The 40392-nt window shown below is 46.0% G+C and carries 35 protein-coding genes; 9 read left to right on the forward strand and 26 right to left on the reverse strand.

Features of this window, described 5'->3' with window-relative positions; all coding sequences use genetic code 11:
* Positions 1-99 precede the first annotated feature (99 nt).
* The gene (gene xseA, locus Q7V21_RS06765) at positions 100-1602 is read left to right on the forward strand and encodes an exodeoxyribonuclease VII large subunit (protein ID WP_304916552.1); all 1503 of its coding nucleotides are present in this window, start codon (positions 100-102) and stop codon (positions 1600-1602) included.
* Positions 1599-2438 (forward strand): peptidoglycan DD-metalloendopeptidase family protein, encoded by an 840-nt coding sequence (locus Q7V21_RS06770; RefSeq protein WP_304916553.1) that lies wholly within the window; start codon positions 1599-1601, stop codon positions 2436-2438. Before xseA ends, Q7V21_RS06770 begins: the two co-directional genes overlap by 4 nt.
* Here Q7V21_RS06770 and Q7V21_RS06775 read toward each other — a convergent pair.
* From Q7V21_RS06775 to Q7V21_RS06820, 10 genes are all read right to left on the reverse strand, one after another.
* Positions 2420-5104 (reverse strand): ABC transporter substrate-binding protein, encoded by a 2685-nt coding sequence (locus tag Q7V21_RS06775; RefSeq protein ID WP_304916554.1) that lies wholly within the window; start codon positions 5102-5104, stop codon positions 2420-2422. The genes Q7V21_RS06770 and Q7V21_RS06775 overlap by 19 nt on opposite strands.
* A gap of 160 nt (positions 5105-5264) precedes the next feature.
* Complete coding sequence (lptB, locus tag Q7V21_RS06780) at positions 5265-5990, reverse strand: LPS export ABC transporter ATP-binding protein (protein WP_069296094.1); 726 nt, start codon at positions 5988-5990, stop codon at positions 5265-5267.
* A 14-nt stretch (positions 5991-6004) separates the two neighbouring features.
* Positions 6005-6814: a lipopolysaccharide transport periplasmic protein LptA gene (lptA, locus tag Q7V21_RS06785; protein ID WP_304916555.1), complete on the reverse strand. Its 810-nt coding sequence runs from the start codon at positions 6812-6814 to the stop codon at positions 6005-6007.
* Positions 6795-7364 (reverse strand): LPS export ABC transporter periplasmic protein LptC, encoded by a 570-nt coding sequence (gene lptC / locus Q7V21_RS06790; protein ID WP_304916556.1) that lies wholly within the window; start codon positions 7362-7364, stop codon positions 6795-6797. The genes lptA and lptC overlap by 20 nt, the downstream gene beginning before the upstream one ends.
* Complete coding sequence (gene kdsC / locus Q7V21_RS06795; RefSeq protein WP_304916557.1) at positions 7348-7869, reverse strand: 3-deoxy-manno-octulosonate-8-phosphatase KdsC; 522 nt, start codon at positions 7867-7869, stop codon at positions 7348-7350. Before kdsC ends, lptC begins: the two co-directional genes overlap by 17 nt.
* A 17-nt stretch (positions 7870-7886) precedes the next feature.
* Positions 7887-8864 carry a KpsF/GutQ family sugar-phosphate isomerase gene (locus Q7V21_RS06800; protein ID WP_304916558.1) on the reverse strand — a complete coding sequence of 326 codons (978 nt, stop codon included), beginning with the start codon at positions 8862-8864 and terminating at the stop codon, positions 7887-7889.
* Positions 8861-9847, reverse strand: coding sequence for a calcium/sodium antiporter (locus Q7V21_RS06805; protein WP_304916559.1), 987 nt, complete (start codon positions 9845-9847; stop codon positions 8861-8863). Before Q7V21_RS06805 ends, Q7V21_RS06800 begins: the two co-directional genes overlap by 4 nt.
* An 82-nt stretch (positions 9848-9929) precedes the next feature.
* Complete coding sequence (locus tag Q7V21_RS06810) at positions 9930-10658, reverse strand: VacJ family lipoprotein (RefSeq protein WP_304916560.1); 729 nt, start codon at positions 10656-10658, stop codon at positions 9930-9932.
* A gap of 127 nt (positions 10659-10785) precedes the next feature.
* Positions 10786-11832, reverse strand: coding sequence for a glycosyltransferase family 1 protein (locus tag Q7V21_RS06815; protein WP_304916561.1), 1047 nt, complete (start codon positions 11830-11832; stop codon positions 10786-10788).
* A complete protein-coding gene (locus tag Q7V21_RS06820) occupies positions 11832-12626 on the reverse strand; it encodes a UDP-2,3-diacylglucosamine diphosphatase (RefSeq protein ID WP_304916562.1) in 795 nt (264 codons plus the stop codon). The genes Q7V21_RS06815 and Q7V21_RS06820 overlap by 1 nt, the downstream gene beginning before the upstream one ends.
* A gap of 139 nt (positions 12627-12765) precedes the next feature.
* Between Q7V21_RS06820 and prlC the strand changes: the two genes are divergently transcribed.
* On the forward strand, positions 12766-14805 hold the full coding sequence (prlC, locus tag Q7V21_RS06825) for an oligopeptidase A (RefSeq protein WP_304916563.1): 2040 nt from the start codon (positions 12766-12768) through the stop codon (positions 14803-14805).
* Positions 14806-14855: 50 nt separating this feature from the next.
* Here prlC and Q7V21_RS06830 read toward each other — a convergent pair whose 3' ends face one another.
* Positions 14856-15272: a hypothetical protein gene (locus Q7V21_RS06830; protein WP_304916564.1), complete on the reverse strand. Its 417-nt coding sequence runs from the start codon at positions 15270-15272 to the stop codon at positions 14856-14858.
* A gap of 191 nt (positions 15273-15463) precedes the next feature.
* A complete protein-coding gene (locus Q7V21_RS06835) occupies positions 15464-15730 on the reverse strand; it encodes a DksA/TraR family C4-type zinc finger protein (protein WP_304916565.1) in 267 nt (88 codons plus the stop codon).
* Positions 15731-16006: 276 nt separating this feature from the next.
* Between Q7V21_RS06835 and Q7V21_RS06840 the strand changes: the two genes are divergently transcribed.
* Together Q7V21_RS06840 and Q7V21_RS06845 are read left to right on the forward strand one after the other, a co-directional pair.
* Positions 16007-18019, forward strand: a complete 2013-nt coding sequence (locus tag Q7V21_RS06840) for a cache domain-containing protein (protein ID WP_304916566.1) — start codon at positions 16007-16009, stop codon at positions 18017-18019.
* A 402-nt stretch (positions 18020-18421) separates the two neighbouring features.
* On the forward strand, positions 18422-20722 hold the full coding sequence (locus Q7V21_RS06845) for an FdhF/YdeP family oxidoreductase (RefSeq protein ID WP_304916567.1): 2301 nt from the start codon (positions 18422-18424) through the stop codon (positions 20720-20722).
* Positions 20723-21439: 717 nt separating this feature from the next.
* On the opposite strand, the gene Q7V21_RS06850 is transcribed toward Q7V21_RS06845, so the two are convergent.
* Positions 21440-22189, reverse strand: a complete 750-nt coding sequence (locus Q7V21_RS06850; RefSeq protein WP_304916568.1) for a hypothetical protein — start codon at positions 22187-22189, stop codon at positions 21440-21442.
* A 119-nt stretch (positions 22190-22308) separates the two neighbouring features.
* On the opposite strand from Q7V21_RS06850, the gene ubiD reads away from it, so the two are divergent.
* A complete protein-coding gene (gene ubiD, locus Q7V21_RS06855) occupies positions 22309-23793 on the forward strand; it encodes a 4-hydroxy-3-polyprenylbenzoate decarboxylase (RefSeq protein ID WP_304916569.1) in 1485 nt (494 codons plus the stop codon).
* On the opposite strand, the gene Q7V21_RS06860 is transcribed toward ubiD, so the two are convergent.
* From Q7V21_RS06860 to moaD, 10 genes are all read right to left on the reverse strand, one after another.
* The gene (locus Q7V21_RS06860) at positions 23782-24171 is read right to left on the reverse strand and encodes an MAPEG family protein (RefSeq protein WP_304916570.1); all 390 of its coding nucleotides are present in this window, start codon (positions 24169-24171) and stop codon (positions 23782-23784) included. The two genes, ubiD and Q7V21_RS06860, sit on opposite strands and share 12 nt — an antisense overlap.
* Before the next feature lie 41 nt (positions 24172-24212).
* Positions 24213-25961, reverse strand: a complete 1749-nt coding sequence (locus Q7V21_RS06865; RefSeq protein WP_304916571.1) for an OFA family MFS transporter — start codon at positions 25959-25961, stop codon at positions 24213-24215.
* Positions 25962-26031: 70 nt separating this feature from the next.
* Positions 26032-26280, reverse strand: a complete 249-nt coding sequence (locus Q7V21_RS06870; RefSeq protein ID WP_304916572.1) for a formate dehydrogenase subunit delta — start codon at positions 26278-26280, stop codon at positions 26032-26034.
* Positions 26281-26291: 11 nt separating this feature from the next.
* Positions 26292-27116: a formate dehydrogenase accessory sulfurtransferase FdhD gene (fdhD, locus tag Q7V21_RS06875; RefSeq protein ID WP_304916573.1), complete on the reverse strand. Its 825-nt coding sequence runs from the start codon at positions 27114-27116 to the stop codon at positions 26292-26294.
* Positions 27113-29995 carry a formate dehydrogenase subunit alpha gene (gene fdhF / locus Q7V21_RS06880; RefSeq protein ID WP_304916574.1) on the reverse strand — a complete coding sequence of 961 codons (2883 nt, stop codon included), beginning with the start codon at positions 29993-29995 and terminating at the stop codon, positions 27113-27115. Before fdhF ends, fdhD begins: the two co-directional genes overlap by 4 nt.
* A gap of 3 nt (positions 29996-29998) precedes the next feature.
* The gene (locus tag Q7V21_RS06885) at positions 29999-31546 is read right to left on the reverse strand and encodes an NADH-quinone oxidoreductase subunit NuoF (RefSeq protein WP_304916575.1); all 1548 of its coding nucleotides are present in this window, start codon (positions 31544-31546) and stop codon (positions 29999-30001) included.
* The gene (locus Q7V21_RS06890) at positions 31546-32037 is read right to left on the reverse strand and encodes a formate dehydrogenase subunit gamma (protein WP_304916576.1); all 492 of its coding nucleotides are present in this window, start codon (positions 32035-32037) and stop codon (positions 31546-31548) included. The genes Q7V21_RS06885 and Q7V21_RS06890 overlap by 1 nt, the downstream gene beginning before the upstream one ends.
* A 226-nt stretch (positions 32038-32263) precedes the next feature.
* Positions 32264-33346 carry a substrate-binding domain-containing protein gene (locus tag Q7V21_RS06895; protein ID WP_304916577.1) on the reverse strand — a complete coding sequence of 361 codons (1083 nt, stop codon included), beginning with the start codon at positions 33344-33346 and terminating at the stop codon, positions 32264-32266.
* Between the two features lie 57 nt (positions 33347-33403).
* Positions 33404-33838 (reverse strand): molybdenum cofactor biosynthesis protein MoaE, encoded by a 435-nt coding sequence (locus tag Q7V21_RS06900; protein WP_304916578.1) that lies wholly within the window; start codon positions 33836-33838, stop codon positions 33404-33406.
* A 3-nt stretch (positions 33839-33841) separates the two neighbouring features.
* On the reverse strand, positions 33842-34069 hold the full coding sequence (moaD, locus tag Q7V21_RS06905; protein WP_292356421.1) for a molybdopterin converting factor subunit 1: 228 nt from the start codon (positions 34067-34069) through the stop codon (positions 33842-33844).
* 44 nt (positions 34070-34113) lie between these two features.
* On the opposite strand from moaD, the gene moaC reads away from it, so the two are divergent.
* From moaC to Q7V21_RS06920, 3 genes are all read left to right on the forward strand, one after another.
* Positions 34114-34593 (forward strand): cyclic pyranopterin monophosphate synthase MoaC, encoded by a 480-nt coding sequence (moaC, locus tag Q7V21_RS06910; RefSeq protein ID WP_304916579.1) that lies wholly within the window; start codon positions 34114-34116, stop codon positions 34591-34593.
* A 141-nt stretch (positions 34594-34734) separates the two neighbouring features.
* Positions 34735-36063: an OprO/OprP family phosphate-selective porin gene (locus Q7V21_RS06915; RefSeq protein WP_304916580.1), complete on the forward strand. Its 1329-nt coding sequence runs from the start codon at positions 34735-34737 to the stop codon at positions 36061-36063.
* 293 nt (positions 36064-36356) lie between these two features.
* Positions 36357-37691, forward strand: a complete 1335-nt coding sequence (locus Q7V21_RS06920; RefSeq protein WP_304916581.1) for an OprO/OprP family phosphate-selective porin — start codon at positions 36357-36359, stop codon at positions 37689-37691.
* Positions 37692-37750: 59 nt separating this feature from the next.
* On the opposite strand, the gene Q7V21_RS06925 is transcribed toward Q7V21_RS06920, so the two are convergent.
* The 3 genes from Q7V21_RS06925 to Q7V21_RS06935 form a co-directional block, all read right to left on the reverse strand.
* Positions 37751-38557: a substrate-binding domain-containing protein gene (locus Q7V21_RS06925; RefSeq protein ID WP_304916582.1), complete on the reverse strand. Its 807-nt coding sequence runs from the start codon at positions 38555-38557 to the stop codon at positions 37751-37753.
* Between the two features lie 91 nt (positions 38558-38648).
* A complete protein-coding gene (locus tag Q7V21_RS06930) occupies positions 38649-38996 on the reverse strand; it encodes a winged helix-turn-helix domain-containing protein (RefSeq protein WP_304916583.1) in 348 nt (115 codons plus the stop codon).
* A 41-nt stretch (positions 38997-39037) separates the two neighbouring features.
* Positions 39038-40102, reverse strand: coding sequence for a DUF2333 family protein (locus tag Q7V21_RS06935; protein ID WP_304916584.1), 1065 nt, complete (start codon positions 40100-40102; stop codon positions 39038-39040).
* Positions 40103-40392: the final 290 nt, after the last annotated feature.

Consider the following 40392-nt stretch of genomic DNA (forward strand, 5'->3'; position numbering starts at 1 on the left):
CGTCATCAAATGTCAGGGCTTCTTGCGCAATTCTCATGAGGCGGGTTCCCGAATTTACTGTAATATGATCGACAAATTATATCAGGAACTTAGTGGTTTATGGCATCACTTATGACATCGGATTCGCAAGGTAAACTCGCTGCCCGTGCTGTCAAGGATGTATATCCGGTTTCGCGATTGGTCAGAGAAGTCCGGCTCATGCTGGATGGTTCGTTTCCACTATTGTGGGTCGAAGGGGAAATCTCCAATTTAGCGATGCCAGCTTCCGGGCACATTTACTTCACATTGAAAGACTCAGCTGCGCAAGTGCGCTGTGCCATGTTTCGTGGTCGCAATCAACAATTACGCTTTACCCCGGAAAACGGCATGCAGGTATTACTGCGTGTCAAAGTCACATTGTATGAAGGTCGTGGTGAATTCCAGCTGGTTGTTGAGCATATGGAAGAGGCGGGTAGTGGCGCATTGCAACGCGCCTACGAAGCCTTAAAAGCCCGACTGGGTCAGGAAGGCTTATTTGATACGGCACATAAAAAACCGCTTCCGACTTTGCCACAAACCATCGGTATTGTGTCTTCACCGGATGGGGCGGCAGTACACGATATTTTGCATGTCTTAAGACGTCGTTTCCCGGCCATCAAAGTGATTTTGTATCCGGTGGCTGTGCAGGGGGAGACAGCTCCACGGCAGATTGCCGCGGCTATTCAAACCGCTGATCAGCGCCAGGAATGTGATTTGCTGATTGTCGGGCGCGGTGGTGGTTCGCTGGAAGATCTGTGGAGTTTCAACGATGAATTGGTCGCCAGAGCCTTATTTGCCTGTCAAATACCGACCATCAGCGCCGTAGGCCATGAAATTGATTTTACCATTGCCGATTTTGTTGCCGATGTCAGAGCGCCAACACCGTCGGCAGCGGCTGAAATTGCGGTGCCAGAAGCCCGACAACTGGCACTGAATCTACATAATCTATTGCAAAAACTGGGCAGTCGCATTCAACAAAAGTTGTTTAATGAACAGCGACATATTCGTTATTTATCACAACGCTTACCGAGACCTCAGCAACAGCTGAAACTTCAGCAACAACATCTGAAACGCCTGCAGTTGCAATTGGATTACAGCTTTCAGCGACGCCTGCAAAGCAAGCAGCAGCAACTGGATTATCTTGCTGCAAGATTACCGCATCCCCAACTGCGGATCAGCTGGCGGCAAACCCGCTTAAAGGATTTGACGCAGCGATTTGAAAAAGCATTTGCTTTACAACAGCAACAGTTCAGACAACAAAGTCAGAATCTGAATGCTCGCTTGCAGCGACTGTTACCTGTCTCCCGGTTGAAGCAGCAGCAACAGTTTGTTGCAGCACTTTCCACACAGATCAATCGGCTGACACAGATACAGCTAAATGACCATAAACAACAGCTTGCTCAGCTAATGCGTACCTTATCAGTCGTCAGCCCTTTAAATACGCTGGAGCGTGGCTACAGCATCACCAGTGATGCTGAGTCCGGCAATGTTATTTACCGATCAGAAGATGTGGAAGTTGGCCAATCACTGCAAATCCGTTTATTTGAAGGCCAATTGAACTGCGAAGTACGCGAGAAAAAATGAAATTAAATTTTATCTGTTGGCCCATTCTGTTATTGCTGTGTTCGTCTGTCTGGGCATTACCACAACAATTTCCGGTACCTGGTGGCGTAATCATTCTGCCGTTGGAAATTGGCGGAAACGTTGCACCTAAAGTCACCTACGAACAACAACAGGTGTTGGTGGTAAAACAGGATTCACAATGGCAGGCTGTGGTTGGCATTCCCCTGGCAGCCAAGCCGGGTAACCATAAAGTGCTGGTGGATGACCAAGGTGCGTTGAGCAGTATTTTGTTTGAGGTTAAACATAAATCTTACCCCACTCAGCATGTGAATGTTCCCGATGATCGCAAAGTAAATCCTTATGCTGAAGATATGGTTCGCATAGAAGCCGAAACGGCCAAAATTAACAAAGCCTTACGCAATTGGCGGGTGAGTGATGACGTACCCTTTAATTTTGTCTGGCCGATTGAAGGTCGGGTCAGTGGTTTATTTGGCCGCCGCCGGGTATTTAATGGCGAAGAACGTAATCCCCATAGTGGAATCGATATTGCGGCACCCACTGGTACAAAAATTATGGCGCCAGCAGATGGTGTTGTGACCGATACCGGCGATTACTTTTTTAATGGTAATACGGTAATGATTGATCATGGTCAGGGTCTGGTGACCATGTTTTGTCATCTGGATCGGATTGATGTCAAAGTTGGCCAACAGGTTAAACAAAGGGACATTATTGGTACGGTCGGTGCAACAGGCCGGGTGACTGGGCCACATCTGCATCTGGGAGTCAGTTTGAATGATGCCCGGGTTGAACCTTTATTATTCTTTCCCAAGCGTCAGGGTTATCCGTCTTTAGACTGATCTGCTGGTACGGCATACTGATTTAATAATTCTGTTAGCAGACTAAAATTGACCGGTTTGGTGAGATAAGCGGTAAACAAACCTTCTGCCTGTTGTAGATCATATGGCATAGCGGCAGCGGTTACGGCTATCACCGGGATATGGCGGATCTTTGGATTGGCGATGATTTGTTCGGTAGCCTGTAAGCCACTTATCCCTGGAAGATTAATATCCATCAGGATTACTTCCGGTATATTGTTTTCCAACCACTTCAATCCGGCTTCAGCCGTTTTGCAGACATGTAATTGATATTGCGGCAAGCGGTCAAAAAAAGCTTCCATCAGTTTGATATTGGCCGGATTATCTTCGATATGCAGAACCACCGCGCCGGTATGAGATTTAAACGGGTTTTCAGCATCAACAGTAGAGGATTGCTGACTCAGACTTGTGTGGTGAAGTGTCTGGGTGGTTATGGGTAATTCAACCCAGAATCGACTGCCTATGTTTTCGGCACTTTCAAAGCCAATGTGACCATTCATGGCTTTGATAAGCCGTTGGGTTACGATGAGGCCCACACCAGTACCTTCGATTCCTGAGTTTTCTTGTCCCAATCGATCAAATGCCGTAAACAGATAGGCTTGTTTATCCTGCGGAATCCCGATACCGGTATCTTTGACGGTTATTCGCAGGCGATTATGATTATGGATAATCTCACCGCTGATAATGACCTCACCACCAGGTCGGTTATATTTGATGGCATTACTGACCAGATTAATCAATATTTGCTTGAGTTTGGTTAAGTCAGCAAGTACCAGATGAGCGGGTAGTTCATCAGTTATGATGTCGACCTTATACCGTGTAGCCAGATTTTGCAGCATCGGTAAACAATATTTAATAGCAATATTGACATCTACCGGTTCAATGGATACTTCGACGGTACCGGTCTCAATTTTTGCCAGCTCCAATACGTCATTAATCAGCTTGAGCAGATGCTCCCCGCTTTGAATGATTAACTTCAGACTATCCTGCTGAGTTTCGTTGAGGGGAGCCATCTTATCGCTCTGTAATAAATGAGCAAATCCTAAAACGGCATTTAATGGTGTACGAAGTTCATGACTCATAGCTGACAGAAATTCGGATTTGGCCTGGTTGGCTTTTTCGGCTTCTTCTTTGGCTGCAATCAGCGCCAGATGCTCGGCTTTTTGCAAGGATATATCACGGGCAATACCGGTAAAGAAATAATGACCTTCCCATTTAAAGGCACTTAAGGTCAATTCAATAGGAATGATTTGACCGCTTTTATGCAAGGCTTCCAACTGAATGGGTTGACCAATTATTTTGGATTGCTCTGTGCTGAGAAAACGCGACATGCCAGCTTCATGATGTTGGCGATGTTGAGCAGGCATCAGCCGGGTAATATTCTGACCGATGATTTCTTCGGGTTGATAACCGAACAAACGAACTGAGGCGACATTAAAATTTTGAATAATGCCGGTTTCATCAATAGTGATAACCCCTTCCATTGTATGATTCAGCAAAGTTTGTAAACGTTCACTTTCGCGTTTAGCTTTATCCTCCAGTAGTTTGCCTTTTTCCAGCTCAGCTGCCAGGGCGGCAGTTTGCAAGGCGATCTGTTGACTTAATACCTTGGTATGATGCCGTTTGATGAAATAACCCACAGCGGTTAGAGCTGCAAGCAGGATTAAGGAAAATAGCAGCCATCTCAGCCATATGGATAAGCTGGGAGTGGGGTCATAGATAAACCCCTCCAGCCGTTGAGCATCCTTAATTAAACCTAATTGTTGATAATGCTCAGCAATCCTTTGCCAGCGCTCGAGCGTCATATGGCCTAGTGAGACGGTTGGATATAAACTGAGTTCGCTGAGTTTTTCCGCTTCAAATTCCAGATGTGACCGTGATTTATTTTGACTGTTATAGTTTTTTTCAATCACCTCAATCATTTCATGAGGCTGCTCCAGCGCGTATTGCCAGCCACGTATGGTGGCATCTCTGAAGGCATCAACGATTTGCGGCTGACGTTTCAAGTACTGTTCGGAAGTAAAAATAATATCGCTATAGAAATTGATATTGAATTCATGTGGTGACAGAGTGCGGTAATTTACGCCTTTCTCTCTCATCCAGAAGGGTTCATTGGAAATATAAGCAGTAAGCGCATCCACTTTGCCAGCAATCAGATTGTCAATGTCGTCTGGAGTAGGGTCCACAATGTTGAGTTGGTAGGGATGAATATTAAATCTCAGCAGCATAGCCGATAAATCATCGGCATAAGATTGCCGAGTCACGGTTTTGCCGATGAAGTCGTTAGGATGGTTTATATCTGAATCGGCCTGGACCAGCCAAGTATAAGGACTGCTTTGAAAGATTGCTGCTAGAGCGACAAACGGACGGCCTTTTAGTCTTTCTACCACTAGCCCCGCACCGGAAATACCAAAGTCAACATCACCGTTTTCAACTTCGTTAAACGGAGCTTTCTGGCCATTGAGAATGTTAACGGCGAGCCCGGCTTCCTGATAAAAACCTTTTTCTAATGCGGCATAGATACCGGCAAATTGAAATTGATGCTGCCAGTGAAGTTTGATTGAAACGGGAGTTAGCTTCTGATTTGCATCATTTGCCAGCACTATGTTGGCAAATACCAATAGGACAAGGCCGATCAATCGATACATAAAAAGTACTCAAACAGAGTTCAATTCATCTTACCCTACTGATCTGTGGAATGACCAGAAACTTATTGTGGAAATTGGTAGGTTCTGTTTACCTTTCAGAGCCACCACTGCTGGAGGCACATTTCGTCCAACAAGGCGACATCAACAGACTCTAGTGAGTTTACAAGCGGAAGTCCCGTCCCAGATAAACGCTAAGTACACGCTTATCCTGGAGGATTTCATCAGGCGTTCCTTTGGAAATCACTTCACCTTCATTAAAGATGTAGGCTCTTTCACAAACGCTCAGTGTTTCGCGGACATTATGGTCGGTAATTAAAATACCGATACCCCGTGCAGCAAGCGCTTTGATAATACCTTGTATATCCAGAACGGAAATTGGATCAACACCGGCAAAAGGTTCATCCAGCAAAATAAATTGTGGATCCATGGCCAGGGCTCTGGCGATTTCCACCCGGCGTCTTTCACCACCGGATAGCGCCATGCCTAATGATTTGCGGATATGACTGATGTGAAATTCTTCCAGCAATCTTTCAAGTAACTGCTGTTTAGCATCAAGGCTAAGATCTTTTCTGGTTTCGATAATGGCGTAAAGGTTATCTTCAACCGACAGCTTACGAAACACCGAGGCTTCCTGAGGCAGATAACCAATACCTAATTGAGCTCGTTTATGGATAGGTTCGTGGGTAAGTTCTCGTTGATCGAGAAAAATACTGCCGTGATCAACCGGAATTAAGCCAACGATCATATAAAAACTGGTGGTTTTACCAGCCCCATTGGGGCCGAGCAAACCAACAATTTCACCGCTGTTTACTTCCAGGGAAATATTTTTAACAACCAGCCTATCGCCATATTGCTTGGCGAGCGACCTTGCAGAAAGCTGACTCATTTAAATTCCGTGATTTATTCAGGATTCATTTGCAGATATCGCGCACTAACCCAGCCAATAATTGCTTTATCGCCGCTCATACCACGTACTTGAATCCATTCTGGCTGACGCGTTAACACAATTACTTCGGTGTTTTCTAAGAAAGCACCAATACGTTCATATTGAGTACCGGGACCGGTTCTAACATTTAATGTTGTCTGAGTAATCGCTGTGGGATAACTCATCTCTGATTGCTGTTCAGGAGCCTCGGTCAATGGTTGTGGCGTTTGAACAGCAGGTCTTGCTGGTTTAGCGTTATTTTTTTCACGTTGGCCTGGAGGCTGAATGGTGATGTGAACCCGGCCACTGGTTTGTTGTTGGCCATCGACAGTAACGGGTCTGGAGTTGGCTATAACAATGTTTTTATCAATATCATATTCGATATGATTACCGCGAAACTCATCGCCGGATTGCCAGACATAACCTTGACCAACTAAGTAAATCCGTTGCGTACGGGCGTGATATTCCATCTGTAACGCTTTGGCCTTGACCGGTTTATCACCTTCTTTGTGAACCTGTTCGTAGGTCGCCAGATTGCCTTCAGCAATGGCTTTTTCCAGTTCACGGTTTTCGTCATAAAAGAAGGTAATGACATCACCTTCAATGCGTAAAGTACCCTGAGTTAATATCGCCTTACCTTTGTATTGGGTGACGCCAGACTGATCGTCCAGCTGCGCATGATCTGCTTCGATATTGATGGGTTGCTCACGATCGCTGGGCAAAGCGAGGGCAATCGACGGGATTGCTGTCAGAACCCAAAGCAGATTAATTAACAGGTGGCGCATTGTATTGTCCTCTCACCCTAGAGTGCAGATTGATAGTTTCTTCTTGTAAAGCCGCATGAAACCCGACGGAATGGGTATCGCCATGCGGCGATTTCATGGTCACCGGCTGATCGGTATAGGCCGTATTATGAACGGTATCCAGATTCAAAACCTCAGTTAATAACTGTATTTCCGGTTGATCTTTGTTGGTAATAATAACATTGCCGGTGAGAAGAATGTTTTCGCCTTCACCTTGCGTTTCAGCATGGTCCGACTCAATGATCCAATCATTGTTTTCCTGGGCAATAAACAAGGTATTCGGGTTGAAAATTTCAGTACGATCATTTTCCGGATAGTGATACAGAGTATCTCCGGTGATGATACGAGACGGTTTACCGTTAATGTCCATTACGGTGAGTTTGAAATCTGTCATACCAAAATCAATGCTGTATTGCACTGCTGCCTCTGGTTTAGGCGGTTCTGGTCGGGTAAATAGCATCCACAAACTGATCACTGCCAATAGCAGTAAACCAATTTTGAGATAGCTGGGTATATTAAAAATGGCGTTCAATTTGGTCCTGCAGGGTGCCCTGTCCTTCCATAATTAATTCACATACATCACGAGCCGCACCTTTTCCACCTCTGGAAGGTGTGATCCAGTGCGCGTGTTTTTTCACCACCGCATCAGCATCTTGCACTGCAATCGCCAGTCCAACTCTGCTCATAATCGATAAATCCACCCAGTCATCGCCAACATAAGCACATTGCTCAGGTTTCAATTTGAGGGTTTTCAGCAGTTCTTCAAAAGCCGGTAGTTTTACTTTTTGTCCTTGATAGACAAGATTGATTCCGAGGCTTTGCATACGATGTTCCACCACTCTGGAGGTGCGGCCGGTAATGATAGCAATATCGACACCGGTATATTGCAGCAGTTTCATGCCATGACCATCACGCGAGTGAAAGGCTTTATATTCTTCGCCATCATCGCCGATGATAATACTGCCATCAGTCAGTACACCATCGACATCAAAAATCACCAGCTTAATTTGTTTGGCGCGAGCCGTTATATCTTGCATCTTTGTTTTCCTGGAAATCAGACGACACCGGCACGCAATAAGTCGTGCATATTCAGTGCGCCAGTGAGGTTATTATCTTTGTCTGTAATCAACAGACCATTGATTTTGTATTGTTGCATCATCTGCAATGCTTCGGCGGCCAGCATCTCTGCCCGGCCAGTTTTGCAATGACGGGTCATATGATCTTTCAGTGGTGCGGTCAGAATATTCACTTCCTGCGCCAGCACGCGACGCAAATCACCATCGGTGAAGATCCCGGTTAATTTACCTTCATTATCGACCACCGCCGTCATGCCCAGACTTTTATTGGACATTTCAATCAAGGCATCACGTAATAAAGCCTGTTCATTGACCTGAGGAATCGCGGCACCAATATGCATGATGTCACTGACTCGCAGTAATAAACGTCGACCTAGATTGCCACCCGGATGGGAAAGGGCAAAATCCTCAGCGGTAAAACCACGGGTTTCCAATAAAGCAATCGCCAAAGCATCGCCCATCACCAAGGCGACCGTCGTACTCGATGTCGGCGCTAAACCAAGTGGACAGGCTTCTTTAAATACACTGACATTAATCACCGCATCCGCACATGAAGAAAGTGTCGAGTCCATCCGGCCGCTCATGGTAATTAACGGCACACCCAGACGTTTAATCAAAGGCAAAATCGTCAGGATCTCAGTGGTTTCACCGGAGTTTGACAATGCCAATACCACGTCCTTATCGGTGATCATGCCCAAATCACCATGACTGGCTTCACCGGGATGAACAAAAAATGCCGGACTGCCAGTACTGGCTAAGGTGGCCGCAATTTTACTGCCGATATGGCCGGATTTGCCCATGCCAATCACCACGATTCGTCCCTGACATTGCAGCAGATACTCGCAGGCACGAACAAAATCATCATCGATCCGATCCCGCAACAACATCACGGCTTCCAGTTCAGTATCAATGACCGCCAGCGCCAGTTTTTTTAATTTTTCCGCATCAATCTTCATATACCGTTATGCATACCTTGATAGGTCAGCAAACTTATATAGCCTGCGTAAACCATGAGCAGTAATAGACCAATCGGGCGTCCCAGTCGGCCTTTCAAACAAAAACGTGCAAACAAATACAGCACGATGGTCAGCCCAATCATAAAGCTAAAATCGCGTGTTAGCAGTAGTGTATCCACTTTGGATGGCTGAATCAGTCCCGGCATCGCCAGCACCGCCAGCAGATTAAAAATATTCGAGCCCAGAATATTGCCCACCGCAATATCGTGTTCATTTTTTAATGCGGCAGAAATACAGGCAGCTAATTCAGGCAGGCTGGTACCAATGGCGACAACCGTTAAACCTATCACCAGATCACTTATACCCAATAACTGGGCAACACCCGTGGCTCCCCAAACTAATAGTTTTGAACCCGCTAACACAGTAACTAGACCTACCAAAAAAACGATGATGGATTTTTTCAGCGGTAATTTAGGCTGCGCGAATTCCTGGGTGAATTCAATTTTCAGCGGGTCATCTTGTGCACTTTTAACTGCTAGCCAGGCCATGCCTCCCAGTGTCAGGATAAAGCCTGAAAACAGAATAATGCCATCTATACGATCCAGCTCCATATCCCACAGTAATAACAGCAGGGCAAGGAACATGATGAACACTAACACAGGGAATTCGCGTCTTAACGTAACTGAGTGAACCAGCAATGGAGCGATGACAATTGTGATCCCCAACACCAGTCCGATATTGGTGATATTTGAACCAATTGCATTGCCTATACCTAAGGCGGGAGAACCTTCAAAAGCGGCGAGTGCAGATACCACCATTTCCGGAGCCGAGGTACCAAAACCAACAATGGTTAACCCCACTATCAGCGGGGCAACACCCAGGTTCGATGCAATACCTGCCGCGCCATCAATAAATTTATCTGCCCCCCAAATAAGCAGCACAAAGCCGCTGATAATTGCCAATGTAAATAAGAGTGAAGTCATTTATCTACCGATGGTGGAAGCTTGAAAATAAAAAGAGCCGGAATAAATCCGGCTCTTTTATTATAACGATTGGGATGACGGATTACTCGTCATCAAACAGATCAAAATCATCATCGTCTGGTGGATTACCATCGTAAACCAGATACTGACGACGTTGCAGATAAGCGTTGCGAACGTATGCATATTCATCGTCTGTCGCTTCGCTCAATACACGTTGTGTTTTCAGCAGATTGGCGCGGGTATCAACCAGACGGGTTCCTGCTAAAGCATTCCGTGCTCCGGGACCTTCAACATACATGACTGGATCGGTAAACATATCGCCGACTAAACCAAATGAATCACGCACGGTACGTGGTCCAAAAATTGGCAATACGACGTAGGCGCCAGGCTCTACACCCCAGACCCCTAATGTCTGACCGAAATCTTCATTGCGTTTTTTGTTACCGGCATGACCAGCGACATCAAAAATACCAGCAACACCAACGGTACTGTTTAACAGAAAACGTCCAGTATCATCAGCGGCTTGACTGAATTTACCTTGCAATAAGCTATTGATTGCAACAGTAATATCATTCAGGTTACTGAAAAAGTTGCTGACACCCCAACTGATAGCATCCGGAACCACGGCATCATAACCTTTTGCTACCGGTTTCAAAACGGCACGATCAACGGTATCGTTGAATTTATACATGGCGCGGTTATAGCTCTCGAATGGATCGCGTTCGTCTTGATTTTGAGTCGTGGCACATCCTGTAAACAGAACAACCATGCCGATCAGGCTGATTCTGAAAAAACCAATTGCTTTGAACATTTGCGGTATTCCTTATACGTATATACGAGGAATAATCTCACGGCAGTTCTAAGCTAATCAAGTAGTCTGTTGTACGAGAACCTTAAAAGTATGACGCTGTTGTCATTTTGCAACATGCGATTGAGAACTATTCAACTTTTGGAGTGAGCTTTTGCGCCGTTTTTACCACGTTTAAAGCATTGTTGTTGTACATATAATCGGCGAAAACTTCACTGCATTTCTGCCAGCTATTTTCTCTGGCAAAAGCAATGCAATCCGATTTTTGCAGATTCAGCGCATTCAACGCAGCTCGCTGCAGATCCCAGTCTAGCTCTCCTGTCTGGCCATTAATGACAATATCTTTTGGACCGGTCACCGGAAATGCCGCTACGGGTAAACTACAGGCCATTGCTTCCAAAATGACCAATCCAAACGTATCGGTCTGGCTGGGAAACACAAAGACATCTCCACCAGATAAATACGCTGCAAGTTCCTCAGCATATTTGGCACCGGTAAACAGCACCATGGGGTAACGTTTTTGCAGCATTTCCAAATCCGGGCCATCACCAATCACTACTTTGCTGCCCGGTAACTGTAAATCCAGAAAAGCTTCGATGTTTTTTTCAACGGCTACCCGGCCCATGTTGATAAAAATCGGGTGGGGCAAATCATATTTTATGGCGATATCGGCCTTGAATATCTGGGTGTCAACGCCGCGACCCCATACATAGACATCCTGAAAACCGTATTGCTGCAGACGTTGTTGCTGTGAAATTGTAGGCACTAAAGTTCTTGCTGCAGGCCGATGAAAGCGGCGTAACCAGGCGTAACTCCAACTCAGCGGGATGGGTAACCGCAGTCGTAAATATTCTGGAAACTGGGTATGAAATGAGGTGGTAAAACGAATGTTATTCCGTAAACACCAACGCCGTGCGGCTATGCCTAATGGGCCCTCGGTCGCAATATGCACCGCATCAGCCTGCAGATTGCTCATCATATTGGCAAGTTTGCGATAAGGCAGTATGGCGAGCCGAATCGAGGGATAAGTCGGGCAGGGAATGGTTTTAAAATTCAGAGGCGTGATCATGATCACGTCATAGCCCATCTCTAACAGATGGTCTCGGGTTTTACCTAAAGTACGCACGACTCCGTTGACCTGAGGTTCCCAGGCATCCGTTACGATAACCAGTTTCATCAGGCTGCTTTGGCAATTAAAACTTGCTGATTAAGAACTTCCGCCCAAGGAATAATTTCCATTTGACCATTCGGGTGCTCAACTAATGCTGTACAGCTTTCCACCCAGTCACCGCAATTGTAGTAGTCGATTTCCTGAATGCGGGTAATTTCGGCACGGTGAATATGGCCGCAAACCACGCCATCAACGCCCTGTTTAGCTGCTTCATGGGCCACGGCTTCTTCAAAATTGCTGATGTATTGCACTGCGTTTTTAACTTTGTGTTTAAGAAACGCCGCCAGCGACCAGTAGGTAAAGCCCATCTTACGACGGAAATAATTGACCCAGCGGTTGGCGCGTAACAAAAACTCATACAGGCGACTACCTATTTTCGCCAGCATCGGAGAGATTTTCACCACGCTATCAAATTGATCGCCGTGAATGACTAACAACTTTCGTTTGTCTGCCGTGGTGTGGATGATTTCGTTATGGATTTGCACATTGCCAAATACCGCACCATCATAATCCCGCAGCAGCTCATCATGATTGCCAGGGACAAATATCACTTTGGTGTTGTGTTTGGCTTTACCGAGCAGGGTACGGACGACGTTATTATGTTCCTGAGGCCAGTACATGCGCTTTTTCATTTCCCAGACGTCGATAATATCGCCGACCAGATAAAGATATTCGCATTCCACATTGTGTAAAAAGTTAAGGAGGAGCTCGGCACTGCAACCTCGGAAGCCAAGATGGATATCCGATATAAACACAGTGCGAACTTTCAGCTTTTGCTTGTGACTTAGTTGTGTTTGCATAAGGCACTCATTCACTTAAAATTCTGAGCGAACCTTATCTATTTGATATTGCAGTGTGATGACTGTTTTGTTGCGTTACCATGACACAAACTCCACGCACCAGACTGCGGGTGATACCGAACTTAATCAGGACACTATTATGAGCAACCCATTATTGGAAAATCACCGTTTACCGCCATTTTCCGCAATTAAAGCCGAGCATGTTGAGCCCGCAATTGACCATGCGTTAAGCACCGCACGCAATAAAATCGACACTATTTTAAGCACGCTGTCAGAACCTACCTGGGAAACATTGGTACAACCGATGGAAGATATGGACGCATTAATTGACAGTGTCTGGTCGCCGGTCAGCCATATGAATTCAGTGGTCAATTCAGAAGAGTTGCGTCAGGCCTATAACGCTTGTCTGCCAAAACTCAGCGAGTTTTCTACCGAGCTGGGCCAGAATGAAACACTGTATCAAGCTTATAAAGCCATCGCTGAAGGCGCTGAATATCAGAAGCTGGATACTGCACAGAAAAAAGTCATTGATAACGCGGTGCGTGATTTTCGTTTATCCGGTGTTGAGTTGGACCAGGCCAAGCGTGATGAATTTAAAAAGCTGTCACAGCAAATGACTGAACGCACCGCCAAGTTTGAAGAAAATCTGCTGGATGCGACTCATGCCTGGCGCAAGCTGATCACGGACGAGTCTTTATTATCCGGTTTACCACCATCCACCATCGAAATGGCTGAGCAAATGGCCAAACGTGAGGGTGAGGAAGGCTGGTTGTTTACCCTGGATTTCCCATCGTATATGCCAGTGATGTCGTATGCCGATAATCGGGAATTGCGTGAAGAAATGTATACCGCGTTTGCCACTAAAGCCTCCGATCAAGGCCCGCATGCCGGTAAATGGGATAACACTCAGGTGATGCTGGATATTCTCAATCTGCGTCATCAACTGGCGAATCTGCTGGGTTTTGCCAATCATGCAGAGCGTTCACTGGCGACTAAAATGGCCCAGTCACCGCAACAGGTTCTGGATTTCCTGCAGGATCTGGCCAAGCGTTCTAAACCGATTGCTGAAAATGAATATGCCGAACTACGTGCCTTTGCCAAAGTCACCGCTGATCAAGGCAAGCTGGAAGCCTGGGATGTGACTTATTTTGCTGAAAAATTACGCCAGCAGCGTTATTCGATTTCACAGGAAGAACTCAAACCGTATTTCCCGGAAGACAAAGTAGTCAGTGGCCTGTTTGCTGTGGTGAATCGTTTATACGGTCTGGATATTCGTGAACGTCATGATGTGGATGTCTGGCATAAAGACGTACGCTTTTTTGAAATTGTTGCCGAAGATGGCAGCGTGCGTGCCCAGTTTTATCTCGATTTATATGCCCGTCAGCATAAACGTGGCGGCGCATGGATGGATGAATGCAAGGCACGTCGTCGCACGGCTAGTGGCATTGAAATTCCGGTTGCCTTTTTAACCTGTAATTTCTCAGAACCTGTCGGCGATAAACCGGCGTTGTTCACACACGATGAAGTGACCACGCTATTCCATGAGTTTGGTCATGGTCTGCATCATATGCTGACCAAAATTGAATATGCTGGTGTTTCCGGTATCAATGGTGTGGCGTGGGATGCGGTCGAACTGCCAAGTCAGTTTATGGAAAACTGGTGCTGGGAACGTGAAGCACTGGATTTGATTTCCGGGCATTACCTGACGGGTGAAAAACTGCCTGATGAACTGTTCGACAAAATGATCGCGGCTCGTAATTTCCAGTCAGCGATGATGATGTTACGTCAGCTGGAATTCTCGTTATTTGATTTCCGTCTGCATCTGGAATTCAACCCCAATGAGCCGAATCAGGTCGACAAGATCCTTGAACAAGTTCGTAATGAAGTGACCGTGGTAAAACCGCCTAAATTTAATCGCTTTGCTCACAGCTTTGCCCATATCTTTGCTGGTGGTTATGCCGCAGGGTATTACAGCTATAAATGGGCAGAAGTATTATCGGCTGATGCCTTCTCCAAATTTGAAGAGAAAGGTATTTTTGATCGGCAGACCGGCCTGGAATTCCTGGAAGCGATTCTGGAGCAGGGCGGCAGTCGCGAGCCGATGGAACTGTTTATTGAATTCCGTGGCCGTGAACCGCAGATTGATGCGCTATTGCGACATACGGGCATTGCCGCATAAACAAAAAAAGGGCCGAAAGGCCCTTTTTTATAAGCTCAGCAAGCTGACTTTTATGAATTCATACACATTTGCACAGATTCCTGCGCCGTAACAACCATCCGGGTTGCCTGATCTTTGGTCAGTTTGCCAGCTTCGATATCCTGTAGAATTTCCTGATTTAACGCTTGGGTAGTCTGGGCAATATCAGCTCCTTCTACCACTGGCAAAATCGCTTTATCACGATAAACTTCCGGGAATTCTTTTAAAGCACTCAATTGGCAACCGGCCATTCTTGAGACATAGGCATTGGCCTCTGATTCAACCGCTGCTGCGGTCATTTCCGGTCTGGCAGCGCTTAATTGCTGTACCACCATGGGCTTTAATTGGTTGGTGTAATTTGTCGTATAGTTTTTTTCATCCTGCTCATCAATTGCCAGAGCCAATTGCGCGGCGAAGATAAAAGGTAATGCCAGTAATAATTTTTTCATTATATTTCTCTCTAAATGGGGCCGGATAAAGCATCAGACGCTCACTATCAGACTCTAAACCGACCCATATCAAATTATTGTGAACTGCAGAAGACTCGATCCAGAGTCCAACTCGGAGCACAGCTTTACACAGTAGTGAGTTTAAAAGCAAAAAGAGCACCGAAGTGCTCTTTGTATATTCAAATGAAAGACTAGCGTAACTGACTGTCTTTACTGCCGCGCCGATTAAATAGATTGAACGCCTTGTTTTCCTTATCCACGATTTCCTGGCATGCCACACAGAGACGAACACCGGGAACCGCCTCACGTCGAGCCAAGGGGATTTCTTTTTCGCACTCTTCACAATGCGTCAGGCTTTCGCCTTTCGGTAAACGGGAGCGAACCTGTTCAATGCCATCTTCAACACTGGCATCAATCTGATCCTGCACCGCGCCATCACGAGACCAACCTCCAGCCATAACAACCTCCAACTCACTGTTTTCACAGTTTTATTTAATCATTAAAAACTAAATATTGGGCTGATTTAGCGAAAAAGCAAGCTTAATAGATTTTTGTATGAAAATTAAACTTAATAGGTATTGTGCCTTTTATCTGAAAATGTCACTGTTAGCGCCGGGTGAGTATCACAATTTCACTAATAAAGTTTCGGGTCAGCCATAAATGACTTCAGCTTAGCAACGGCGCGAAAACTGATGCAGGCTGTGTAGTTTCATTCGGATGGATATGCATACGAAATGGACAGTAAAGATATTTCCACGTTGCACGCTTCATGTATTCGCTTTATGCCGTTGGTAACGCAATACAATCACACGTTTCTTTCTCTGGGAGAGTGGTGGCAAAAGGTCACGCTTATCGGCAAAATCAATAGTCATTCGGTCACGCCAACCTTGATCGATGATATGGAGACCACACGACGCCATTTCAAAGAGTTACAAAGTAACCTCATCAATAATCTGGTGAAGGAGAACATACGCAAACTCGAATTAGAATGCAGTGCGCGAGCCCAAGTGGCCATTGATATTCTGATCCGAAATCTGTTTGAACGTACGGCAGATGTGGGGTTTCTGGCCACAGATGATGATATTCGTGCCTTTCTACGTGAATCTTCACCGACTGAACAACAACAAAGCGCCATTGTCGAACGTCTTCGACATTACACCGATAAATACAGCGTTTATGACGAGATAGTAATCCTCGATCCACAGGGTCGTGTTCGGGCAAATCTTGATCAGACTAACCAGGTGGCAAGCAGCAACGATCCGTTGATTCGTGAAACTTTGGAAGCCACCCAACCCTATGTTGAAACGTTTCGCCGTTCTGATATTCAGTCTGGCCGACGGGCTGCCCATATTTTTTCAGCCCCTATCCGGGATGATGACCAGCATGGTGGTGCCGTGCTGGGTGTGCTTTGTCTTTGTTTTCGATTCGAGGATGAAGTAAACGGCATTTTTGCGAATCTGGTTAGTGATGATGAGATGATTGCCATTCTTGATCAGCATAATCGGGTGATAAGTAGCAGTAATGAGCAAATTCTGCCATTTGGTTACCGGGTTAGCGGTTCAGGTCAACGTGGGATCAATTTCATTGAACTGGATGAGCAGTATTACCTGTCGCATCAAAACAAAACGAAAGGTTATCAAGGTTATAACGGACTAAATTGGCTCGGTGTCATCATGCGTCCGGTGCAAAAAGCGTTTGCTGAAAAAAGCGCTACTACTAAAAATGATGCTGTTCAATTACAGCGCTCAAGTATCTTTTCACAGACCTTACAGAATATTGCCTACCATGCCGAACGGGTGGTTGATGACTTAAGTCTGGTGGTGCTCAATGGGCAGATTGTTTCGGCCAAACGCAATGCAATTGAATTCATGCCAGTGCTGGAGGAGATCCGCACCATCGGTTACCGCACCAAAGGTGTCTTTGACGAGTCGATTAACGATCTCTGCAACACGGTGGTCAGTTCCTTACTCAGTGATGTGCAATTTCAGGCATTTCTCGCCGTCGACATTATGGATCGCAACCTCTACGAACGCGCGAACGATGTCCGTTGGTGGGCACTTACCTCTCGTTTTCGTGAAATCCTGGCTCAGCCGGGGCGCAGTCATCAGGATGATGCAACGCTCGCCGAGGTCCTGCAATACATCAATGGTCTTTACACGGTTTACACCGACCTGATGGTATTCGATACCAACGGCACCATCATTGCGGTATCCAACCTTGAGGAAAACCACTTAATCGGCCAACCCATGCCCGATCACGATGTGATGAAAAAAGCGCTCGCCATCTCAGATTCAAAGCACTATACCGTTTCACCATTTGCCGCTACGCCACTCTATAACGGGCGACATACCTATCTTTATCTGAGTTCGATTCGTGCACCAGATAACCATAAGATTGTCGGTGGGATCTGCGTAGTCTTTGATGCTCAGCCGGAATTCATGGCGATGTTACAAGACGCATTACCCCGAGACAGCAGTCAACAAGTTCTCAGCGGTGCCTTTGGATTGTTCACCGATCGACACGGACAGATCATCGCCAGCACCAATCCTGAATTATTACCAGGACAGACCTTGCTGCTCGAAAGTCATTTTTTTGAACTGGAAAATGGTGGGCGTGGTTCGGTTATTCTGGAATATAACGGCGATCAATATGCCGTGGGTGCCGCTATGTCAAAGGGGTATCGTGAGTATAAAACTACTGGGGATTATAAGAATGACGTGCTGGCGTTGATTTTTGTGCCGGTGTGAGTGAGGTTTTTGTTTCAAGGGTATGTTGGGTTGAATGCAATGAAACCCAACATCGACATTAAATCTCAATCCGGATTGTTATCTTCCTCTAAAACTTCACGATGGCTTAATTCGTAATATGAAATATTAATCATATTTAATATGAGGCGGATCAGGATAAATTTCCTTATTTTCTGGGGTGTATTGATAATAAACCTTGCTGATCATTATAATCTCTGCAAAATCGTATTGATCAGTATTATGTTTAAAGTTGCATATTTAGCATAGTCATATCCGGCAACGTTCAGCCGTTCTGATCTCAAAAAAATAAACCTGCGAGAAACCCACTTATCTGCCTTTCACTGCTTTTTACAGCGTTGATTGGGGGCTCTGCACTATATTTTCATTTCCCGGAGAAGAATTTTGAGTCATTACAAACCCTATAATGGTCCGGCGGCAGGTTGGGGCGCCTTGATCAGCGTGACCAAGAATTGGATTGGTAGTAAAAATGCCTTGCACAATATCCGCGCTATGCTGAAAACCAATCAGGATCATGGACTGGATTGTCCAGGATGTGCCTGGGGTGAGACGCCTGAAAAAGGCATGATCAAATTCTGTGAAAATGGCGCAAAGGCGGTGAACTGGGAAGCTACTAGCCGTCGGGTAGATCCAGCCTTTTTCGCTAAACACAGCATCAGTGAACTGTTACAACAAAGTGATCATTGGCTGGAATCTCAAGGCCGCATCACCCATCCTATGCGCTATAACGCAGAAACAGATCAATACGAACCAACGACCTGGTCTCAAGCTTTTGAGCTGGTCGCCCAGCATTTAAAAAACATGGATTCACCACATCAGGCCGAGTTTTACACCTCTGGGCGTGCCAGTAATGAGGCAGCGTTTCTCTATCAGTTATTTGTCCGTGCATTAGGTACCAACAACTTTCCTGATTGTTCGAATATGTGTCATGAAGCTAGTGGCATCGGCATGTCCGAAGCATTGGGTGTGGGTAAAGGCACGGTTGAGTTTGGCGATTTTGAGCACGCCGATGCCATCTTTGTTATCGGACAAAATCCAGGTACCAATCATCCTCGTATGCTTGAACCTTTGCGTGAAGCGGTACAACGTGGTGCACAGGTCATTTGTTTTAATCCTTTAAAAGAGCGTGGTCTGGAGCGTTTTCAGCATCCACAAAATCCACTGGAAATGCTCAAAAATGATTCCGAGCCAACCAATACCGCTTTCTTCAGACCCGCGTTGGGTGGAGATTTTGCCGCTATTCGGGGCATGGCTAAATTTCTTTGGCAGTGGGAAAAACAAGCACTGGCCAATGAAGGCGAAGCGGTATTTGATCGCGAATTTATCGCCGAGCATACCAGTGGTGTGGATGACTATCTCGACATGTTAGATAACACCAGTTGGGAGTTAATCGAAACCCAATCCGGATTGAGCCTGGCGGAAATCGAAATGGCAGCCAATATGTATCGTAAAGCCAATCGCGTGATTATGTGTTGGGCCATGGGCATTACCCAACATGTGCATTCAGTAGCGACCATTCAGGAAATCATCAGTTTGCAATTACTGCGCGGCAACGTGGGTAAACCCGGTGCCGGACTATCGCCAGTTCGTGGTCACAGTAACGTTCAAGGTGACCGCACCATGGGCATTGATGAACAACCACCAGAGTGGTTTCTCGATAATCTGGAAAAACGCTTTCAGTTCAAGGTACCGCGTGAGCACGGTCACACCACGGTACAAGCTATTGCAGCGATGGAGCAGGGTGAAATCAAAGTCTTTTTTGGGCTAGGTGGTAACTTTGTTCAGGCCGCTCCCGATACACCGCGAACCCATGCCGCGATGCAAAACGGTGAGCTAACGGTACATATTTCCACCAAGCTTAATCGCAGTCATCTGGTGACTGGTAAAGATGCATTGATTCTGCCGTGTCTGGGACGAACCGAAATTGATTATCAAAAGAGTGGCAAACAAGGCATTACCGTCGAAGACACCTTCAGCATGGTGCATATTTCCTACGGACAGCTCAAACCATTCTCGCCTTTAATGAAATCGGAAGCCGCCATTATTGCTGGTATCGCCGAGGCCACCTTGGGTAACCAACCGGTCGACTGGAACTGGTTGATTGAAGACTATGATCGTATTCGCGATCTTATCTCCGAGGTGATTCCGGGCTTTGAAAACTTTAACGAACGAATTGCTAAACCGGGTGGTTTTTATCTGGGTAATCCGGCGGCCGAACGTAAGTGGCAAACCAGCACTAACAAGGCACGTTTTATGGCCAATCAATTGCCAGAAACACTGTTGCATTCGCAGATAACCGACAGTGGTGAACAAGCCGATTTAATTCTGCAGACCATGCGTTCACATGATCAATACAACACCACCATTTACAGTCTCAACGATCGTTATCGGGGTGTGTATGGCATGCGGGATGTGATCTTTGCCAATGAAGCGGATATTCAGCGCCTAGGTCTGGAGCACGGCCAGAAAGTGGATATTTATTCATTATGGAATGATGGAAAACAACGCCGTGTCAGTAACTTCACTATTCTCAGTTATGACGTCCCGGCCGGGCAAGCGGCAGCGTATTATCCTGAAACTAATCCGTTGGTGCCGTTGGATAGTTATGGGGATAAAACGTTTACGCCAACATCCAAGTTTGTGGCAATTAAGATTGTGCCGACTAAGGCTTTGAATGCGGCTTAGGGTTTGAAGTGATTTGATGAATTGAGGTGGGATTCTGGCTTATATCCAGAGTAGGTTGGGTTGAGCATTGCGAAACCCAACAATTCCAAATTTAAATTATGAACCCAACTGTTGAGATGAACACCAAACAACCACTTTTGTGTGGATAAAAAGCTGTCATTCCCGCGAAGGCGGGAATCTAGTGACTGTTATAGGCTTGTGCTGAGTTTTTCGAAGTCTAACAAACTCATTGCTTCCATGACTTGGATCGCTGCCGCGGGGCGTTCATTTCTTTTGTTTGCCCAAAAGAAACGAACCAAAGAAAAGGGCACCCCATGTGTTGGCCTGCGGCTTCCCGATAAAAATACTTATCTCAGGGAAATCGAAAAAACTCGCTGCGCTCAGACATTCCGATTTCTAATCCTGAAATAACCATTTTTATCGGCAACACAAAAGGGGAATCCACGAGCACCACGCTTGAGTCAATCTCCTCGATGCCCTTTATACGAAGCCGAGCATCGCAGAGCTGGTCGGATCAGCATGGCGGTTGTTTGAGCGAAGCGAGTTTCCGTCATGCCCGACCAGATTGAGAAGCGCAGGGTACCCGCAGGGCGAGTATGGGCTGGCCTTTTTTGGTTCGTTTTTTGGCCACGCAAAAAATGAACAGTGGGCTTTAGTCCACAATAAAAATCAAAAATACCATTCAGTTATGTTTTAACACTTTAGCTAAAACTTGTTTCATTGAATTATGTGAAATGCTCCCATAAAGTGATTTAAATTGTTATTTCCTAAAAACCAATTTTTGCGGTCGGGTGCTCGTGAAATTTTCAAATTTATAGTTGTTGATTTTGAATTGCTATAAAGAACTCCAGTATCCAGATATGTTTTTATTTGTACCGATGGGATGATGAAAAATATATTAGAGCTTTCATCTCTAGCAACTAAAGCATAGTGAGTTTGACCATTTAAATTGGTTACGAAACTATCGTTTCTGATCGTGAATACCCATGAGTTAACATTATTACTTGCTGTTTTTACTTGTATGTTGAAGTACTTATTATTTTTCTCAGCCACCAAATCAACACCTTTATCAACAACCATTATTGAAACGTTAAATTCTCGAAACATCAGTTCACTTGCAACAGCATACTCGCCACCTTTTGCTAAAAAAGCCTTGTCTGTGATCACTAGTATTGGTGGAGATGGTTTTTTGGTTCGTATTTTTTTTAAGCGATAAAGACCTTTCCTGAATGGTCCTACCTTTTCTTTCCCACCTTTACTAAGTACGCGAGAAAATTGTGAACCAGACTTTCTTTTAACTGTTGAGCTTAGAGCGCTGTTAATTTTTGTTTTGAGGGTTTCAAAATCAAGCCCCATGTTCATATTTCTAGAAATTGCTGATCGAGCTATTTCATCTACATGCGCTTGCTGTTTGGGCATGGTTTGCAGAACATCAGCAGCAATTTTAAGAAACGGTGATTCAATCATGATGGAAAGCCTCTGAATTGTGATTTCGGTTTTATTGAGCTTCAAACCTAGTAAAGTAACCAAATAATCAAATATCAAACTGTTAAACTAACTTAATACCCCGTCAATATAAACTATCCATGAAATACACCGACCTAAGAGACTTCATCACCAACCTGGAAAAACAGGGCGAACTTAAACGAATCACCACCGAGGTAGATCCCCATCTTGAGATGACGGAGATTTGTGATCGGGTGTTGCGTGCTGGTGGTCCGGCGATTCTGTTTGAGAACCCGAAAGGCAGCAAGATTCCGGTGTTAGCCAACCTGTTTGGCACGCCAAAACGGGTGGCGATGGGCATGGGTGAGGATTCGGTTGAGGCGTTACGCGAAGTTGGGAAGTTGCTGGCATTTCTGAAAGAACCTGAACCACCAAAGGGCATGAAAGACGCCTGGGATAAGTTGCCGATCTTTCGTCAGGTGTTGAATATGGGCCCGAAGGTGGTGAAAAAAGCCCCTTGTCAGGAGCAAATAATTGAAGGTGATGCGATTGATTTGGCTGAGTATCCGATTCAATTATGCTGGCCGGAAGATGCCGCACCGTTAATTACCTGGGGTTTGGTGGTCACCAAAGGGCCACATAAAACCCGGCAAAATCTGGGTATTTATCGTCAGCAGGTAATTGGTAAAAACCGGGTGATAATGCGGTGGTTATCGCATCGTGGTGGAGCGCTGGATTTTAAGGAGTGGCAGCAAACGCATCCTGGCAAACCGTTTCCGATAGCCGTAGTTCTTGGTTGTGATCCAGCTACCATTTTAGGTGCGGTTACGCCGGTGCCTGATACCTTATCTGAATATGCGTTTGCTGGTTTGCTGCGTGGCAGTAAAACTGAATTGGTGAAATGTATTGGCAGTGATTTGCAAGTGCCTGCCCATGCTGAGATTGTTTTGGAAGGTTTTATTTATCCGGATGATATGGCGCCGGAAGGGCCGTATGGCGATCACACTGGTTATTACAATGAAGTTGATAGCTTTCCGGTGTTTACCATTGAGCGTATTACCCAGCGTAAAAATCCGATTTATCACAGCACTTATACTGGTCGTCCACCAGATGAACCGGCAATTCTAGGCGTGGCGTTAAACGAAGTCTTTGTGCCGATTTTGCAGAAGCAGTTTCCAGAGATTGTCGATTTTTATCTGCCACCCGAGGGCTGTTCGTATCGTATGGCAGTGGTCAGCATGAAAAAACAATATGCCGGTCATGCCAAGCGGGTGATGATGGGCGTGTGGTCATTTTTACGGCAATTTATGTATACAAAATTCGTGATCGTCGTCGATGATGATGTGAACGTACGTGATTGGCAGGATGTGATTTGGGCCATTACCACACGGATGGATCCCGCGCGCGATACGGTGTTAATTGAAAACACGCCGATTGATTATCTGGATTTTGCCTCGCCGGTTTCGGGGCTCGGTTCTAAAATGGGCATGGATGCAACCAATAAACTGCCGGGTGAAACCAATCGTGAGTGGGGTAGACCGATTGAAAAAGATCCTGCAATCGTGGCTCGGGTCGATGCTATATGGTCTGAGTTGGGGCTAGATGAAGACGACTCAGCCCGGTAGTTGAATACCGGCAAAAGCTAACAGATTCAACACCGCCATAATGATCAGCAGCCATATGGTCAATTGCATGCCAATTATCCGACGGGGAATGATGGCTTTACTGACCCCGTTGGCGTGAATCAATCGACCGATAATAAACAGGCTGCCCAGTAAATGGATTAACCAGATTGGGCCCTGGTTGAGTTCAAAAACGATTAACAACAGCAAACCAATTGGCAGATATTCAACAGCATTGGCATGAGCTCTAATCGCGGCCAGGAGATCTTTATTCCCGCCATCGCCCAATGCCACTTTATGTAGACGTCGCAGAACAATGACATTGCGTGCTAAAGCGACGATGAGAAATGCTGCAAGCGCGATATAAATGGTGGCGTGCATAAACCCTAATCCCAGGCATTTAGTGAGAGTCTAAGGGTGCCTTATTCAGCCGTCGTTGATCCAGCTTTATTTTCTTTCTGATTTTCCCACCAATGTGAATGGCTGTTATGTACATGATGATTTGTATGGACCGGGCGCATCATGCGGTTGCTGATAAATGCCACAATCAGTAATGACGCCATCACATACATGGTCGAGTTATAGAGGCTTGGTGTTGGATCCATGGTGCCAGCAGGAACGATTTCCATCAGTGAGGCAATCGAAACGGTGCTGGTTTGAATCAAAGTATCGAGTTCAGACATTGGTGCGCCAAAGCGGTTTAGAAATACATTCGGATCGACGGTGTTGGCCAGGTTGTGAATGGCTTTATAAATGGATTGTTCTCGCAAATGGGTGAGTAATACTGGCCCCAGAATACCTGCTACGCTCCAGGCCGTTAACAGCCGTCCATGAATGCCACCGACATGCAAAGTGCCAAAGATATCTGCCAGATAGGCCGGAATAGTGGCAAACCCACCGCCATACATGGTGAAAATCAACATGGTGACGCCGTAAAACAGAATCAGCCACATTACGGCTGGATTAATACTGACTTGCATTGCAATAAAGGGAATCGACAGATATAACAATGCGCCGAGCAGAAAGAAAATGCTGTAGGTGGTTTGCCGACCAATATAGTCGGACATGGATGACCAGAAAAAACGCCCCGCCATATTAAACACGCTGATCATGAGCACATAGGTAGCAGCAAATCCGGCGTCGACAATTGACGGCAGGCTGGGACCAAAAATATCAGTGACCATGGTTTTAGCCACGCCAATCACACCAATACCGGCGGTGACGTTGAAACACAACATAATCCATAGTTGATAGAACTGTGGTGTTTTTAACGCCTGATCAATATGCACATGGTTTTGAGTTATCAGTGATTTAGCTGCTTTTTTGCTTGGCTCGGGATTCCAGCCGGCCGGTTTCCAATCTGCTGGTGGTACTCGAAAACTAAATGCTGCAATGACCATCACCACAAAATAAACAATGCCCAGCGTTAGAAATACGGACGCTGCTCCAGTGCTGCCTGAACCGACGACATAAACCCCTTCCGGACCGGGCAATGGCATATTCGCCATATCCTTGGCGGTGGCAACTACGACTTCAACTTTGTCACCCGCCATTTCAACAAATCGCCGACCATTTTCGGTGATTAACGTCAGATCAGTGGCTTTGCCCAGATAGGTAGGCGCTTCATAGAACAAGGCCAGCAGATAGCCTTTTAACGGAGCACCAATAATGGCGCCACCACCAAACCCCATAATGGCAATTCCGGTAGCCATACCACGTCGATCCGGGAACCAACGAATGAGCGTGCTGACAGGAGTTACGTACGCAAGTCCAAGACCACAACCACCGATAACGCCGTATCCCAGATAGATTAACCAGAGTTCATGAAAATAGAGTCCCATGCTGCTGATTAAAAAACCACCGCCCCACAGACAGGCGGCAAGAAAGCCGGTGGCTCTGGGACCAACTTGTTCAAGCCATTTACCGCCAATGGCGGCGGCAAGCCCAAGAAAAACAATGGCAGTTGAGAAGATCCATACCACTGATGAAAAATGCCAGTCATCCGCTGCACTGGCAACCACACCCAGCTGCTTGATCAGCGGCGGATTAAACATACTCCAGGCATAAACTGAGCCGATGCAAAGATGAATAAATACGGATGCCGGGGCTATCCACCAACGATTAAATCCTGGTTTGGCAACGATATGACGTTTATGAAGGTGGGCCAGCATGATGTTTTATCCTTAAAGACACATGGTTTCTGCTGATTGAAGCAGTCATCGTTGGTTTTGTGTTGGAATGCTATGCGGATTGTTTTTGGATCTGCACGCTTTGTAACCGGTTTATCGCATCACGTGCTAAGGGTGAAAGATCAGTTTCATCTGTAGCAGTATTAATCAGATCCAGACGCATCTTGGGCGTCCAGAAACGAACCAGATGTTGTTCAATGCGTTCAGCTGCTTCGGCAGGTTCATAGGCACTGAGGTTGGCAGCAATCTGGTTGACCATTTTTATTAAGGTGGCTGTTTGGGAATGGCTATCGTGGCTCATTGATTTGTTCTCTAGATGACGTGGCTTAATAGCTCAGGTTGATGGGGATCGTGATAAATAACGTGTTTATCCGCTCTGGCAAATCCAACTAACAGCAAACCGGCTTGACGCGCCTGTTCAATGGCCAGACTGGTGGGGGCCGAAATGGCAACCAGACAACCGACACCGGCCATACAGGTTTTTTGCACCATTTCATAACTGGCGCGGCTGGTGACCAAAATAAAACCTTGCCCGCGATCTAGCGTCATGCTCGACATTGCACCAATCAATTTATCCAGCGCATTGTGGCGGCCGACATCTTCACGCACGAGTTCAATATTTCCGCTTAAAGAACACCATGCAGCTGCATGAGTGGCTCCTGTCATGGCGTTGATAGGTTGATTTGCACGAATGGTTTCAAAGGCCTGAGCAATGACTTGCTGACTTACTTGGGGAGCATGAACTGCAGGAATTGGCCGGATAGCTTGTTTCAGTGATTCGATACCACATAAACCACAACCGGTTCGGCCTGTCATATTACGGCGTTTGGACTTAAGCTTTTCAAAAGCATCATCGGCGATCTGCAAACGGATGGTGATGCCAGCTTTGGCCTGGGTGACGTGAACATGGTTTATCTGCTCACGTGATTCAACAATTTCTTCGGTCAAACTGAACCCGATGGCAAAATCTTCCAGATTGACTGGCGTAGCCATCATCACTACATGCGAAATATAGTTATAAACCAGGGCAACAGGCACTTCGACAGCAACATCATCAGATCCCCAATGCGCCTGTTTCAGGTTTGGCTGATAAATTGAAACAGGCGTTGGTAACGAAGTTTTATAAACATAGCTCATGACGAGGATGAACCTGTTGGGATCGATTGATCATGTTTTCGATTATGTAAAAGCTTCAATTGCAGCGTTTCAAAAGCTTCAAAGTTTTTCTGCCATTCAGATGGCTGGCTGACCCGCTCGATTTGTACCGCCGTAACCTTGTATTCCGGACAGTTGGTCGCCCAATCTGAATTATCGGTAGTGATAACGTTGGCACCACTGCCGGGATGATGGAAAGTTGTATACACCACTCCGGGTAATACTTTTTCGGTGAGGCGGGCACGTAAAACGGTCTGTCCTGCCCGGCTGGTAATACCAACCCAATCGTTTTCCTTGATGCCTCGTACTTCTGCATCATGGGGATGGATATCCAAACGGTCTTCATCATGCCAAAGCTGGTTTTGGGTACGACGGGTTTGTGCGCCCACATTGTATTGCGACAGAATTCGTCCGGTAGTTAGCAATAACGGGAAGCGGCTGTTGGTTCGCTCCTCGGTGGCAACATATTCGGTGACGCTGAAACGGCCTTTGCCAATCGGAAAATCATCGACGTGCATGGTCGGTGTGCCGATTGGATGCGCGTCGTTGCAAGGCCATTGAATACTGCCTAATTCATCAATACGTTTGAAACTCACGCCAGTGAAGGTAGGCGCAAGTTGTGCAATTTCATCCATTATTTCCGATGGATGGTTGTAATGCATTGGATAGCCAAGCGCATTGGACAAATCCATCGTCACTTGCCAGTCTTCTTTACCAGCTAGTGGAGGCATCACTTTGCGAACACGATTAATTCGGCGTTCTGCATTGGTGAAGGTACCGTCTTTTTCCAGGAAGGAAGAACCCGGCAATAACACATGGGCGAATTTAGCCGTTTCGTTAAGAAACAGATCCTGCACAATCAGGCATTCCAGCGAGCGTAAGGCACTTTCAACGTGTTGTGTTCCGGGATCGGACTGGGCGATATCCTCACCTTGAACGTAAAGTCCTTTAAATTCGCCAGCAATTGCCGCATCAAACATATTGGGGATACGCAAACCCGGTTCATTATCCAGTTTAACGCCCCAGACGGCTTCAAAATGAGCACGTGATTCATCATTCGATACATGCTGATAACCGGGTAATTCGTGTGGGAAGGAGCCCATATCACATGAGCCCTGCACGTTATTCTGTCCGCGCAGTGGATTTACACCAACACCTTCACGACCGAGATTACCGGTAGCCATTGCCAGATTGGCTATGCCCATGACCATGGTTGAACCTTGACTGTGCTCGGTGACCCCCAGTCCATAATAGATTGCACTGTTGTTACCTTGTGCAAAACTACGTGCCGCTTGGCGTACTTTTTCTGCAGCAACACCAGTAATGGCTTCAACGGCTTCTGGAGAATGACGCTCATCACGAATAAACTCACGCCATTTGCCGTAGGTTTCCATATCGCAGCGAGATTCAATGAAGTCGTGGTCTTCAAAACCCTCGGTGACTACAACATGTGCCAGTGAATTAATCAACGCGACATTGGAACCGGGTTTTAGCGGCAGATGCAGAGCTGATTTTAGATGCGGTGTTTTCAGTAAATCGATATGTCTGGGATCGGCCACGATCAACTGTGCCCCTTCACGCAGACGACGACGCATCATCGAACCGAACACTGGATGTGCATCGGTTGGATTCGCCCCGATAACCAGAATGACATCTGATTTCATCACTGAATCAAAATCCTGTGTACCGGCTGATTCGCCCAGCGTGACTTTAAGCCCATAACCGGTGGGCGAGTGGCAGACACGGGCACAGGTATCAGTATTGTTATTGCCAAACGCAGCACGAATCAGTTTTTGTACAAGATAGGTTTCTTCATTGGTACAGCGTGATGAGGTAATTCCACCAATACTATTGCGGCCATATTTTTGCTGGATTCCTTTGAGCTTATCTGCGGCAAACTGAATGGCTTCTTCCCAACTTGCTTCCTGCCAGGGTTCATTGATGGTATTACGAATCATCGGGGTGGTTAGGCGATCTTTATGCGTGGCATAACCAAAGGCAAAACGGCCTTTAACACAAGAGTGGCCATGATTGGCGTCGCCACCTTTGTAAGGCACCATGCGCACCACTTGATCGCCTTTCATTTCAGCTTTAAACGAACAACCCACGCCACAATAAGCACAGGTAGTGACCACGCTATGTTCCGGTTGGCCCATTTCCACAATGCTTTTTTCCATCAGGGTGGAGGTCGGGCAGGCTTGCACACAGGCACCGCAGGATACGCATTCGGAGTCCATGAAGTCTTCGTTTTGACTTGGTGAAACCATCGATGCAAAACCACGACCATCAATTGTCAACGCAAAAGTGCCTTGCACTTCCTCACAAGCTCGTACGCAACGTGAACAGACAATACATTTGCTTGGATCAAAATCGAAATACGGATTGCTATGATCTTTTTCACTTTGCAGGTGATTTTCACCAGCATAGCCGTAACGGACATCTCGCAGACCTACTGCACCGGCCATATCCTGTAATTCACAGTTTCCGTTTGCCGGGCAGGTCAGGCAATCCAATGGATGATCGGAAATATACAATTCCATGATATTACGGCGTAAGTCAGCCAGTTTTTTGTTCTGGGTCGTCACTTTCATGCCTGCATCCACTGTGGTGGTGCAGGATGCGGGATAACCACGTCGGCCTTCAATTTGCACCGCACATAAACGACAGGAGCCGAAGGATTCTAGATTATCGGTGGCACACAGTTTGGGAATGTTGATATCAACCAGTGCCGCAGCCCGCATAACGGACGTACCTTCGGGTACCGATATTTCAATGCCGTCAATTTCCAGCGTCACCAGCTTTTCTGATAGACGTGCTGGGGTTCCATAATCTTTGTTGGGGTTAAATCTTTCTACTTTCATGACTTACTCCTGACGCCCATGGCGCAGTTCGTCGGGGAAAAATTTCATCACACTTTTAACGGGAATTGGCGTCATACTGCCCATGGCGCATAGAGAGCCATCGACCATGGTGTCGCACAAATCTTCCAGTAGTTGCCAGTTGTTATCGGGTCTTTCACCAGCACGAATCCGATCAATGACTTCCACACCTCTGGTTGAACCAATACGGCAGGGTGTGCATTTACCACAGGATTCGACGGTGCAGAATTCCATTGCAAATCGGGCCTGATCACCCATATCAACACTGTCATCGAACATGACGACGCCACCATGACCCAGCACGGCTTGTTCAGAGGAAAAGGCTTCGTAATCAATAATCGTGTGCCACTGACTTTCTGGCAGATAAGCCCCTAATGGACCGCCAACTTGCACAGCTTTTAGTGGTCGACCGCTGCGAGTGCCACCACCAAATTCATTCATCAGTTTGTTCAGTGGAATGCCAAAGGCCAGTTCGACCAGACCGCCATTTTTAACATTGCCGGAAAGTTGAATAGGCATAGTCCCGCGAGAACGTCCCACGCCATAATCAGCATAGGCCTGACCACCCTTGTCGAGAATGTAAGGAATGGCTGCCAGAGATAAAACGTTATTGACGACTGTCGGTTTGCCAAATAAACCGACAATGGCAGGAAGTGGCGGTTTGGCACGGACTAATCCGCGTTTACCTTCCAGGCTGTCGAGTAACGACGTTTCTTCACCGCAGATATAAGCACCAGCACCTAAACGGACTTCTAAATCAAATTGATTTTGACTGCCACGGATATTTTTACCGAGATAGCCATGTTGATAGGCCGTTTCAATGGCTTTATTCAATATTTTGTGAGTAAGCGGATATTCTGAACGTAAATAGATATAACCTTGATTTGCCCCTACAGCGAGGCCCGCAATAGTCATGCCTTCGATGAGCATGAATGGATCACATTCCATTACTAGCCGATCGGCAAAGGTGCCCGAGTCACCTTCATCGGCATTACAGACAATGTATTTCTGCTCATCCGGTGTATCCAGCACGGTTTGCCATTTAATGCCGGTGGGGAATGCCGCACCACCACGACCACGCAAGCCGGAGGTTTTTACTTCATCGACAATCTGTTGTCCTGTCATTATCAAGGCATTGTCCAGGCCGGCGTAACCATCATGAGCAAGATAGTCATCTAGCGACAATGGATCGGTAATACCAGCACGAGCAAAGGTTAAGCGTTGTTGGTTTTTCAAGTAGGGAATTTGCTCTACCAGTCCCACACAAAGATCATGTTGCGTTTGACCTTGATGAAAGTTTTGCTCGAAAAGGGTATGTACATCATTTTGAGTAACAGGACCAAAACCCAGACGACCGTTTTCGGTTTCGACTTCAATTAAGGGTTCTAACCAGAATAGTCCTCTAGAACCATTTCGAACCACCGTGATGTCGATACCACGACTTAATGCTTCAGCCTGTATCAATGTGGCAATCTGATCTGCACCTAAAGATAGGGCCGTAGTATCACAGGGAACAAAAATCCGTATAGACATTAACCTGCCTCCTGCAAACGCTGACGGCAGTTTTTCATCAATTCATCAAAACGTTCCGGGCTGACACGGCCATGGATATCATCATTGATGCGTATTGAAGGTCCAGTAGCACAATTGCCCAGGCAGTAAACGGGTTCCAGCGTGATACTGCCGCAATCGGTTGTTTGCTGGTAATCAATATTGAGGGTGCTTTTGGCGTGCTCTTCCAATTGACGACAGCCCACCGATTGACAGGCTTCAGCACGACATATTTCAACGATGTGTTTACCGGTGGGATGATTGCGAAAATGTGCGTAAAAGCTGATAACCCCATGCACTTCGGCACGGGTGAGCAACATTTCATCTGCAATAATCGGCACCACATTATCGGGAATATGCCCAATGTATTCCTGAACAGCATGTAAGACCGGTAATAAAGCACCAGGCTTTGCTTTTAGCCGTTGTATGATTTCACGGACGGTTTCTATCCGCCATTGCCCTGGTGTTATCATTTTGCCTCTCTTCTTCTATATATGAATATATTTACATATATTATTTTGTTTTTATTGTTTTATCAGACAATAACACAGCAATACAGGCTTAAAAATATGCAAATAATTGCATATTAATGTTATGGCAAATTAGGGTGTAGAGAGATTGATTTGTACTTTAGGGAGAGGCTGTCAGGTAGGTGGTGTTGGGTGGATGAAAAGCTATTAAACAAAAACAAGCTTTAATTTAGGCATAACCGGTTTCAAAAATTTGCTCAAACGTCACTTCCTGTCCACAACGGGAAAGTTCGTAACCCTCAAGATCAGCTAAGGCATTATGAAACATTTTGCCATTTACGCACTCAAGCAAAGCTTGCACACTTTCATGTTCAAATTGCTGCTGACTGACAGCAAGGCAATAGTGCTCCCATTGAATAGGTACAAAGTCGAGGCCGAACTTTTTGGCGACTGCAGCGATGCCAAAACCACAATCAGCTACACCACTGGCCACCATCGCGGCCACAGCCATATGGGTGAACTCTTCTTGCTGATAACCGGTAATAGTCGTTGGGTCAATGTGTTGCAGAGCGAGTAACTGGTCCAGTAATAATCGTGTTCCAGAATCTTTCTGGCGATTAATAAAGCGATAGTTTCCTTTACTCAAATCAGCAAGCGTTCGGATGGCGAGAGGATTACCTTTGGGTACCATTAATCCTTGTAAACGTCTGACCAGATAGATGAGACGATGATTTTCGGGAGAAATATGTTGCAAATACTGCGATGAGACACGTTTGCCAAGCTCACCCTCGGGCACATGAAAACCAGCAATATCACATTGATTTTCTTTTAATGCTCGCAGGCTTTCCACGCTGCCGTGAAAGTGTAATTCAACCGGCATATCTTTCAGCTGGTTTAAGGTGTCTCGTAACGCACTGACAGCTAAACCGTGGCTGGCATAAATTTTCAGATGATAATGTTGCTGCGATTGCTGAATACGCGATAGCTGGTGGGCCAGCTCGGTAGCTTGGTTAGCAAGTTGGGGCGCGTGACGTGCCTGTAATTGTTGCTGTGCCTGCAGCAGTTTTTCGCCAGCTTCAGTGAGCTTGGCACCACGGCCACGGTGTTTAATAAGCAGCGGCGAGCCGAATAGTTTTTCCCATTTTTCCATCAAGCCCCAAGCATGACGATAGGAAACCTGACATTGCAATGCGGCTTGTTGCAGTGAGCCCAACGAATGAAGGCTTGTTAGCAGATTAAATAATACGGGATCCACGGTGATGGATTTCCCTTCATGTTCAATCTGCCACAGGAAGTTAATTTGAATATTCAATTGGCTAACCACATCGTTTGGTGAGGAAAAGACACTATTAACTTCAACATTTACCCTCTATAAACCATCGGTATTTGATTCCACCCAGCGATCACCTTGTTGGTTCTGCTCTTTTTTCCAGAAAGGAGCTTTGTATTTGAGCTCTTCAATCAGCCAATTGCAGGCATCCAATGCGGCACGGCGATGTGCTGACCAGCAACCGATTAATACAATTGCTTCGCCGGGAAACACCTTACCCACGCGGTGCACAATCAGACAATCATTCAACGGCCAGTTGGTTTTGGCCTGCTGTTCTAACTGTTCAAGATAGCGTTGGGTCATGGCGGGATAATGTTCCAGGATCATGGTTCTGACCGTGGCATCATTATTATAGTCACGCATGGTTCCGATAAAGCTGGCCGAAGCACCATCTCTGCCTGCAGGCACTTGCTGGGCAAACTCACTGAGCCATTGATATGGTTGAAAATCTTCATCAAGAATATGCGATGCCATTTGTTAGCCTCCGGTAACCGGTGGAAAAAAGGCGACTTCATCACCATCATTCACCTGACTTTGCATATTGGCATAATCAAGATTAACAGCGACAAGTAAATTATTGGGTGGCGTGGCAGACTGGGTTGCCAGATCCCAGACTTCGGTAACAGTAGAAGCCTGTTCTACCGTAGTCTCACTCTGTCCCAGACTTTCCCGCAGACTGGCAAAAAATTTGACTTGAATAGACATCTGGTTAATTGTTCCTGGATAAAAACATAAGGATAACACCCCAAATGGCAGAGTTAACGCATTTTAATCAGGCTGGTGAAGCGCATATGGTCGATGTCGGCGATAAAGCGGTGACGCAACGCAAAGCCATCGCTACAGGGCGGATTGTTATGTTGCCTGAAACCTTGAAACTGATTGAGCAGGGCAACCATAAAAAAGGTGATGTATTGGGAATTGCCCGTATTGCCGGCATTATGGCAGCTAAACGCACTGCGGATTTAATCCCGTTGTGTCATCCGCTGGCACTCACCAAAGTCTCGGTCGAATTTGAAATTGATGCAGCCAACCACGCGGTGAATTGTCAGGCAGAAGTCGCTACTGCAGGGCAAACCGGAGTGGAAATGGAAGCACTTACTGCGGTGCAAGTGGCGTTGCTGACTATCTACGATATGTGTAAGGCGGTGGAGCGTGGCATGGTCATGACTGATGTCTGTTTGCAGGAAAAAGCCGGCGGTAAATCTGGCCATTGGCAACGTTCTGTTTAAAGAAAGTTCCACCTCCCAACAATTAATCTTCAAAATTAAGTTTGAATTCAGTATCACTGCTTTAAACTGAGTATAGGAATTTTTCCTATGTTCGTGAAGGTATATTTTCCCGGGCAGTTCATTTTAATGCTGAGTTCAACTATGCCCCATTCGATCTTAAAACTGTTTTTACTCTTCTCACTTGCTTTGCCAGCACTTAGCCAAGCCTCCGAATTACGCTTGTTGATCGATATGTTGCATGAAAATGGCATGGTCAGCGAAGAGCAATATGGTCGTTTAGTGGCTGAGTTAGAACAAAATCAACAGCAAGCAGCAATAGAAAAACAGGAAATAGCCGAAAAACTTGAAGTAGCAACACAACCTCCTGAAGTCGAAGTTACCACCAAGGGCGGACTTCGTGTCAGAACCACTGATGGACAATTTGAAACCCGTCTGCGTGGACGCTTGATGATTGATGCCGCCGATTACATGGGTGAACCGGAAATGGGTGACGGTACAAATATTCGCCGTGCCAGATTAGCCTGGACTGGTCGTATGTATGGCGATTGGGGTTTCCAGCTTGATTATGATTTTGCCGGTGGCGGTAAGTTACGTGATTCGTTTGTGTCATATCTGGGATTTGAAGATACCCGTTTACGTATTGGCTTGATGGAAATTCCGTTTCAATTGCAATACCGCAGCAGCTCCAGTAACTCACAAATGATCGAGCGTAGTTTGTTGGGTGCTTTTGGTGGCGATCGTTATATAGGTCTGATGGCCGACACCAAAAAGCAGCACTGGACAGCCGCCGCCGGTTTATTTGGTGAAACAGCAACACGGCAGAATCCGATAGTCGATGAAGGCTGGGGAGTAGGGGCACGTTTTACCGTGGCACCGATTAATAATGAAAAAGATCGTCTGTTACATTTTGGTATCGCCAGCATGTATCGCAATGTCGAAGATGTCGGTGTTATTGAGTTCAGTGATGAACCGGAAGCCCGTGTTGCCGGCAGTAATATTGTTGATACCGGTGATATTGATAACACGAAGAGCTTTACCCGCTATGGGCTCGAATGGGCAATGATTCGGGGCCGGCTATCCGCACAATCGGAATACGTGCTGACCACTGTTGACCGTAATAACGCTGAAAATCTGCAATTCAGTGGCTGGCATTTCCAAACCGGCTTTTTCCTGACCGACGATTCATTGAATTATGAGCGAGGTGATTTTGGCAGCCCATCACCTACCAGAAGAGTCGGTGATGGCGGTATCGGTGCCTGGGAATTAACCTTGCGTTACAGCAGCCTCGATTTGAATGACAAGCTGATCCAGGGCGGTGAAATTCAGAATGTTACCTATGGTGTGAACTGGTATCCGGTTCCTATGCTGAGATTTTCGGCTAACTATATAGATGTGCTTAAAGTGAATGGCGGTCCAAATGATGGTCAGGAACAACGTATCTTTCTAGTACGCAGTCAATGGGCCTTCTAAGCAAATATTACAATTGCTGAGACAGCGAAATTAACCAATGTTATTTGGAAAATTTACTTTGATTATTTGTTAATAAAAGTATAGATTTAAGGTAGCAAAAGAAAGTGAACATGCATTAGCAAAGTCTTATATATCAATTAGAAAGCGGCCTTTAATGCTCTCTTAGCTGTTTGTTAAGAATTACATCACACTTAGTAAAAAATAAATTGGTTTTACCTAAAAATAATTAAGATGTTTCTCGAATATGACGATAATATTACAGAAATTTCGTATTCATTTGAGGATCTGAATTTATGCTATCCAAAAAACATCTGCTGGCTGCCGCCATCGGTTTATCTTTGAGCTTTTCCAGTCAGGCTTCCGAACTGGAAACTTTGATTAATATGCTGCATGAGAATGGCATGGTGACCGATGAGCAATACGGTCGATTAATGGATGAACTGGCAACGAATAAAGCCACCTCTGAGCAGGAAAAAGCGGCGATTGATGAAAAGCTGGCTGAAGCCACCAAACCCTCTGATGTCGAAATTTCAACACAGGGCGGCTTAACACTGAAAACACGTGACGGTCAGTTTTCCACTAAAGTTGGAGGTCGTCTGCAAGTCGATGCTGCCACTTATGGTGGTTCACCGGATATGGGCGATGGCACTGATATTCGCCGTGCCCGGTTATACCTTTCAGGCACCTTATTTCGTGATTGGGGTTATAAACTGGAATACGAGTTTGATAACAGTTCAATTACCGATGCCTTTATCACTTATGACGGGTTTGAAAACTATCAAATTATGGTCGGTAATTTTAAAGATCCGTTCAGCCTGGATTATATGATTAGTGCCAATAACACTATGTTTATGGAACGTGCCTTACCGACAGCGTTTAATGCCGGGCGTCATATCGGGGTAATGGGGGCTCGCAATAGTCAGTATTGGACCTTGGCTGCAGGTGTTTTTGGTGAATCTGTAAGTGATAATCGTACTCAAGTTCAGCGAGCCAGAGACGAAGGCTGGGGTTGGAGTACCCGTGGAACGCTTTCACCAATTAACGAGCCCGGAAAATTACTGCATTTTGGGTTGGGTTTAAATTACCGTGATTTACAACCGAATAATGAAGTGCAGTTCAGTCAGGCAGCTGAATCCAATGTTTCCGGTGTAAGAATTGTCGATACTTCTGCAATTGATAATGCCGACAGTATGCTGAAAACCGGCCTGGAACTCGCCACAGTAATCGGTCCTTTCACTGCTCAGGCAGAATATATTCGTACCTCGGTAGATCGTGACAATATCAGTAATGCCGATTTTGATGGCTGGTATGTGCAAAGCAGTTATTTGCTCACTGGTGAATCTCGTCCATATAAAAATGGCGTATTTGGTGGTATCAAACCAAATCATCGGGTTGGTGATGGTGGTATAGGCGCATGGGAAGTGGCGATGCGTTACAGCTCACTGGATTTGAATGATGGCGCGATTAACGGTGGTGAAGCAGATTCAATGACTTTGGGACTCAACTGGTACCCAGTACCAATGTTACGTTTCTCTGCCGATTATGTGCAGGTATTGGATATTGATGGCGGGCTTTATGATGGAAAGAAACCTAATGTGTTCCAGGTTCGCAGCCAGTGGGCATTCTGATTTAATATAAGTAAAAAGCCGCTGTTTGTTTTACTAACAGCGGCTTTTTTATTTCTGCTTTAATCGTTTTCAGGTGTTGTAGTGAAAAACAATTGCTGATTATTTATGGTGAAGCTTTCTATCACTTGTTTACCTGATTCACCCGTTACAAAATCAATGTATTGTTTTGCCATAGCGGATTGCACATGCGGATGTTTGTCAGGGTTTACCGCCATGATGTGGTAGGGATTGGATAACATTGCTCCACCTTCAAACAGCAGTTTCAGTCGCATTTTGTCCTGATAGGCAATCTGGGTACCGCGATCGGTTAACGCATAACCTGACATTTCATCGGCAATTTTTAATACCGCGCCCATACCCTGTCCGGCTTGCACATACCAGCTACCAGAAGGGTTGATATTGGCGTCTTGCCAGAGTTCGAGTTCTTTTTTATGGGTACCGGAATCATCACTACGTGAGACAAATCGGCTGCCGGATTCAGCAATGTTCTGCATGGCTTCGCCGATAGTCTTTGCTGAGGCAATTCCTGCAGGATCGTCGGCAGGTCCGACCAGCACATAGTCGTTATACATCACGTAGCGACGGTCGATAAAAGAGCCGTTTTCAACATACTCAAGTTCAGCTTGCGGCGCGTGCACCAGAGCAACATCGACATCACCATTGGCTCCTAACTTCAGAGCTTGTCCTGTGCCGACCGCAATCACCGCAACTTTTATATCTGTTGATTCGGAAAAAGCTTTATTTAATACGCCTAACAGGCCTGTATTATCGGTGCTGGTGGTGGTCGAGAGCTTGAGTAACGGTTCGGCATAAGCCGAAGAACTCAGTAATAAGCTGATAAATAACAGAGAAAACAAGCGTTTCATATTAAGTCTCACCATAAGCTGGAAAATTCGATGTATTCCAGCATACATATCGAAGGCTGTAAATGAATTTTTTAAGGGGGGGGGGGCGAGCTTAAAGCGTTAATTCTTGGGAAAGTGTGCTCATTTCCTGTTCAATGGCTTTTTCAGCCTGACGCTGGGCTTGTCGATACTGCTGTAACACTTGTTTGCCGATCGCCGTGACTTCAGCACCACCACCATGGCTGCCGCCTTTTGCGGTCAGCACAAGCGGTTTGGCAAAACTTTCGTTCATTGTGTTCACTAAATCCCATGCCCGTTTATAAGACATGCCCATAGCCCTGCCGGCAGCCGAAATTGAACCATGCTGAATTATGGCTTCAAGTAAATCCGCTTTGCCGGGACCCAACGCTACTTTGTCGTTGATGTGCAGACGTATTTTGACAGAGGTTTTATAGATCATTAATTGCTGAACCTTCCCAGAACAGAAATGAACAGTTAATTTTAACCCTGTTCAAGCAAACGTCTCAGATCAATCATCGCCGCATTGGCTCTGGAGACATAAGAAGCCATCACTAATGAGTGATTGGCAAACAAACCAAACCCACTGCCGTTAAGGATGATCGGACTCCATACCGTGGCCTGGGTAGCTTCAAGTTCACGAATGATTTGACGCAGGCTGATAAGGGCATTTTTCTTTTGCAACACATCGGCAAAATCATGCTCTGCCGCTTTGAGTAAATGGATCATCGCCCAGATGGAGCCACGCGCTTCGTAAAACACATCATCAATTTTCAACCAAGGTGTTTTGCTGACTTTCTCAAGCTGAGTAATGGTGGATTGATGCGCACTGCGATCGCCTGCCAAATCAGTATTAATTCGAATCTGTCCGACGCTGGCCCCCAAGCGTTGAGACAAACTGCCGAGACGTTTTTCAGCGATGCCCAGCCAGGCAGCCAGGTTATCGGCACGGGCATAAAACTGAGCTTCATCACGTTGTTCATCGGCTAGACGATCCAGATAACTTTCCAGGGCTTTAATGCCTTTGCGGTATTCACTCTCGGTAGACGGAAACAGCCAGGAGTCAGAATTAAAATTAAACTGTGGCTCGGCAATGATCAGATCTTTATCTTCTGCGGATTGTGATTGCGAACGGCTGATATCGTTACGCAGTGCCCGTGAATAATCACGAATCTGCACCAAAACGCCGAACTCCCAGTTAGGCATATTGTCCATCCACACTGAAGGTGGCATGACATCATTGGTTAAGTAACCGCCGGGTTTATCCAGTAAGGTATTAGCCAGTGTGATAAGCGTTGCGGTAGAGGTATAACCCGTGACTAGTTCATGTTGTCTTTCCGCTGCCATATCGCGGGCATTGTTTTTAGGATCAAATGCACTTGGGGGAGAGCTCCACCAGATCATGATGACGATAAAAAGAAAGATGATGATGGCAACAGCCAGCAGTAAGGCTTTGGATATTTGTCGGCGACTGTCGGGATCTCGGAAAGAATCAATGAAATTCCACCACACTTGCCGACTGCGCTGAATAAAAGTATTTGCGGCCATAAAACATCCAGAAAGATTAATTGTCAGATTTCACCATAGCGTATTTTTGACAGCAATAAAATGCGTAATGCTTGTCGGGAGTGCTTTCCCGTTATTGTGCGGGAGATTTTCCTGAAAACTTTACGGCATTAAGCTTGACGTAATAGTGAAAGGGGCTGAATAATGCCCGGTTTGAAAATGCTTTTGATGAAGCGGGGGACGCTTTAAGTATGACACTCAGAGTTGAGATTGAAGATCTGGCCAAGCATTTTGGCGAGATTCGAGCTGTGGATGGTGTGACATTCTCAGTC

The organism is Methylophaga sp., assembly GCF_030651745.1.

Excerpts from the sequence above, each read along its gene's own strand:
- Q7V21_RS06920 (WP_304916581.1), top strand. The coding sequence starts at position 36,357 with ATGCTATCCAAAAAACATCTGCTGGCTGCCGCCATCGGTTTATCTTTG.
- moaC (WP_304916579.1), top strand. The coding sequence starts at position 34,114 with ATGGCAGAGTTAACGCATTTTAATCAGGCTGGTGAAGCGCATATGGTC.
- xseA (WP_304916552.1), top strand. The coding sequence starts at position 100 with ATGGCATCACTTATGACATCGGATTCGCAAGGTAAACTCGCTGCCCGT.
- prlC (WP_304916563.1), top strand. The coding sequence starts at position 12,766 with ATGAGCAACCCATTATTGGAAAATCACCGTTTACCGCCATTTTCCGCA.
- Q7V21_RS06915 (WP_304916580.1), top strand. The coding sequence starts at position 34,735 with ATGCCCCATTCGATCTTAAAACTGTTTTTACTCTTCTCACTTGCTTTG.
- Q7V21_RS06800 (WP_304916558.1), bottom strand. The coding sequence starts at position 8,864 with ATGAAGATTGATGCGGAAAAATTAAAAAAACTGGCGCTGGCGGTCATT.
- kdsC (WP_304916557.1), bottom strand. The coding sequence starts at position 7,869 with ATGCAAGATATAACGGCTCGCGCCAAACAAATTAAGCTGGTGATTTTT.
- Q7V21_RS06865 (WP_304916571.1), bottom strand. The coding sequence starts at position 25,961 with ATGCTGGCCCACCTTCATAAACGTCATATCGTTGCCAAACCAGGATTT.
- Q7V21_RS06935 (WP_304916584.1), bottom strand. The coding sequence starts at position 40,102 with ATGGCCGCAAATACTTTTATTCAGCGCAGTCGGCAAGTGTGGTGGAAT.
- Q7V21_RS06860 (WP_304916570.1), bottom strand. The coding sequence starts at position 24,171 with ATGCACGCCACCATTTATATCGCGCTTGCAGCATTTCTCATCGTCGCT.
- Q7V21_RS06820 (WP_304916562.1), bottom strand. The coding sequence starts at position 12,626 with ATGCAAACACAACTAAGTCACAAGCAAAAGCTGAAAGTTCGCACTGTG.
- Q7V21_RS06850 (WP_304916568.1), bottom strand. The coding sequence starts at position 22,189 with ATGATTGAATCACCGTTTCTTAAAATTGCTGCTGATGTTCTGCAAACC.
- fdhD (WP_304916573.1), bottom strand. The coding sequence starts at position 27,116 with ATGAGCTATGTTTATAAAACTTCGTTACCAACGCCTGTTTCAATTTAT.
- Q7V21_RS06770 (WP_304916553.1), top strand. The coding sequence starts at position 1,599 with ATGAAATTAAATTTTATCTGTTGGCCCATTCTGTTATTGCTGTGTTCG.
- Q7V21_RS06900 (WP_304916578.1), bottom strand. The coding sequence starts at position 33,838 with ATGGCATCGCATATTCTTGATGAAGATTTTCAACCATATCAATGGCTC.
- Q7V21_RS06805 (WP_304916559.1), bottom strand. The coding sequence starts at position 9,847 with ATGACTTCACTCTTATTTACATTGGCAATTATCAGCGGCTTTGTGCTG.
- Q7V21_RS06870 (WP_304916572.1), bottom strand. The coding sequence starts at position 26,280 with ATGAGCCACGATAGCCATTCCCAAACAGCCACCTTAATAAAAATGGTC.
- lptB (WP_069296094.1), bottom strand. The coding sequence starts at position 5,990 with ATGAGTCAGCTTTCTGCAAGGTCGCTCGCCAAGCAATATGGCGATAGG.
- moaD (WP_292356421.1), bottom strand. The coding sequence starts at position 34,069 with ATGTCTATTCAAGTCAAATTTTTTGCCAGTCTGCGGGAAAGTCTGGGA.
- Q7V21_RS06930 (WP_304916583.1), bottom strand. The coding sequence starts at position 38,996 with ATGATCTATAAAACCTCTGTCAAAATACGTCTGCACATCAACGACAAA.
- lptA (WP_304916555.1), bottom strand. The coding sequence starts at position 6,814 with ATGCGCCACCTGTTAATTAATCTGCTTTGGGTTCTGACAGCAATCCCG.
- Q7V21_RS06835 (WP_304916565.1), bottom strand. The coding sequence starts at position 15,730 with ATGGCTGGAGGTTGGTCTCGTGATGGCGCGGTGCAGGATCAGATTGAT.
- Q7V21_RS06830 (WP_304916564.1), bottom strand. The coding sequence starts at position 15,272 with ATGAAAAAATTATTACTGGCATTACCTTTTATCTTCGCCGCGCAATTG.
- Q7V21_RS06885 (WP_304916575.1), bottom strand. The coding sequence starts at position 31,546 with ATGTCTATACGGATTTTTGTTCCCTGTGATACTACGGCCCTATCTTTA.
- Q7V21_RS06925 (WP_304916582.1), bottom strand. The coding sequence starts at position 38,557 with ATGAAACGCTTGTTTTCTCTGTTATTTATCAGCTTATTACTGAGTTCT.
- Q7V21_RS06840 (WP_304916566.1), top strand. The coding sequence starts at position 16,007 with ATGGACAGTAAAGATATTTCCACGTTGCACGCTTCATGTATTCGCTTT.
- ubiD (WP_304916569.1), top strand. The coding sequence starts at position 22,309 with ATGAAATACACCGACCTAAGAGACTTCATCACCAACCTGGAAAAACAG.
- Q7V21_RS06890 (WP_304916576.1), bottom strand. The coding sequence starts at position 32,037 with ATGATAACACCAGGGCAATGGCGGATAGAAACCGTCCGTGAAATCATA.
- Q7V21_RS06810 (WP_304916560.1), bottom strand. The coding sequence starts at position 10,658 with ATGTTCAAAGCAATTGGTTTTTTCAGAATCAGCCTGATCGGCATGGTT.
- fdhF (WP_304916574.1), bottom strand. The coding sequence starts at position 29,995 with ATGAAAGTAGAAAGATTTAACCCCAACAAAGATTATGGAACCCCAGCA.
- Q7V21_RS06775 (WP_304916554.1), bottom strand. The coding sequence starts at position 5,104 with ATGTATCGATTGATCGGCCTTGTCCTATTGGTATTTGCCAACATAGTG.
- Q7V21_RS06815 (WP_304916561.1), bottom strand. The coding sequence starts at position 11,832 with ATGAAACTGGTTATCGTAACGGATGCCTGGGAACCTCAGGTCAACGGA.